We start from the raw sequence: 57,671 nt of genomic DNA on the forward strand, positions 1-57,671 counted from the left end.
GAGAACGCACAGTATGCCTTACCTGATTTAATTCTGCTAGATATCCTAATGCCCGGTGTAGACGGGTTTGAAACGTGCCGTCGTCTGAAAGCGGATGAAGCAACAGCAGAAATTCCCGTCATTTTTATGACCGCACTGACTGAAACTATAGATAAAGTAAAAGGCTTCAGCTTGGGTGCGGTGGACTATATTACGAAGCCCTTTCAACAAGAAGAAGTGTTAGCTAGGGTTCAAACCCATGTGAATCTCCGACATCTGACCCAGCAGCTTCGAGAACAAAATACACGACTAGAACAGGAAATCCAGGAACGTCAGCAGAAGGAGGCGGCACTGTCCGAGAGTGAGGAGCGATTCCGCCTGCTGGTTGAGAAGGTCAAAGACTACGCGATTTTTATGCTCGACCCCAGCGGACGGGTTGTGAGCTGGAATAGTGGAGCAGAGCGGATTAAAGGATATCGGGCAGACGAGATTATCGGTCAGTCCTTCTCCCGCTTTTATCCCGACGAGGAGATTCAGCACGGTTATCCTCAACGATTGCTAGAAATAGCAGCCGCCGAGGGTCAAGTAGAAGATGAAGGGTGGCGCGTTCGTAAAGATGGATCGCGATTTTGGGCGAATGTTGTGATTACCGCCTTGCGAGATGAGACGGGAAACCTGCGTGGCTTTACAAAAGTGACGCGAGATATTACGGATCGCAAACGGGCAGAGGAGGAGCGCGATCGCTTTTTCAACCTCTCTATGGATATGCTAAGCGTTTCTGGTACCGATGCTTACTTCAAGCGTTTGAATCCAGCGTTTGAGCAAGTACTTGGCTACACCAACGAAGAACTACGACGACAACCATTTCTCGACTTGGTTCATCCCGATGACCGGGCTGCAACCCTTGCTGAAGTTGAAAAACTTGCTGAGGGTCATCTAACCCTTGATTTTGAGAATCGCTATCGCTGTAAAGACGGTTCGTACCGATGGGTTTCCTGGAAAGCCTTTCCCATTGTTGAAGAAAACTTAATTTATGCGATCGCCCGCGATGTTACCGAGCGCAAACAGGCAGAAGCAGAACGCCTGCAACTTCTCGCTCAAGAGCAACAGGCAAGGGCTGAAGCAGAGGCAGCTCGGAACCAGAGCGTTAATATTCTGGAAAGCATTACGGATGCGTTCTTTGCACTGGATAAAGATTGGCGATATACCTACTTAAATCGACAAGCAGAACTGCTCTTGCAGCGAAAGCGGGAGGAGTTGCTCGGTCAAGTGATGTGGGATGAGTTTCCTGAAGCGGTTGGCTCAACCTTTGACCGAGAGTATCACCGGGCAGTGTCGGAGCAGGTGAGTGTTGAGTTTGAATCGTTCTATCCGCCGCTGAATGTCTGGTTTGAGGTACACGCCTATCCTTCTAGAGAGGGTCTATCCGTCTATTTCCGAAATATTAGCGATCGCAAACGGGCAGAGGCAGCATTACGGGAAAGCGAAGAACGGTTTCATCAGGCGTTTGAAAATGCCGCGATCGGGATGGCATTGGTATCGCTGGATGGTTATTGGCTGCAAGTCAATCGTTCTCTGTGTGAGATGCTGGGTTACTCAGAGCAGGAATTGCTAGCACTCACCTTCCAGGCCGTTACCCATCCAGATGATTTGCACCTTGGACTCAACTATTTTCAGCAAATGCTGTCCGGCGAGATTCGCTCATGCCAGTTTGAAAAGCGGTATTTGCATAAGCTCGGACATACGGTTTGGGGAATGTTGAGTAGTTCAATGGTTCGTGATGGGCAAAACCAGCCATTGTACATCGTTACCCAAATTGAAGACATTACCGAGCGCAAACAGGCTCTTGAGGAACTCCGCAATCTGAGCAAGGCACTGGAAAGTGCTGTTGAGGGTATCGCTCAAGTCGATAGTCAGGGGCGTTACTTCAAAACTAATCCAGCTTATGCCCGCATGTTGGGTTATCAACCCGAAGAATTGGTTGGGATGAATTGGAAACAAACGATTTATCCAGATGAATTGGAAACCATAGAGACTGCCTACCAACGGATGCTGATTGACGGTAAGGCAGAGTTTGAAGCTAGAGCATTACGCAAAGATGGAACCGTCTTCGATAAGCAAGTGGTGATGGTTAAAGCCTACGACCAACAACAGCAGTTCATTGGGAACTACTGTTTCATGAAGGATATTAGCGATCGCCGCGAAATTGAACGATTGAAGGACGAATTCATCTCAGTTGTCAGCCATGAACTGCGAACACCGCTCACCTCCATTTCCGCTGCTTTGGACTTACTAGCCGGTGGGGTCTTGCAAAACCAACCAGAAGATGCTCAACAGATGTTGAACATTGCGGCGAATAACAGCGATCGCTTAGTTCGTCTGATCAATGACATCTTAGACATCGAACGCATTGAGTCAGGCAAAATCATTATGACGAAACAAGCCTGCGATGCTGGTGACTTAATGAATCAATCTGTAGAGGCAATACAGGAGATAGCAGAAAGGGATGGAGTCACCCTATCCGTTTCTCCTGTGTCAGTCCGCCTCTGGGCAGACCCCGATCGCATCATCCAAATCCTCACGAACTTACTCAGTAATGCCATTAAGTTCTCACCTCAAGGCAGTACAGTCTGGCTAAGTGCAGAGTTGATCAGGAGTCAGGGGTCAGGGATCGTTTATCCCTCATCCTCTCCTGACACTCTGCTTATTAAAGTTAGAGACCAAGGACGCGGGATTCCGTCTGACAAGATTGAATCTATTTTTGAACGCTTTCAGCAGGTTGATGCCTCGGATTCGCGTCAAAAGGGGGGAACGGGTTTGGGTTTAGCCATCTGCCGCAGTATCTTACAGCATCATGAAGGACGGATTTGGGCAGAAAGCACATTAGGAGAAGGTAGCACGTTCTACTTTACCCTACCCATCCTTAGCGATGTCCAACGTCCTGAGTTTGTCCCGCCTGATGATGGGCCCGCTTCGCTAACAGTTTTGAGTACTCAGTTAGGAGATTCAACTCAAAATTCTCCCCTTGTTCTGGTCTGTGATGATGACTCCTCTGTTCGGACTGTGGTACAAGCCATGCTAGAACGACAAGGCTACCGAGTGCTGACCGTCGCATCGGGACATGAGGCGGTACAACAGTCCGTTACCCATCCGCCTGATATAATTCTTCTCAACCTCATGATGCCAGAGATGGATGGGTGGGAAACTCTGGCCGTTCTGAAACAGCAGACAGAAACTCAAACGATTCCAGTTATTATTCTCAGTGGGCTGTTACCGGATGCAAGAGAAGCCCCCCATCCGGATGTCAGCGATTGGATTGTGAAACCTCCAGAACCCAGGATATTACGTCAAGCTCTAGAGCGAGTATTAGCTGATCGCAATCAAACCATTAAAGTTCTGATTGTCGAAGATGATTTAGAACTGGCACAGGTACTCGCCACCATGTTTTCTCGCCACGGGATAGAAACCTTTCAGGCCCAAACCGGACGGGACGCCATTCACTTGAGCCAGCGCATTCTTCCCGATCTACTAGTACTCGACTTGGCACTGCCAGAATACAATGGTTTTGCTGTAGTGGACTGGCTGCGGCAGCATAATCGCTTGCGTCAGGTTCCACTCGTTGTCTATACTGCCCAAGATTTAGATGAGAGCGATCGCCAACGGTTAAAACTAGGACAGACGCTTTTCTTTACTAAAGGACGCATTACTTCACAAGAATTTGAACAGCGAGCGATCGACCTGCTCAACCGCATGATTCGAGGCAAGACGGGAGATACCCCTGATGACCACTAGACGCATTATGATTATTGATGACGAATACGATATTCGGGCAGTAGCTCAACTCACCCTCAAAACGGTCGGTGGCTGGGATGTATCGATTGCTGCATCCGGTGCGGAAGGACTGCGTCAGGCAGCCGATGAGCAGCCTGATGTCATCTTATTAGATGTGATGATGCCGGATATGGATGGCATAGAAACGTTTCGGGCGTTGCAGGCGAATCCAGCGACCCAGTCTATTCCTGTAATTTTAATGACAGCAAAGGTGCAAGCGGCAGAGCAGCGACGGTTCGCTGAACTCGGCGTGGCAGGAATTATTCCCAAGCCATTCAAGGCAATGAAACTCCCCGGTCAGATTGCGAAAACTCTCGGCTGGGATGAGTAACCAGATTTTTTCGGTTTGATTTGGAGTCTACACAAGTTCTGCATTTTTCCGCTCTAACTTAGAGACTAACCCGGATTAGACATGAAATCGTCAGTTTCGGCATCTACCCTCTGGCCGATATTTCTACAACCTCTCCCCTATTGAGTCCTTATTGTGAATAGCCCAACTGTACATCACTTGAGTCCTGCATTGCGCCCAATTCGCCAATGGTTGGAATCTTTAGAAATTCGCGATGCTCATGTGGCGCGATCGCTCTGCAAAATCATTCCGGCTAGTTGTCCCTTTGAGCGAGAAATTAAATTTCTTGACCGCACTATCGTTCGCATTCCACCGCTGTGCAAACTGAATCCTTTCTACGAGCAAATCGTTTGTATTCGCTTCAAATCTTTAACCTATTTGGCAGACCAATGTGGTGAAGATGTAACGCTTTACTGCTAAATTATTTGTATTAGTTCCATCCCTACATTCACAACTGCTTTAGCTGTCCATACCGCCGGGACTTAAACAAAGTTCAAGCCCAAATAAAGCCAAAATTCTCTATACCGCTCTTCCATCAGTCTAGGCAGAGAAAAATAATAAATCTTCTGAATATGAGGTGTCTGGAATAGAACCTCGCAATCGATCACAATGATGCAACCTTAGAAAAATCATGTGAGCTATTGTCCGCAAAAGGCCAGATTCAAATAAGCCGAAGTACGGTGGACTGGTTATTGCAAAAGATACAATTGACTCGCAAAATTCTAGGTAATTAATTTGAGTAAAATTTATTAAATAAGCTTACTCAATTGCTGAACATTCGACAGCAAATCTTGCCAGTCCACCTGGTGAATAAATCAAATTTTTAATATAAATTCAGGCTGCCAACAAGGCTATCAATTACTCCGGCATACCATTGTTCTGGAGTAATATTCCAGGCACCGCTCACCGTAATATCAATCGCCGCACAAGCCAAATCCTCTGCTTTTAGACGCTGCATCCTTCGTACCCGTAAACTCGATTGCCCCATCTGCCGGGAGTTGAGTACGTAACAAAATTCCCCAGCTTTGAGTCCGTTATATCAATCAGAGTCTGCCTGTCGCATTACATAACTAGCGGCATCAATTGGCAAACTTCCCCTAAATTGATATTCATATACCGGATTGGATGAGACATTCATGGAATATAACAATGGAACCGTCAATTTGGGTTAGGTGACTGTAGTCCCTATCTCTTGTATGTGTCTTCTTATGCAAGAACTTCGCTCAATCTCTGTCTACAACTATCGTTAGGAATATCTTTCACTTCCTTACGTCCTGATTTTCAATTGAACAACTAGAAAGGGAACCTAGCCTAATATTGCGGTGAATGTACCTTCATGATGAACAGTGAAATCCGATGCTTGACCCCGCTTGGTGCGACCACTCTATGACCCACTGGCTGACCTTGAAGAACCTGTTTTCTCAGTGGCTCATGACACCGACCTTAATGTTAGTTCCACTGGTCATAGTGGTAGGATTCCTTTGGCTGATTCCCCGACGGCGTTGGAAGCATTTATTCGCTGGTTTAGGAATTATTTTATTGGTGATTTATTTTACAGCCACTTCTTCATTAACCGTTGCTTTAGCCAGTCAAGGATTAGTTGCTTTTTTACCTAAAGATTCTGGTGAAACGGTGGATGCAATTGTTGTGTTAGGACGTGGTTATCAATTTAGAGCATCTAGAGTAGAAGTGGCGGCTAAACTTTGGCAAGCCCATCGAGCACCCTTAATTTTTGCTAGTGGTGCAGGAGATGCTTCTGAAACAATTGAGCTATTCACCGCAGAAGGTATTCCCAATCAAGCGCTAGCTCACGAAGATTGTTCTCGTACCACGAAGGAAAATGCTGAATTTACAGCAGCAGTGCTACAACCTCAAGGAGTTAGGACAATTTTACTCGTAACTGACCCCCCTCACATGTTGCGATCGCTCCTTACCTTTCGTCATTTCGGGTTTCAAGTTATTCCCCATAGCAGTCCGCTACCGTCGGATTTAGCGCCTAAGAGAAAAGCTCTGATGGTATTCTACGAGTACCTGGCTTTCATCACTTATGGATTACAGGGGCGGTTGTTTCCACAAAGCATTCCTGAAGCAACCAGTGTTCAATTTACTCTGAAGTAAGAAGATAGAGACATTTATTCTACTTACAATCAACTGAATATATCTAGTTGACTGTAAATACTGACGGGATGGCTAATGATGCCAGGACAAAGGCTACGGAGTTAATACAAACAGAGAAAAGAAATCGGACAATTGGATCAAATGACTGAAACAAAGCATTATGTGCATTTCTAATTGTCAAAGTTAGTCCAGTTGCAGCAACATCATCGTTCCCTCCGCCACCAAGATCGCACCAGTTGAATTTCCTCATAACTATATTCCTCTCCCAAATGTTCCCGAATGGTTTTAAGCGACCCCTCACCTACAGCTTGAATCCCTTGAAGTATAGTTTTTTGCCGTTCCGGAACCACCAACTGATTTAAATCCACTGGCTGTTTCATTTCCAGTAACTCACTCAAATGAGTCACAATTGTACGAGGAGTAAAACCGCGTTTTTGAGCAATTTCTTCAACACTCAACCCTTGCTGATAGTATTGCAGCGTCACCATGTGAGTATTGGCAGGCAGAGGAACAGGTAATTTTTGTTCTTGACAAAATGCCCGAATTTCTGAAACAAATTTATCCCCATATTGATTAACTTTATTTGTCACAACCCCGGAAATTTTGGCAAACGCTTCCAGGGTTTGGGGTTGTTGCTGCGCCATCAATCTTAGGCTAGAATCTGCAAAAACAACATAAGGCGCAACCGAGTGAGCATCGGCTATTTGTTTGCGTAACTTTCGTAGGCGTTCCAACAACATTTCGGCTTCAGCGCTTCTAGGATTAATCTCTGCTAACGCTTTAGCAACTGGAGTCTGAGTAATAGCAATTTCAACCGTTCGCTGACTTCGCAGGACTTCCCAACTCAATTTATTTAGCTTTAAAATTCGGTAACCATCGGTCGTTTCATCGAGTAATCCTTGATGTAAAAGCGATCGCCCCAACATCTTCCAATCATCAGCACTTCTATCCTTGCCAATCCCATAAGTAGAGAGCAGGTGATGCCCATACTGCTCAATCTTCTGCTTTCTAGAACCCCTCAGCACATCAATAATATGAGTTATACCGAAACGTTCTTTGCAACGTGCTACGCAAGAGAGAAACTTTTGCGCTTCAATCGTCCAATCTTCTACCGGTTTGGGGTTACGGCAGTTATCACAGTTTTCACAATTCCCTTTAAACCGTTCGCCAAAATAACGGAGTTGAATGGTCCGGCGACAATCGGTTCCTTCCGCGTAATCGATTACCTGACGCAACTGCTGACGGGCAACTCGTTGTTCTTTGGGATCGGGTTTTTGCTCGATGAGATAATCAATGGTGCGGATATCAGCCGCACCGAAGAAGAGGGTACAATGTGCCGGTTCGCCATCGCGTCCTGCGCGTCCTGATTCCTGATAGTATCGCTCTAAATTGTGGGGTAAGTCGTAGTGGATGACGAAGCGGACATCGGGCTTGTTAATACCCATCCCAAACGCAATGGTGGCTACCATCACCTGCACATCATCCCGAATGAAGCGCGTTTGATTGGTTGCCCTGGCTTCATCACTCATCCCCGCATGGTAGGGCAATGCATCAATTCCATCTTTCTGGAGGCGAAAGGCGACTTCATCCACCGCACGACGACTTAAGCAGTAAACAATGCCTGAGCCTTTATGGGATTTAATTTTTTTTAAAAGTTGGTTGTAGCTGTGGCGTTCTTTGGGTTGAACTTCGTAGTAGAGGTTGGGACGGTTGAAGCTGGCAATGTGAACTCCCGGTTGCCGCAACGTCAGTTGTTCTAGGATATCCTGTTGCACACGTTTGGTGGCGGTGGCAGTGAGGGCGAGAATGGGGATATCGGGATAACGCTGGCGCAATTGTTTCATTTGGCGATATTCCGGACGGAAGTCGTGCCCCCACTCCGAAACGCAGTGCGCTTCATCAATGGCAAAAGCGGAAATGCCAATTTGTGCCCGCACTTTCTCCAGAAAGGGCAGAAATTTCTCTCCCAGTAAGCGTTCCGGTGCGACGTAGAGCAGTTTAATTTTGCCGTTGAGGATGGCGAGTTCACGCGATCGCACATCGTCCCAACTCAGCGTACTATTGAGGAATGTAGCCCCAATCCCATTATCCACGAGGGCATCCACTTGGTCTTGCATTAGAGCAATCAAGGGGGATACCACGACCGTTAAACCCGGTTTCAGCAGGGCTGGCAGTTGGAAACACAGAGACTTCCCGCCTCCTGTGGGCATGATAACCAGTAAATCCCGTTGCGCGAGCGCTTCTTCAACAATCTGTCTTTGTCCTGGACGAAAGGCATCGTAACCAAAGAAGTGTTTGAGTGCTTCCTCCAGGGATTGCAACTGGTACATGATTGATGGTTTTTGCGCTGACGATGCGATTATTGTACCAACCGCAGATTTGAACCTTGTTTGGCCTCGTTCAGGTTCTGGCCTTGAACTCAGGTCATAATAGTATCTGGAGCGTTTATTAAGTAAAGTAACAATGCCAAAAGCAATCTGGAATGGTGCGGTTATTGCCGAGAGCGACAAGTGCGTAGTGGTGGAAAACAATCAATACTTCCCCCCAGACGCCATCAAGAAGGAGTACTTTAAGGAGAGCAATACCCATACCACCTGTCCTTGGAAGGGCGTTGCTAGCTACTACAGCGTTGAAGTGGACGGACAGGTTAACAAGGATGCCGCTTGGTACTATCCGACAGCGAAAGACGCGGCAAAGAATATTGAAGGCTATATAGCGTTCTGGAAAGGCGTGAAAGTCGAGGTGTAGTGAGTCATTGTCAGGGCAAGGCATGTCTTGCCCCTACATGGATTTTCCACTTTTTTTAATGGCATTAATCAGTTCAGTTCGGTAATCTACATCAGCTTCGACGTTAGCACTGGTTAAAGTGCTGCCGACGGCTCGATTCACCTTGAGTTCATTATTCAGCAGCGTGTTGAGGATATCTAACTGAGCGTCGAGAATTTTGGGACGCTTTTCGTACCAAGTGGCAATTATTTCTGATATCTTCTCTTCATCCTGAGGCAGGGAAGCGGCGAGCTTATCTAGGATTGCCCAATCTTGAGGAGAAAAGAGCGATCGCTTAGTTTTCAATAACTCAATGAAGGCTGCGATGTTCTGTTCATGAAATGACATTACCAGAGTCCTCAAAATTGTTGGCCTGCCGCTTGACGCGGGTGTTGTTTGGAGGTATTGACTAGCTTGCCTCAAGCACTATGCATATTACTACTGTAAGAGAGCGATCGTTCTGTTGAGGAATAACATCATCATTTTCTATCATCAAAACGGTTGAATTAGCTCCAACCGAGACTCAATCAGACTTATGATTTTTTAGATAGTGATACTCCAGCCTGGATGAGTTAACAAGGGCACACTAGCCATTATTTCCATACACCAATAATAGCCATATGGACAATTTAATTTTAATCATAGGCTTGATCGCCTTGATCGTGGGTTCCGTAGCCATTTGGTTGAACAAGCAGACAAACGCACGTAACCGCATCAGCCATGAGCGCGCCAAAAACGCTCTATTACAGTTTGAAACACGCTTAGATGATCTAGATAGGCAATTACAGCAGGAACGTACTTCACTTCCTGCTGAACTCACAACGTTACCGACTCAGATAGAAAGTATCCAGCAGAATTACTCCCAGCTCCACTCTCAAGTCTCAGAACTCCAAACCCATGTAGACACCAAAGATGAGGAGCGTCTGCAACTCAATTCCCAAGTAGCAGAACTGCAAAACCAGTTTCTCACGATTCAGCAAGAACGCAACCAACTGTTCTCTCAACTTCCCCAACTGCAAACTGAGTTAGAAGCAATCACTCAAGAGCGCGAGGAGCTAAACTTCCAACTCTTAGAACTGCAAAACCAACTGGAAACCCTAACTCAGGAACGAGAGCAATTGTATGGGCAACTCTCACAACTGCGCCAGCAAATTGAAGGCGTTCAGCAGGAGAACGTACCGCTACACTCGGAGTTTGCTGAACTACAAAACCAGTTTCTCATGATTCAGCAAGAGTGCAGCCAACTGTCCTCTCAACTTCCCCAACTGCAAACTCAGTTAGAGGCAACCACTCCAGAACGTGAGTACCTAAACTTCCAATTCTTAGAAGTGCAAAGCCAACTGGAAACCCTAACTCAGGAACGAGAACAATTGCATGGGCAACTCTCACAACTGCGCCAGCAAATTGACGGCGTTCAGCAGGAGAGCGTACCCCTACATTCGGAGTTCGCCGAATTCCAAAACCAGTTTCTCACGATTCAGCAAGAGCGCAGCCAACTCCACTCGCAACTACCCCAACTGCAACAGGAATTAGACACGAGCAACCAAGAGCGTGAGTATCTCAATTTCCAATTCTTAGAACTGCAAAGCCAACTAGAAACCCTAACTCAGGAGCGCGAATATCTATCCTCCCAACTGTCTCAATTGCGTCAGCAAATCTACAGCCTCACCTCAGAACCTGCGCCGCTACATTCGGAGTTTGCCGAACTCCAAAACCAATTGCTCAATGTCCAGCAAGAGCGCAGCCAACTACATTTACAACTTCCCCAACTGCAACAGGAATTAGAAACAAACAACCAAGAGCGCGAGTATCTCAATTTCCAACTGTTGGAACTGCAAAGCCAACTAAAAACCCTAACTCAGGAGCGCGAATATCTATCCTCCCAACTGTCTCAATTGCGTCAGCAAATCTACAGCCTCACCTCAGAACCTGCGCCGCTACATTCGGAGTTCGCCGAACTGCAAAACCAATTGCTCAATGTCCAGCAAGAGCGCAGCCAACTACATTTACAACTTCCCCAACTGCAACAGGAATTAGAAACGAGCAATCAAGAGCGCGAGTATCTCAATTTCCAACTGTTGGAGCTGCAAAGCCAACTGGAAACCCTAACTCAGGAGCGCGAATACCTATCCTCCCAACTGTCTCAATTGCGTCAGCAAATCTACAGCCTCACCTCAGAGCCTACGCCGCTACATTCGGAGTTTGCCGAACTGCAAAACCAGTTGCTCAATGTCCAGCAGGAGCGCACTCAACTCGACTTACAACTGCCTCAATTACAAAGCCAATTCGAGCAGACTCAGCAAGCGAGTGAGTACCTAAACTTTCAACTGCCCCAACTGCAAAGTCAGTTAGAAACCCTAACTCAGGAACGAGAGTATCTGCACTCGCAACTGTCCGAACTGCGCCAGCAAATCGACAATGTTCAACAAGAACGTGCGCCGCTACAGTCCGAGTTCACTGAACTGCAAAACCAACTGCTCACTCTTCAGCAGGAACGCACTCAACTGCACTCCCAACTTTCTCAGTTGCAACGCCAATTAGCCCCAGTGAGTCAAGAGCGAGAGCCATTGCGCTCCCAACCATCCCAACTGCAAAACCCATTAGAAACGCTCACCTCAGAGCCGATATCCAGCCAGCCGCAGCCTGTTGAAGTATCACAACCGATGGACATCTCTCCGTCGGACGTAACCGTTTCCAGGAAGGAAGGTTGGATTGTGTCTCAACAGGGTCAAGGGGACTATCGTACCATTCGTGAGGCCATCCGCAACGCCAAAGAGGGCGATCGCATTTTCATCCGTCCAGGGTTATACCAAGAAAGCTTAATGATCGACAAGACCCTAGAAATTATTGGCGATGGGGAACTAGAGGAAATCATTATCGAGAGTGAGGACTCGAATTGCCTACGGATGCAAACTGAATCTGCCTTGGTACGTGGTTTAACCCTGAGCGAGCTAGGCAGACATTACACCGTGGATATTTCCCAAGGGCAACTCATCCTCGAAGACTGTAATATTACAGCCAATTCCAACTATAGCGTGGTGGCGATTGGTGGCCCAACAGCTAACCCCGTCATCCGTCGCTGCCACATCTATCAAGGGAAATGGAATGGAATTTGGGTTTCCAACAATGCCAGGGGCACGGTGGAAGACTGCGATATTTTTGAAAATGGCAGTTCCGGGGTAGGAATTGGACAAGGTGCCAAATTAATCATCCGGCGTTGTCAAATTAATCAAAACGGCGGAAAAGCGATCGCCGTCTACAACAAAGGTGAAGCCACCGTTGAAGACTGTAACTTGACAGGCAACGCCGGTGGTGCATGGGAAATTGCCCAAGGCGGTTATGTCCGCAGCACCAGGAATGTCGATGATGAAGGCTAACCGCTTCAGACTTCCCTCACAAGAGGGATGATCATCTCTTTCCCTTTGTTGAACCATCAAATTAAAGAATTAAGGGAGAATAGGCCATGCCACTGACAGGGAAAGTCGCATTAATTACAGGTGCCGGTTCCGGTATCGGGAAGGCGGCTTCCCTAATGCTGGCAAAAGAAGGGGTAAAAATCGCTGCCTTAGGGCGAACCGAGGACGAACTGCAAGAAACGGTTGCTCAAATCCAGAATTCTGGGGGTGAAGCCATACCCGTCGCTGCCGATATTTCCCAACCCGATGAGATGCAACCGGCGGTGCAAAAGGTAATCAATCAGTGGGGGCGTCTCGATATCGTTTTCGCCAATGCTGGGATTAATGGTGTCTGGGCACCGATTGAGGAGTTAGAACCTCAGGAATGGAATAAAACGATTAATGTCAATCTCACCGGCACCTTCTTAACGGTTAAGTATGCCGTGCCTTACCTGAAAAAACAGGGTGGCTCCGTGATTATCACCTCCTCTGTGAATGGCACACGCATCTTTAGCAATACGGGGGCTACAGCTTACTCTTGCACCAAAGCCGCTCAAGTTGCCTTTACCAAGATGGTGGCATTAGAACTTGCCAAGCACCGTATCCGCGTCAATGTGATTTGTCCAGGAGCCATCACCACGAATATTAATGAAAGTACTGAGCAACGGGATTTAGAGGAAATTAAGGAACCCGTTGAGTTTCCTGAGGGTAGGATTCCACTGACGGATGGCAAATCAGGCTCCGCTGAGCAGGTGGCTCAGCTCGTGTTATTTTTGGCCTCAGATGCTTCCAGCCATATTACTGGCACGGAAATGTGGATTGATGGTGGTGAGTCATTGCTACAAGCTTAAAACCTAACAAGTGTCGTTTGGCACCTTAAAGCAACACCCAGAGGGGGGTGAGGGGTGGGGGATATCGCTACGTCACTCCTAATTTTGTGTAAAAGTATATGCGATCGCTGACTCTGTCAAATACCCCGGCCTACTGCGTTAAGGTCGGGGCTTAGACTTGTCTCCCCACCCTACTGCGTTGACTGGAGTTGTGCGGTGAAAAGGGAGACTTCTTTGGGGTTGTTGAAGAACTCTGATTCAGCGATTTGTTTTTGCTATGATACAAATTTTCAAACCCTCTGCTGGTAAAGATTCCGCCAAGGATAAGCCTGAAAACAAGCAGAACTGTCCAGTCCGCAGAAGTTCACCGTCAGGACAAAAGGATGAGGCGCAGATATCGCTATGACTTACGAAATTTTTGACCAACAACTCGCGCTATCCCTCCAGCGATTAGAGGCACTGTGGCGACAGGTGGACGAACTGCCAAAGCCATCGGCTCAGCTATGGCAGGATGCCGATGAAATTCCTGAAAAGCCGCAAGCACACCTAAGCCAGAGTTTGGAGGAACTCTCGCTTTCCCTGCAAGAGCTACAAGTGGCTGCCGAGCAACTCCGCCAACAAAATGAGGTGTTAGCCGAAAACTGCAACGCCACTGAGCAACAGCGTCAGCACTACCAAGAACTGTTTGAATTGGCCCCAAATGGCTACCTGGTAACGGATAAAGAATCTTCCCTGCTAGAAGTCAATCAGACGGCAGCACAGTTGCTCAATGTCCCCACAGAACGTTTGGTCGGTAAACCTTTAGTGGTGTTTGTGGCTCCTGAAGAACGTCGCGACTTCTACTCCCATCTGCGTCAGTTGCAAAAGGGCGAGTCGATTAAAAATTGGCAAGTTCAGCTTCAGCGTTGGCGTGGTGCGTCCTTTAGGGTGTCGTTTACTGTAGCACCGTTCAAGAATTCCCAAGGTGAGGTGGTGGGGTTGCGCTGGCAGATGCAAGACTTGACATCCCCCAAAAAGGAGTCTGCCCAAACCCAGAGCGATCGCCTGTTTCGTGCTATGTTTGAAAACTCGGCGGTTGGCATCGCACTCCTAGACAACCAGGGTCGCATACTCAAAAGCAACCGCACACTTCAGGAAACCCTGGGGTATAGCGCCCAAGAGTTGCAGTCTCGTTTCCCCACGTTGCTGAACTTGGATGAACCCGGTATGGAGTCAGCCATGTTTCAAGAATTGATGGCAGGACGGCGTTGCTCTTACCAGCTAGAAAAGTGCCTCTCGCATCACGATAGCTCGATGCAGTGGGGACGCTTGACCTTTTCTCTCGTGCGGGGAACTCAGTCTGAACCCACCTTGGCGACCTGTATCTTAGAAGATATTACAGCCCTGCGTCAGCTTAAAGCCGCACAGCAACATAGCATTGAGTATCAGGAAGCCATTAAACAGCAGCAAGCGACTAAGAAGTTAGAAATTAGTCTACAAGAGCAGAAAAATAGCTTAAACCAGTTGCTGGAAACTCCCAATCAACAACTGGCTCCCTTGCTGGAACAGTTAGGGAAAATCTTGAATGATATTCTTTCGAGTACGTCTGAATTCTTCTTTGTCTGCGATCGCACCGGCAAATACATCTATGTGAATCGAGCCGCGGCACAAGCTTTAGGTTGGACTCAAAGCGATTTTATCAGTAAAACCTGGCAACAGCTAGAGTTACCGGCGGAGGTGATGGAACGCTTGGATGCTCAACGCGCCACCGTATTTGCAACGGGACAAGCGATGGTAGATGAAGCCAGCTTTCCTACTGTAGACGGCATCCGGGATTATGAATATACCATGACGCCGATTAGTGACATCAACAATAAACCGGAGGCGGTTGTCGTCACGGTTAGAGATGTCACGGAGCAAAAACTTGCCGCCGTGGCGATGAGTGAAGCCTTAGCCAAAGAAGACGAATTGAGTACTCTCCAAGCTCACTTTTCTTACTTTGTCTCGGTCGTTGTGCGGGAACTGCGGAATCCACTCAACAATATTTTCGCTTGCACTAAGTTAATTGAAACGAACGCTCAGCCAGAAGCCGATGAAAAACTGCTCTACTATCTGCAACTGATTCAAGCGAATGTTAGACGCATCAATCAGCTCTTGCATAACCTGTTGTTGATTAAGAAGTTAGAAGCAAAAGAACTGAGCTTAAATCCGGCTTTGCTCAATCTAACCGAGTTCTGCCGTGAGTTGACCGAAGATGTACAGCACGGTGCAGGTTTCTTGCATCAACTTAGCTTCATCAGTGAATGTCATGGGGCCGATGTCTGTATGGACAAAAAACTACTGCGGCACCTGCTCACCAATTTACTGCTCAATGCGATTAAGTCTTCTCCAGAAGGCAGCAAAGTCAAGATGGAGCTGATTTGTCAAGAAGAACAGGTCGTTTTTCACATTCAAGATTCTGGCTCCGGCATATCTCCAGAAGACCAAGAATTACTGTTCAAGGCATTTCACCGAGGCAGTTCCCTTGGCAGCGTTGCTGCCAGCAGCTTGGGTTTATTTGTGGTTAAACAGTGCGTGGAATTGCAGGGAGGCGAGATTTTCGTAGCCAGTGAGGGGAGCGTTGGCACAACGTTTACGGTCACGCTGCCGTTGCCTCAACCTTAAGTTATTATGTATTGAATAATACATAAAATTTTCATGAGGCTCCTCTACAAGTCTATAGCTTGTACAAGGCTTCTCTAAAACCATGCATAGAGGAGTCTCTAGAAAAGTTGGGAGTACTTACTTACCGGGAATGATGAAGATAACAGCATCCACACATCCCCGTAAGTAAAGTTGCAATAAGATTGTGTAAATACTTCTTAAATAGACTTACATTTGTTGCCAAATATGGCAAGAATTATATATACACTTCTAACGAAAGAGGGTTCTTGTTAGGCCATCAAATTTTATCTTTCATCACCCCGGCAAGAATACAAAGCCGCTAGAGGATAGGTTTGAGCCTCCTTGGTTTTGTTATGCAGTAGATGAGTTTATAGAGTTTTATATTTTCTGAAAAAGACTATCGAGTTTTACCATAAGGGATTAGTTTTCAATAAACGAAATTTATCTTGATTGAATTTCAATAATTTTTCACTCTCTAAACTATCCCTTGATTGTGAGGAGAGTATTTTATTTTGTTGTCAAGAAAAATAAAATGCCAATTGAATTGGAGCCGGAAAAATCGATGCAGAGCTGCAACTCGGATTTCAATCACAGCTTAGCTCACATGACGGAATCAATTTTTAATAACACAGAGACAGAATGGACATTGAAAAAAGAACGAAAACCTATCTCTCCTAACTTAAATCAAGCCAATGCCTGGAGCAAACAGTCCGCTCAGCAAGACCAGTGGACACAGTTATTGGCTAAAATCACTCTAAAGATTCGCCAGTCTTTGCAGTTGGAGGACATTCTACAAACCACAGTTACGGAAGTGCGAGAGTTGCTGGAGGCGGATCGAGTTTTAATCTATCGGCTTTGGCCAGATGGAACCGGGAGCGGAGTGACAGAAGCGGTTTTGCCGGGTTGGCCAACGGTTCTGGGGCAAGTCTTTGAACCCGAAGTTTTTCCCCAAGAGTACCATCAGCTCTATGTCTCTGGACGGATTCGGGCGATTAAAAATGTAGAAAACGCTGATGTTTCTCCTTGCATGGTTGAATTTCTCCAACAATTTGGAGTGCAGTCCAAATTAGTTGTACCGATTGTCCTCCAAGAAGAACTTTGGGGTTTATTGGTCGCCCATCAGTGCGCTCATCCCAGGCAGTGGTCAACTGGTGAAATTGAAGTTTTGAAGCAACTCGCTGACCAAGTTAGTATTGCTCTATCCCAGGCTCAATATCAGGAACACCTGGAAGAATTAGTCGCACAGCGTACTGCTAAACTCACAACAACCTTAGAACGACTTCAGCAAGAAATCAATGAGCGAAAACAAGCTGAAGAACTTTTACATCTGCGTGAACAAGAGTTTAGAGCCTTGGTGGAACATTCACCGGACTTGATTGTGCGGTTTGATCCGCAATTACGCCATGTGTACGTCAATCCAGCCGTGGAACGCAGCACGGGGATACCGAGACAGACATTTATTGGCAAAACGCATCAAGAATTGGGTATGCCACAGGAGTTCGTGACGGGTTGGAATGAGGCATTGTTGGAGGTATTGGTAACTGGGCGGGAAGGGATGATTGAATTCGACTTTCCCACAGCCAGTGGTCTTAAATTTTATCAGGCTCGTATTGTTCCAGAGTTCGCCCAAGACGGGACGATCCGGTTTTTGCTCGGTGTAACTCGCGACATTACTCAATGTAAGCAGGCAGAAAAAGCGCTGCAACAACGCCTTCTCAAAGAGCAGGCGCTACATCAGCTTGTCCAATCCATCCGCAACTCTCTGGATTTAGAGACCATTTTTTTCACCGCCGTTGCAGAAATTGGCAAACTCTTGCCCGTAGATCGGGCGCTTGTAGTGCAATATTTGCCAGAACGCAAGCTGTGGTTGAATGTCGCCGATTATCGAGCCTCCTCCGATTTACCCGTCGCGTTAGGTTTAGAAACTCCGGATGAGGACAATCGGATTGCCGCTCGATTGAAACACTCAGAAGTAGTTTTGATTGATCACACAAATCAGTGTGAAGATGAAATTAACTACCACTTTTCTCAAACATTTCCCGGTGCTGGGTTATGGGTTCCGTTGCACTTTGGCTCCAAACTTTGGGGAAGTCTCAGCTTGTTTGTCGAAAATCGTGCTTACGCTTGGCAAGACTCAGAGGTGCAACTCGCCTTAGCCGTTGCCGAGCAACTGGCGATCGCCATTCAACAAGCGGAACTCTTAAATCAAAGTCGCATTGCCACTATCAAAGCCCAAGAGCAAGCGGAAGCGCTGAAACACGAAATGATGGAGCGCAAGCGCACGGAAGAAACCCTGCGAGCCATCTATAAAGTCAGCACAGCCCGAAAACTCAGCTTTGAGCAACGCCTGCAAGGATTGTTAGCCCTAGGACGCCGCCGATTTGGGCTGGAAATGGGGGCTTTAGGTCGGGTGAAAAACAATGTCTATGAAGTCATTGCTGCTCAAGTTGCGCCCAAATCTAGCTTTCCCATTGCCCAAGGCACAATGTGGAATCTAGAGCAGACGTATTGCAGCGTAACGTTGGGCACGAAAGAACCAATTGCGTTTGCATCGGCTGGAACTTCTTCCTGGCGTCATCTCCCTGCCTACAGATCGACGCGACTGGAAGCCTATCTTGGTATGTCAGTGGTGGTAGCGGGTCAAATATACGGCAGCTTAAGCTTTTTTAGTCTCCAGGCACGCCAACATCCTTTTACAGCCGGAGACAAGGCACTGTTGAAGCTGATGGCGCAGTGGGTGGGAGCCTTGTTGGAACACCAACAATCAGAAGAGGAACTTCGGCAATCAGAGGCTAGATTTCGAGAAATCGCCCAGAGGGAGGCTTTGCTGAACCAACTGGCGAGTCAGATTCGTCGTTCTCTCGACCTCAATACCATTTTAGAAACAGCGGTGCATGAAATTCGTAACTTGTTGCAGATTGACAGATGTTTTTTCTTGTGGTATAGAGCAGATGCTACTCAACCGGTTTGGGAGGTGGTGACCGAAGCGAGGAGTCCGGCTTTTCCGAGCGTTATTGGTCACTGTGTGCCTCTTGCCACTTTTGGCCCCTTGACCCGTCGGGTGTTTAACAAGGAAATCACTCGTGTGGATAATGCGAGGAGTTTAACAGATGCCGCCGAGCGCAAGTTTTTCTTCAGTTTGGGCTACACCGCGATGTTGGCACTGCCGATTCATACCACATCCGGCGAAATTGGAGTGGTTAGCTGTGGTCACTCAACGGGTTCAAGACCTTGGCGTGAGGAGGAAGTAGAACTGCTAGAGGCGGTAGCCGACCAAATTGCGATCGCCATTGACCAAGCCGAACTTTTGGAGCAAAGTCGCACAACCGCAGCGGCAGCTCAAGAGCAAGCAACCCAGCTTAAACAAGCGTTGCATGAACTCCAGCAAACCCAGGCTCAATTGGTGCAAAGCGAAAAAATGTCTTCTTTAGGGCAATTGGTGGCGGGGATCGCGCACGAAATTAACAATCCTGTTAATTTTATCTATGGCAATCTCACTTATGTGAGTGAATATGCCGAACAATTGCTCGATCTGATTCAACTTTATCAGCAATACTACCCCCGTCCTGCACCAGAGATTGGAACGGCGGTGGCGGAAATTGACCTCGATTTCATGAAAGAGGATTTCCCCAAAATCGTGTCATCCATGAAGGGCGGTGCTGATCGCATCCGTCAGATTGTCCTATCCTTGAGGAACTTCTCGCGGGTGGATGAGGCCGAGATGAAATGGGTGGACATTCACGAGGGGATTGATAATAGCTTGTTGATTCTCGCTCATCGCCTGAAAGCCCAACAACCCGAAGAACCAGATATCCAAGTCATTAAGGACTACAGGAATCTGCCCAAAGTGCAGTGCTATGCGGGGCAACTCAATCAGGTGTTTATGAATATCCTGACGAATGCGATAGACGCGATCGAATCTCGCAACGCTTGCGAGGCGATCGAAGGGGTTAACAAACAGGGTTCGTCTAACCTGTTCAAAAGCCATCCGGGATTGATTTGGATTTGCACAGAGGTTTTATCGGAGCGCAATGAGGTGATTATTCTGATTAGTGACAACGGGCCTGGGATGGCCCAGGAGGTACAGCGAAGGATTTTCGATCCCTTCTTTACAACCAAACCCGTCGGTTCCGGTACAGGTCTAGGGCTGTCGATTAGTTACCAGATTGTGGTGGAAAAACACGGGGGGCGATTGGAGTGTATTTCAGCACCGGGTCAGGGTACCGTGTTCTTAATTTCCCTTCCCATTCACCAATCTTCGTAGTGGAGGCTAGGCTGACTGGAATTCTTTTGCCTGAGTGTGTTCAATAATCTCAAGTTTTTGCTATGATTGCTAGTGCAAGTTAAGCGGATGTGGCGGAATTGGCAGACGCGCTAGATTTAGGTTCTAGTACCGCAAGGTGTGAAGGTTCAAGTCCTTTCATCCGCATTTAATATCTGGTAAGGGTTTCAGCTTATATGTTAGCTGGAATCCTTAACTTATTTTTGGCTATATCTTGTCTTTTTGGCTATCCACTAGCTATCATAATCTTGACGCGCTAGAGTTCTGATATCCAAGGCAATGAATACTACACAAACCAAAGCAGCTAAGGGAACAGTAGGGATTGAGAGCTTCAGAGGTAAATTACGTTTGCGCTTACCTCGTAGTATTGAAACTAACAACAGATATATCTCTACTGGCTTGCAGGATACTCCTGAGAATTTGAAGAAAGCTCAGAAGATAGCATGGCAGATTGAGGAGGATATCAGCAATGGAACGTTTGATTCTACCTTGGCTACCTATAAGCCTCAGTATCATTTAACAGTTGTACAAGCAATTAAAGCTCAACCAGCGCTATCCCTCTCGCAACTATGGGAACAGTACACCGAGTACAGAAAACCTCTGATTGCTGAAACAACGCTCAAGATTCAATATGCAGCAGTACGGAATCATATTGCCAAGCTACCGACAAAGACTCTAAGCGATGCTGTTCAGATTCGGGATTTTCTGGTAAGTAAGTTGTCCAATGATGCGGCAAGAAGAACTCTAACTCAAATTTCAGCTTGTTGCGACTGGGCAGTTGATTCTTGCTTAATCTCCAGTAATCCGTTTCATGGCATGGCACAAAAAATTAAGGTAGTAAAGGATGAAACAGATACTATCGATCCATTCACGGCTGAAGAACGAGATATTATCATCAAAGCTTTTGAGGAACATTCTCTCTATTCCTATTATGTTCCATTCGTCAAGTTCTTGTTTATGACTGGATGCCGTACTGGTGAAGCGGTAGGGTTGCAGTGGAAACATATTTCTACGGATTGTAGAACAATTACCTTCTCTGAATCAGTTAGTACTCAATTAAAAATCCGTAAAGACTGTAAAACACATCAAAGCCGTAAATTTCATTGTAATGCTACTTTGCAAGCTTTGCTACTCAGCATTAAGCCTAATAACTGTAATCCTGAAGCATTAGTTTTTCCAAGTAAGAAAGGTGGTATTATTCGTTCTGGTCATTTCCTTGATAGTGCATGGAAAGGACGTTCTGATAGAAATGATGGAATTGTTACACAGCTTGTAAAAGAAGGAAAAATAAGCCGCTATCGTACTCAATACAATACACGCCATACTTTTATTACGCAGTGTTTGGCAGCTGGAGTTAGTGTTGTGCAGGTAGCTAAATGGGCGGGGAATTCACCAGAAATAATAATGAAGCATTATGCTGGCATTACTACTCATGTGCAAGTACCTGAATTCTAATACAACCAGCTAATTAACCGTAATAGGATAGTAGAAAAATAAACTACTATCCTTGGATCAAAAATAGTAAATTTTAAATATGTTTATTCGATTAGATATTTAAGATCGAGTATTGCTATCAGGTTGTTAGATTAATCCTTTGAGAATCGTCTGTGAAGCATGAGAAACGCTATTAAGGTAGGATATGACCTGAAGATAGTTTTAGGTGGCTTCTAGGAGCAAATGAACGATAGCGATCGCAGCGATGACTGGAAGCAACAGGAAACCGTAATTGCTATAGAAGACGACCATCCGGGAGAGTGGCAGTACTTCACCTATCCTAACTGGGATGAAGCAATGGAAGCGGTCAAGGTAGCACGTAGGCAAAGTAAAGCAGCAGTCATCTACTCTGGAGCATCACCACCTGTACCACCTGAGTTTTAACAGTGCTTATCAAAGCTCAACTTCCTGCTTGGATATCCATCAATAGTTATATCATCCAAAACGTTTGCTCTATAAGGGTTGGTAGTCCTATCGCTTCAGGCACAAGTTCCTGCAAGACTACTTTGCCAAGATGGATTTGGAGTGAAAGGAGGCGATGGAGAACCTTAAACTTGCGATCGCACCTAGCAGGATAACCTCACCCAACAAGCTACAAAGAGTAAGATCTAGACCAGCATAATCACTAAAAGAGTTAGGTTGCTTTCGCTAAAATATGCCTTTTACCCTCGCGCATCCCATAGCTGCTGCTCCGATTTGGCTGTGCTCGAAAAGAAGACTAGATTTGCCAAGCCTCTTAGTTGGGTCGATGATTCCCGACATTGAATACTTCTTGACTTTACAACCCCATAGAACAATTGGACATACGCTTCTAGGAATATTAATTCAAGGGCTTCCTTGTTCGATAGTACTCTTATTAATTACTCGTTATGTTTTGATGCGTCCATTCTTGGCTCTTCTTCCCCGGCAATTAGCTCAACGATTTCCAACCATAAGGAGCTATTTTCCTTTACAAATCAAGCATCTTTTTAATGTTGTAGCGTCAGTTTTGATTGGGGCAGTTAGCCATTTGGTTTGGGATGATTTTACTCATGATGGTGGCTGGGTTGTCCCTCATTCAAAGCTGCTTCAATATCAGCTTGGGGCTATGCCAGTTTATCAATTACTTCAATATGGAAGTGGAGTTATTGGAGTTTTCGCTCTGTTGTTATGGCTATCAAGAAGGCTAAATCAAGAAGTGCCTTGTAACCGTGTTGAAACATTAGCTCCTCGCTGGAGAGGATTAACAATCATCTGCATTGCCCTATGCGCTGTCGTCTTTACTTGGGTCGCTGTAGAGATACATCATATTGCAGGTGAAACCTTCATAGAGACATTCGTCAGAGCAGTACTTGGTTCTATTTCTGGATTATTTCTAGGATTATTGCTGTACTCAGCCGTATTTTGGATGCTAAAGAGTTTCAAATCCAATTCCAGAGCAACTTAGCCTTTCGCTGACCCGACCGTGAGCGTTGTAAATCAATCATAGCGGTTCCTCCTTGATCAGAATATCGGTGGTGTTCCGCTTGGCATTACAATTGCTGAAGACCTCTTTCACAATGCTCTGAACCTGTCGTGCGTCGGCCCTCGGCCTTAAAACTCTTTGCCCAAAGAAGTCGGCTCTAAAACTGCTGAAAAACTGATATTTCAGCAGTTTAGTGAATATTACTGAGTACTCAGTTTAGGGCTGAGTCTTTCGCTCACATCCATTTAAAACTTAGCCAAACGTTGAGCCATTCCAACCCCACATCGCCCCTTTCGCATCGGCAAATTCGATATAGATTCGATTGATAGACACGCCGAGCTTTTCGCTAATCGTCTGGCAAAAATCCTGACTCATGGCTTTAGTTTGCGCGGGACTCATGGAGCCAATACTTTTCACTTCTATGTAACAGGTTGGCTCGATTGTACCCCCAAACGTCATCGCGACATTGGGTTCAAATGCCGTCATCACATAAGATTCCGGCTTACCCACATGCTGGGCTAATTTGCTAGAAAGAATCTTCAGCAACCCTTCAACGGCTGTTGATTCTGGAGCATCAGCAGAAGTTTGCACCTTAATCAGAGGCATAGGCTTGTGATCACCACTTGGTTAAAACGATTTCAGATTTTAAGGAGCAGTTATCGGCTATCTATCCACCGTAATTCCAGCCGGTGCTTTCCAGCAAAAGCGGCTCACCCTCGCGGTGGACACCTGCACCAATCACTTGAGCAACAAACACCGTATGGTCACCTTGTTCTACAGAGGCTACCACCTTACATTCAACGTAACCAAGGGAATCAGAAATAATGGGACAGCCCGTTTCAGCTCCCTCATAGAAATCCACATCTTCCAACTTATTGCCGACTCGCCTCTGCGGCTTGAAAAATTTCGCCGCCATGTCCTTTTGTCCACTCTCTAGGAAGCTGAGAGTAAACACCCCAGTGTTTTTCAGCATTTCATGAGAGCCACTATCTTTTTTAATGCAATTCACCACCAAGGGCGGCTCAAACGAGGACTGCATCACCCAGCTCACCGTGAAACCATTCATTTCCTCACCCTCTTTCACTCCGCAGATATGAAGACCGTGAGGAATCTTCCGCAGCATTGTCTTTTTCGCTTGTTCGTCTAGCAAGGATTACTCTCCCTAAGTGCTTACACATCGCATTAAGTGTACCAACAGGCAAGGGACAAGGGGTATCGGGTTGTAGCCAATCGGTAAAATGCTGAGCCTATGCCAATTTTGGCAGAAATCAGGTGCCCGTCAGGTGGACATCCTGCTCGCCCTGTCACTCTAATGACTACCTTGGCGAAACACTTGACTGATGTGTCCGAGAAAGCCCTTAGGCTTGAAATTGTCCTTAAACTGGGTAAATTCACCGGCATCTAACCAGACACCTTGGCACTTGGGGCATATTTCATACCAGATACAGTACTGGTCAATGTCCACCAGGCGAGTCATTTTCGTTCGGCAACGAGGGCATTGAATATCGCCCTTTAGATGATCGAGTTGGCTGCCAATTTCTTGGTCGCCAATATCCAAGCCTTCAGAACCTTGAATCGTTTTGAGCTTTTCCGCCTCAAGGGAATCAAACCAAATTCCTTTGCAACCGAGGCAACGGTCTATTTCGATTCCAGCCCAGACGACTGGCTCTAAGCGTCCTCTACATTTTGGGCAGATGGTTGAATTCATAAATTTTGAGATGGCACCTGTTTTTAGGTTATCGAACAGGGCGAGAGGGTCGAAACAAATGGGAGTGTTCGGGATGGTACAGACGGGAACGAGCTAATTCCTGCCCAGCGTCTACGCTTTCAGGGGTACTACGGCTGAATTCCGTCTGGGATGTCAATTCGTTTCTTGCTGTTCTCAACGCTGGACTAATCAGATAAAGGGTTGTCCGAATTAGATTTTCTACTTGCGTCAGTGCCGCCATCTGTTCTAGGGGAACCAGCCAGATTTTCTCATCCGGCCATCCGATGCGGAAGCAAACGGCGACAGGGGTATCGGCTGGGTAATGTTCTAGCAGTTTGGCTTGAGCGTCTTCGACATGACGGGCGCTGAGGTAGAGGCACAAACTGGCTTGATGAGCAGCTAAAGAAGCCAGTTCTTCTGACTCCGGGACAGCCGAAGCACGTCCACTGATGCGAGTGAGAATGATGGATTGTACCAGTCCCGGCACTGTTAACTCAACACCGAGTTTAGCGGCGGCGGCTTGGAAGGCGCTAATCCCTGGAATGAGTTCAAACGGGATGGAGGCTTCGGCAAGGGCTTGCATTTGCTCATGAATGGCGCTGTAGAGACTCAGGTCGCCCGAATGTAAACGAACGACTGATTTTTGCGATCGCACCCGTTCAATCATCAATGGCACAATCTCTTCTAGGGTTTTATTCCCCGTGCGAACCAGCTCAGCATCGGGACGGACACCCTGCAACATCTGCGGGGGTACGAGGGAATCCGCCAACACAATCACATCCGCTTGGGCGAGAATTTTCTGTGCTTTAACGGTCAATAACTCTGGGTCTCCTGGCCCTGCACCAATGATGTAAACGGCAGGTGCTAGAGGAAGAATGGCGTTTTCAGGTGGAGTGGAGTCAGTGGAGTGAGACATATATTGCAAAAGGCACCGGAGTTTTAGTGAGGAGGCAAAAGGCAGTTCGCGCAGCGTTCTCCGCAGGAGTAGGCAGAAGGCAGAAGGGAAACGATTAGCTGGTCAATGTTTGCAGATTGAAAGCTTGCACGACGATCAATCATCTTTTCATAGGCAAGGCTTCTATGCCTAGCCCACAAGCACAATCTCTCGTCCTGGGATGGGCGTCCCGCACATTCTGAAGAGAGTGCCAGAACCGAGTTAACCCAGAAAATTCGTAATTTACTCCAATTGTTCCGGATACACCCTCTCTACTTAGAAATAAAGGAATGGTAGATGCACCCTGGTTCAGCTCTAGAGTTTAACTCTAGGGCTTTTTTTTTGGGATTTAGTGGGATGGCTGAAGGGCGATAACTCGGTATCATTTTGTACCGACAGAGTATCGGTTAATATCTAGGACTGAAAGAATAGCTACAGCGATCGCACGTTAGCGACAGCTACTTCCTTGAGTAAAGCGTTTTACCTAAACATCAGAGCGAGTATCCCACTGCCGATTGTCAACGGAGACAACATCCGGCAGGGAACGACGCCTGAGATATAACCATGCTAGACCGAGCAGACCAAGAGTGATCTCTACTAAACTAATGATTTGAGCCATGCGTAGGGGGCCAATCATCAGGCTATCCGTCCGCAGTCCCTCAATCCAGAATCGACCGAGACTATAAGCCACCATGTAAACCAGAGCTAAAGTGCCGACCTTGAGATGGGGTTTGCGTTTTAAATCCCGAAAGAACAGCGTCATGAGTATGGCAAAAACCATCAAGTTCCAAAGGGATTCGTAGAGAAAAGTAGGATGGAAATAGTCATAATTAATGAACTCTAGGGGGCGCTGTTGGGGCGGAATATACAGCTTCCAGGGTAAATCGGTGGGACGCCCAAAGGCTTCGGAATTAAAGAAGTTACCCCAACGCCCGATCGCCTGACCCAAAATAAGAGAAGGGACGACTAGGTCGGCTAATAGCCAGACAGAGATTTTTTGGATACGGGCAAAAATAATCGCCGCTACAATACCGCCTAAAATGGCACCATGAATGGCAATTCCGCCCTTCCAAATCGCAAAAGCTTGGAGCGGGTTCTGGGCATATTGTTCCCATTCAAACAGGACGTAGTAGAGTCTGGCACAGGGAATTGCCGCAATCACCAGGCAGATTGCCAAGTCACCTACCAAGTTTGGGTCAACGTTACGGCGCTTTGCCAAGTATTGGGACAGAGTGACTCCGATTAATACGGCTGAGGCAATTAACAAACCGTACCAGCGAATGGCGATCGGTCCTAGTTGAACCAGAATGGGGCCTGGAGAAGCAAATTGAAACGCCAGAGTCAGAGGGGACATGGCTTGTAGCATTGAGTTTTCGGTAAGGGGCGATTGAAGCTTGCGGATGGAGTCAGAGACTCTGGATGAAGCTTCTGTTCAATTTTAGGTTGCCGAGTACTGCTGTGAGGTGGGATGCGATCGCGAAGCGCTGCTGCGCTAGCGAAGCGAGGCGTTAGCCTAGCGCAGATCGCGCTCTACTGTTCATTTTCCTCCTCATCTTCTGGTTGAAACAGGTCGCTTGCCTTGCTGCCGAGTAGTCCGAAGATGGCACCAATGCCCATATTCCAGGTCGTATTGCAGGTTTCAAAGACGCGATTTTGTTGGGGAGATAGGTTGTCTTTGGCAGCAAACCAGAAGGAGGCACCGCCAGAGAGGAGGGTGAAGCAGACGACGGTGAAGAAGATTTGTTGGAAGGCGGGAGGGAGATTCAAGTTTTTCATTGGTGTCCTTTCGATTAATCTATTACCTTGACACTTTCATGATGGAGGCAATTTCTCGAAAACCTGTCCACGTAATAGCTTTCCTATGCTTGTTCTATGACCAACGTTTGACCACGCAGCTAAGATGGATAAAAATACTTAGCCAAAGCATGGCGAAGAAAAGGTTACTTGTTAAAGCAACTAATCAAGGAATTAAGAGATCTGAGAAGGCTTTAGTGCGGCTAGGTCTTGGAACAAAGACGAATTTTGCAAACGCTAAACGTCTTTCTCGAACAACAGTAACCAAGTTTTTCAAATGCCAGCCAATTCAACTTGATTCCTTCCAGAGAATATGTGAAGAGCTGGCTTTACCCTGGAGCGAGATTATCGAGCTCTCGGAAAATGCCGAACTTGTACTCAGCACAGAAGAACAAAGCAGTAGTTCAATTCAAAGCAGCACTTCTGATATTGATGCGCTAGTGCGGGAAGTGCGGCAGAGGATACAGCCCTACATTCAGGAACGCTGCGGCACAATGCGGGTGCTGGACATGAGTCAGCCGATTGGTTTGGGTGACATTTACACAAACGTCAACATTCTGGAGAAAATCACGGGGCGCAGAGGACTGGAAGTGGCGGAACTGATACGGAATGCTGACCCAGAGAAGTTTGAGCGCTTTTGTTTGGGGGATGTGCGAGAGCGGCGAGTACCGGGACTGAAGGCGGTTGAGCAGTTCTCGAAGTTGATGATTCTGGGCAAACCGGGTGCGGGAAAGACTACCTTCCTGAAGCATCTGGCAATTCAGTGTATCGGAGGGACGTTTCAGAGCGATCGCGTTCCGGTGTTCATCACCCTGAAGGATTTTGCAGAAGCCGATGGTAAACCCAAGTTGTTGAAATACATCGATCAGTTTGCCATATCCCCCGTAGGGGCAGGTCTTGTGCCTGCCCGACACCAGGAAGCAGAGCACCCGCAAGAGGTACCTCTACAAAGGATTGTGGATGCAGGTAGAGCATTGATTTTGTTAGACGGATTGGATGAGGTCAGAGATGCCGATAGCAGTCGGGTGTTGCACCAAATTCGGGAATTTTCACAGCAGTTTATCCAGAATCAATTCCTCATCACCTGTCGCATCGCAGCACGAGAATACACCTTCGAGCAATTCACCGAGGTAGAAATTGCCGACTTTGACGACGAGCAAATTGCTGATTTTTCTGATAAATGGTTTCGCTGTAAAAACGACCCCATCAAAGCAGAACGCTTTTTGCAAAAGTTAAAGGAAGACGCACCGATCCGGGAACTGGCAACCAGTCCACTATTACTAACGCTATTGTGTTTGGTGTTTGAAGACTCCGGCAGATTTCCCACCAATCGCGCCGAACTTTATGAAAATGGCGTGAATGTGTTGCTGAAAAAATGGGACGTGAAGCGCGATATTGAGCGAGATCAGGTTTACAAGCGACTGTCGCTGAAGCGGAAGGAAGATTTACTCAGTCAGATTGCCCGCACTACGTTTGAAGCAGGAAATTACTTTTTCAAGCAACGGGAAGTAGAACGCTACATTAGCCAGTACATCCAAAATCTACCTGATGCTAGTACTGACCCAGAGGCACTGGAACTGGACAGCGTAGCAGTGTTGAAGTCGATTGAGGCGCAGCATGGATTGTTTGTGGAACGGGCACGAGGTATCTATTCCTTCTCGCACCTGACGTTTCACGAATATTTCACCGCACGTAAGATTGTAACGAGCTGCAATCCCTATGCTGTCGATGATGCCATGCTTCAAAAATTAGTCAACCACATTACTGAAAAACGCTGGCGAGAAGTTATTTTACTAGCAACTGGAATGTTGGATAGTGCGGATGCTTTACTTCAATTAATGAAAGCAAAGATTGATAGACTGATAGTAGAAGATAAAAAATTAAAAGAGTTTTTTGTTTGGATTAACCAAAAAACTATACCATTTTATAGTACTCAATTTGGGTATAAAATAGCAGCTATTCGCACCTTCTATCTAAGTTTAGTTAATTCGTTCCTTAATTTTGGAAAACAAAGTACTTATGTAGAGCGTCGGGGAAATAACTATGATATTAGACCTTATCAAGAAGATGATACTATAGGCTTTGATATTAGAGTGGATGTAGATTTTATTTATGTACTTGACGTTAGATTATGTAATGCTATATTCGTTATTCCAAACCCATATATACGTCAACTGAGATTGGACGAATTACTCTTTAGAGATCTTGAAGTCTTTCGAGACTATGAATTCTTTGGAGAACCTAAAATCTCAGAATATTATATCTCAACTTGTAATGAAGTTATAAAAAATTGCGATATTTTGAATGATGGCTGGAGTTTAGCTTTAAAAAAGAACCTTAAAATCATTAGAGGAAAATTCTTTTCTGCATACACTAATAAAGAAATTGAACAAATTCGATCAGCTAATGTTAGTCAAGAAGAATTTATTAATTGGGTTAATAAAATGAGAAAAGTGATGATTGAGTATCGCAATATTGGGCATGATTGGCAGTTCAGTGATGAACAAAAAGAACGGTTGCAGCAGTATTACGATGCTAATAAGCTGCTGGTGGATTGTTTGAATAGCGATTGTTACGTCAGTCGGGCAGTGCGGCAGGAGATTGAGGAGACATTATTGTTGCCGATCGCGGAAATTCAAAAACGGCAGCAGCGAGGATAAGCCCAGAAAAATTTTCGGCGTCATCGCTCAACTCAGAGCTTGCACCAGTTTCTATGATTACCCGCAACCCCGCCCTGAAATAAATTTCGGGCTAACAGCTAAAGTCAGCTAAAGCTGACTGAATAAAAATTTTAACCCGTTTTAACAGGTTTCAGCTTTAAGCCCGAACTTTAGTTCAGGGCTTATTTCAGAGTACCCGAAACGTATCCTCATCCCTCAATCCGTTCCAAACCAGAAATCACCGTTCCACCCAAATGATGTGCCTTCTGATTATTCACATACGCCTTAGCTTCAGCCAGTTGCTTACTCGCTAGCGTCAAAACCCCATATCCATGTTGCCAGCTAAATGCCACAGAAGAAGCCGATGGAATATGGTTCAAATGGTAAGCACTACTACCCTTAATCGTCTTGACAAAATCAGCGACAGACATCTTGGGAGGAATCGAAGCCACTAAATGAATATGATCTTCTATACCCCCAATCGCATGAACAATACAACCAATCGCATCTGCCTTACCGATAATGGAACCATAAAGTTCAGATGCGCGATCGCGGGTAATTAAAGGCTGACGTAATTCTGTTGCCCAAATTAAGTGATAGTCAGTGCGCCAGAAGGACATGAATTTAATCTTCGTAGCCTTGAAATCGAGCCTTGAAATAAATTTCAGGCTCAAAGCTAAAACCCGTTGAAACGGGTTAATGAGAGCGATTTTAACAGAATGATTGAAGAATACGCGATTACCCTTGAGAAGAAAGAATGAAAGACTCTCACATAAATAGATTATTGTAAGTTTCATTCAGCCCATTTCCGCAGCAAATTCGCATAGCTTTTTGAGATTAAATCAAACTCAATATTCTTACCCTCTTTAGCAAAGATTGACCGACGAACTGTATCCAAATCAAACAAAATTTCCCGTTCATTTGCATCACGAACTAAGCTTTGAACCCAGCCAACAGCCGCTAACCTCACACCTTCAGTTACAGTCTCTACCTGATGCAGCGTTGAGGAAGGGTAAACAATCATCGAACCCGCTTCCAGTTTGTAAGCGCGATCGCCATCGCTGTATTCAATAATTAACTCCCCGCCTTGATAGGTAGAGGGGGAACTGAGGAATAGAGTGAAAGACACATCCGATCGCAAAAACTCTTGATTGCCCATCAGAGCATTATCAACGTGTCTACCATACGACATGCCCGTTTCATAGCGGCTAAACAGCACCGAGTGTATAATTTTAGGCTGGATTGCACTTTGAAATAAGGCATTGCGCCGGAGAGCCGTCTCTACCAGTTCTCGTAGATCTTTGGCATAAGTTGCCTCACGCTGGAGCTGCATATTGTTTTTAACAAATTTGGCGTGCCAGCCTGCTGTCGTTTTGCCATCTACAAAATCAGCTTTCTCAAGGCTGCTAACTATAAATTGCAGTTCCTCTGGGGTAAGAACATTGTCAATAGAGAAAATCATGTCAGCTAAAAACTAGGATAATAAAGTCATTAATTTTATCATTTTCCGTCTTAAAAATAGAATTTTGGCTTATAATTCGGTATTCTTTTGCTTTTTAATGATTGATGTTGAAATGATGATGATTAGTTCAAATTTGTAAGAATTATCTTATAGTTAAAAACGGTTTAGCTCAAACTTAAAGATTCCAGAGTATCTGTTGAGGAGTGTAAATATGCGTTCAAAGACCATTGAATTATTTGTGGCGCTAAGCTTAGCAGCTACCATCGGTGCATGTAACGCGGGTAACCCAGGTGGTGACGCGGAAAAAACCGCCCCACAAACGCAGCCAAATCAAGAGGTGCAAGAGCCTGAAGGGGGTGAAGGCGGTGAAGAGGGTGAAGGCGCTCAAAAGGGTAAAAGCGGTCAAGAGGGTAAAGGTGATGAAGGGGGAGAAGGTGGTGAAGGAGGTGAAGGTGGCGAAGGCAGCTAACCTCCTGGTGGTATGAACAGCAGGTGGGCATTGTTACTCATTGCCCACCTATGTACATGTGTTCTCATATCAGTTCGTGGCAAATCTAGGCGCGATCGCAATACTTTAAGGCAATCCAGAAATTCGTAACCAGCTAGTAATAAGGGTGAAGTTCTACCATAGAGATCCAAGAGCAATTCATCATCCCTTATAACCGTGACGCCCCGTCTTTCTCCAATTCACTCTCAAAACAGCAGCACTACCCAAAATCCCCCAAGCGTGACTGAGGTAGATCAATCGGCTCAGTCACAGGCAACCTCAATTCCTCCGCTTTTGGGCGCGTCGTTAGCCGAGTTAACCGAATGGGTGCAACAACAGGGACAACCCGCTTATCGAGGGCGTCAACTGCACCAGTGGATTTATCAAAAAGGTGCGCGATCGCTCTCAGAAATTTCCGTTTTTTCTAAGCAGTGGCGGGAAGTTGTTGCTGATGTTTCCATTGGTCGTTCTACATTACACTATCGCTCACAATCCCCCGATGGTACCGTAAAGTACCTGCTGCGACTAGCAGATGGTCACATTATCGAAACCGTCGGTATTCCCACCTTTGCCAGAGGAGGAGAGGAAGCTTGGGATGGATGGGACGATAACTTTTCCGTTAATTCAAAATCTCAAATCTCAAATCCAAAATCCAAAGAACGTCTCACTGTTTGCGTTTCCTCCCAAGTGGGTTGTCCCATGGCATGTGACTTCTGTGCCACTGGCAAAGGAGGATTTAGCCGCAATCTCAAACGCCATGAAATAGTCGATCAAGTCTTAACCGTTCAGGAAGACTTTGGACAACGTGTCAGCAATGTGGTGTTCATGGGGATGGGAGAACCATTGCTGAATCTCGATGCGGTTTTGGGTGCGGTGAAGTCAATTAATCAAGATGTGGGAATTGGAATGCGATCGCTAACCATTTCCACCGTCGGCGTTCCCGGACGAATTCGCCAACTCGCCGAACATCACCTACAAATCACCTTAGCCATCAGCCTCCATGCCTCAAACCAGGCATTGCGAGAGCAACTCATCCCCACAGCGAAGCGCTATCCCTTAGAGGCTCTGTTAGAAGAGTGCCGGGAATACGTACAATTAACAGGTCGTCGGGTAACGTTTGAATATATCCTCCTCTCTGAACTGAATGACCTCCCCGAACACGCCATTGAGTTGGCAGGACATCTGCGAGGGTTCCAGAGTCACGTTAATCTGATTCCCTACAATCCTATCAGTGAAGTCGATTACCAGCGTCCGACACCTCGAAGAATTCAAGCCTTTGTCGAGGCACTAGAAAAGCATCACATTGCGGTTAGTGTGCGCCGTTCTCGCGGACTGGAAAAAGATGCCGCCTGCGGACAATTACGCGCTTCAAAAATTCCTCAACCTCTGTAATTTCCCCAAGTGGAAAGAGGGCTAAAGGACTAACAGAAAATCTGTTTTTTTGAGGGGAAATCGACTGTTCCCCCTTTTTTTTTCTAATTTGTTGATATTGCCGACTCAAGATGCAACGGCTTATTAGCCCCTAGCGATGAGCATAAATTCCAGGAGCGTAAGCCTCAACGACTCGGCCCGTGCGAGTGCAGTTAATCATCAAGTAGTCACAGGCAGGGCATTGAGTCTGGGTAATGTGAGTTATTTGGAAAAAATGCCTTTCTGCATGACTGCCACAATTAGGGCAACGAACTTTTTGTGTTATCTTCATTTTGCAACCTTGGTTTTTCAGAGAGTTATAAAAAAAGTCGAAAAAATTTTACAGTTTACAGATTCATTTCCTAGAAAAACTGTAATTAAATTTAACTGCTTAATCCAGGGATAAAATCAAAAATCGTAGCTTCCTGGTTCTTTTAATTATTATGTCAGTATTTATATCTCTTGACAAGAAAATGACAAGTAATTTTCAGCGATAGGCGTTGTTCTTCCCATTAACTCAATATCTAAAGTTCCGCGATCCCCAAGGTGAATTTGTGGGTTCGGCACTGATCCACTGGGATATTGCTGGAAAAGTGACGGCTGGAGACAGACCTGTTCACCTTTCTTAAAAAAATGCTTTTGCAGGCAAAAACAAGCATAAATTATTAAATTGTTTATCTCATATTCCTATTCTTAAGGTTTAATTAAGATTTGGGTTCTGTCGATAGTTAGATTGACGAATGGGTTTAGCAAGAAATAAACCTTTATGTTGTAATTTTCACTACATTGAAACGAGCGAAGTTTCTCCTACCGTTTTGTTAGCAATGCCTCTTCCGGGGCGAGTATCCGGAGATGACCGTAGCCGCAGGTGAGGATGAGGAGGCACCGCCCCTACGTCCCCACTTCTCCTGAGGTTTATTGAAAGTCTTACAGCTTTTTTCTATTAAACTGGATGATGCTCCCATTCCATGCTTTTGGGATCATCCTCGACCAAACCTATTGGAAAAGCGATTGCCCAAGGGGCAACAGCAAAGCTGATCACACGATGTCACTAGTTGTCTGCTACAACACAAATGGCGATTGCAATTGATTTTGGCACAAGCAACACTGTAATCACACGCTGGAATGCCGCAACCCAGCAACCCGAAACCCTCAACCTACCAGGACTGTCGCTGAAATTAGGGGACAATCCTCCATTAATCCCCAGTTTGCTCTATATAGAAGATGCAAGTCAGGGTAAGGTCTTGGTTGGGCAAGAAGTACGCGACAAGGGACTCGATCTCACCAATGACCCCCGCTTCTTTCGCAGCTTTAAACGGGGAATTGGTGCCGACATTCAAGGCTTCTTGCCCGAACTGGATGAGAAAGTTGTCAGATTTGAGCAAGTTGGGCAGTGGTTCCTCAGTCAGATTATTGAACAACTGAAATCCACTCAGGACGCTACCCTGGACTCCTTAATTCTCACCGTGCCGGTGGATAGCTTTGAAGCCTATCGCCATTGGTTGAGTGGCGTTTGCCAATCCCTGCCAGTGGAGCAAGTCCGCATTTTAGATGAACCCACGGCGGCAGCTTTGGGCTATGGCATTGCCGATGGGCAAACCCTGCTCGTGGTTGACTTTGGCGGTGGCACTTTAGATTTATCTCTGGTGCAACTCAATCAGGAAGCTCAAGTGGGTAAAAAGCCCTTAGGTTTTATTCTCAAGTGGGGTGAGAAGCTATTAGGAGAAAGTTCGGGACAGAAGGTGAAAATAGCCCGTGTTCTCTCCAAAGCGGGGCAAAACTTGGGTGGATCGGATATTGATAACTGGCTGGTGGATTACTTTGCCGAAACTCAAGGGTTGACGCGATCTCCCCTGACAACTCGACTCGCCGAACGCCTGAAGATCCAGCTTTCTGAGAAGCAATCCGCGACGGAAGTCTATTTCAACGATGAAACCTTCGAGAGTTACGAACTCAAACTTGATCGCCAAATGTTTGAAACCATCTTGAAAGAACACCAGTTTTTTGAGATACTGGACGACATGATGGAGCAATTGTTGCAACAAGGGCGTCGGACTGGGATAGATGTGTCCGATATCGATGCAGTTCTATTAGTCGGTGGCACGGTTAAAATTCCCGCCGTTCAAGATTGGGTCAAGAATTACTTCGACGCGAGTAAAATTCGTTGCGAGAAACCCTTTGAAGCGATCGCCCAAGGCGCACTTCAGCTCGCACAAGGGATTGAAATTCAGGATTTCCTTTATCACAGTTACGGTATTCGTTATTGGGATAGGCGTAACAACTGCCATAACTGGCATTCGATTATCAAAGCCGGACAGGCTTATCCGATGAGTGAGCCTGTGGAACTGCTTTTGGGCGCATCGGTAGACAACCAACCGAGCATTGAACTGATTGTTGGCGAGTTGGGGGCGCAGGCAGGGGCAACGGAAGTGTATTTTGATGGCGATCGCTTAGTAACTCGTCAAATTGGTGGAGGACAAACAACTGTACAACCCCTCAACGACCGCGATGGAGCGAGAACCATTGCTCAACTGACTCCTGCGGGAAATCCAGGACGCGATCGCATTAAAATTCAGTTTTGGGTGGATGCTGGACGTTCACTACGAATTAATGTTGAGGATTTACTGACCAATCAACCTTTATTACAGAATCAAATAGTCGCGCAGTTGAGTTAAAGTCCCTTATTTTGGCGTTCCAGCGTTGGCAATTAGCTGAGAGGCAGCTACACGCCACAACTGATCTAAACCAGAAGCGGGCATCGTGAGGTATAGTACATCACCGGCACTGAGGCAAGTCTCCAAGAGATCCCAGGCATGAATAGTTTGGCAGTTCGTTTCAATATATAGAGGAACAAAGTCTGCATCGATCGCAATCTCTTTGACACGCCGTCCACAAAAAGGATGTTTCGGTGTAATTAAGGTAGCTAAGGCAACCCACAGGGAATCGCCGGTCATCCCGTTGCCTAAAATCCGCCCTCCTAAAGCAGCGGCGGCAAACGACGGAGTCGCTAATTCGGCGGGACAAAGCACCGATTGAAATTCAAAAACCTGCTGTACCATCCGAGAAAAGTGCGGGTCTTGATTTCGCACAACCGCCGACAATTTGGGGGCAAGGTTTTTGGCACTCAGCGCAATTTGTAAGTTGGCGGTATCATCGCTGGTTACGGCTAGGAGTGCTTCAGCTTTCTGGATGTTAGCCGCTGTCAGCGTTGCGGATAAACTGGCATCTCCATGAATCACAGGGATTCCCTGGGAACGAACAATGTTGAGGAAACGGTTATTGAGGTCGTGTTCAATCACAACCACCTCATGCCCGTGACAATGGAGGTGGTTGACAATTTGCACCCCAACACCCCCTAATCCACAGACAATGTAGTGATGGCGTGCAGGTACTCTAGCCGCGTCCCAAAACTGTTTTAAGCGAGTTCCTAAGACAAAATCGTTGAGCAGGGCATAGCAAATCCCAATGACTCCGGCTCCTACTAGCATCATCACCACTGTAAACAGCTTAATGCTGTCGGGTGCTTTTTCTGCCACCTGTTCTTGACCACCCGCGCCGGTAATCATCCCCACCGAAAAATAGAGAGCATCGACCGCCGATATGTGGGTATCAAAACAAACATAGGTGAGTGTCGCCAGAAAAATCATGACAAACAGAGTCAGCGTCACCACCAAGATGGGTTGAGCGTGATTTTGAAACTGGCGTAAGTTGGTGAGGACTTTGAGGAATTTTGGTAGCCAGGAGTTGCGACGGTTACGGACATTCGGTTGGGTGCCGATAATTAAGCGATCGCCAACTTGCAACTTCCGTCCCTCGATCACAGCGGATACCAGTGCCACTCGACCTTTTACCGGAAGGTAATAAATCAGCATCCGCGATCGCTCATCCCACAGTTCGCTCAAATGGCGTCCCCGCCAGGGATGATGTTCATGGATTACCTCTTCGTAGATCGGCCAAGTTTGATTAAATAGCCGCAGTTGCCCGATCGCTTTATTTCCCAGTGCGGCGAAGGCAAAGACGGGTGCAGCCAAAGCCGATACACTCAGACTAACGTGGTCGGGAAGAGTTTGATCGAGGCGATCGCCCAAGCCACTATTAAACAAGCGATTAATGATGCGAATTCGGGGATTGAGGATTCTAGCCTGAGTCAGAATTGCCAAATTCAAAGCATCATTGTTACTTGCCAGAACCAATGTGTTAGCCTTTTGAATCCCAGCCGCTAGGAGGGTAGAAGCTGAGCTTAAGTTTCCAATCACAACATCCTCTGCCTGTTCTTCTTCAACCAGAGGTTTGTAATGGATGCCAACCACAGCGGCTCCCTGTTGCCTCAGTAAACCGAAAATTTTATATCCAGTGCGACCCAAGCCACAAACAATGATTCGGGGTTTCATGAATCAGCTTTGTTGACAGACGGACTGCTGCCTTGTAAGGGTTAAGCCCCTATTTTTATTCAAGTTGGCTGGGAGTACTGTAGCTGAAAACACCACTGCTAGAAGAAACAAAGATGTGACAGCCGGGGGAGTTGAGGGGTTGGGAAGAAGGATTTTTAGTCTTTTGGTTCAAAGTCTCTTAGCTGATTATTTACAATACTTACTGAGTCGAATCAACACAGGTCAACACGAGTGATAGCAGATGAGCCTTTATGGTATTCCCCACCGAGCAACTTGGTGTTATCAAAAGATCTTGTTCACATCTGGCGTGCTGACCTGAACTTACCGGAATCACAGATTCGGTCGTTAGCAAAAACCCTGGCTCCAGATGAGCACAATAGAGCCAATCGCTTTTACTTTGAACGGGATAGGAAGCATTTTATTGCCGGTCGTGGCATTTTGCGATCTATCCTAGGCCGTTACTTAAACTTGGAGCCAGCTCAGCTTGAGTTTTCTTATGGTTCCCGTGGCAAACCCGCACTTGCCAACTTGGGTATGGGAGAAACACTTTCGTTTAATTTGTCTCACTCCCATGAGTTAGCGATATATGCGATCGCTCACACTCCCTTGGTGGGCATTGATCTGGAACACATCCGCCCCATGGATAAAGTTGAGCAATTGGTTAAACGCTTCTTTTCTGCTCGTGAATATGCGGTCATCTGCTCCCTACCCGACGAGCAAAAGCAAGAGGCTTTTTTCCGGGCGTGGACTTGCAAAGAAGCTTATCTCAAAGCGATCGGTGATGGATTACCTGGACTGGATGGGGTTGAGGTTTCCTTAACTCCCGGAGAACCCGCCGCATTATTGAGTATCCAAGGAAACGAAGAGGCCGCTTCTCGTTGGTCTGTGTATCAACTTACACCATCACCCGATTATATGGCTGCTCTGGCGGTAGAAGGACAGGGTTGGAATATAGAGTATCTGAACTTTGAGTAGAATCCCTCAGATCATCTCCCGTGTGCAAGATTGCATTGAGGTTAAGGGTGCGATCAGATAGTGGGAATTAGACATAAGTGCCTGAAGCGAAGCTATCCTGTAGGGAATCGCACCTCCCAAATTTAGCTGAAATAAAACAAGCGATCGCTCACAAAAGTTGAGCGTTTAAGATTGAAGGTACCAATATTTATTAGGAGTGTGAGCGATGGTACAATCTGACCCTAAGCTGCGCTTACCAACTAGCGCTGAATTGCCTTGCTCAGACGACACGCCTGTGGATAACGAGAATCAAAATTTTATTCCTAATTTACTATTATTTTTGCTCAAATTTATCTGGGTAAATCGTTCTGACTGGTTTTTTGGGGTGGATATGGGAATTTATCACACCACAGGCGTGAGTCCGTTGGTGCCTGTTGTCCCCGATGGATTTTTGAGTTTAGGAGTTGAGCGTCATAGAAGGGAGAGGTTGCGGAAAAGCTATGTAGTTTGGGAAGAAAATGAGGTTGTTCCTATTTTTGCTCTAGAGATTGTGTCGTTGACACCAGGGGGAGAATATGACAAAAAAATGGAGGTTTATGCCAAGCTTGGAGTTTTATATTATGTAGTTTATAACCCAGAATATTGGCAGCGTGATAGACATCAGCCGTTTGAGGTTTATCGCTTAGTTGATGGGGAGTATCAATTGCAAATTGGCGAACCTTATTGGATGCCGGAAATTAATTTAGGGATTGGACGTGCGCCTTACCGGGATGGAGAGGTAGAGATTGAAGCATTGTATTGGTATGACGAACAACGAAATCGATATCTGACGGCAGAGGAAAGAGCAGAACAAGCACAACAGCAACTTGAACGCTATCGTCAGTTGTTTGGGGAGTTACCAGAGAGTTAAGGTTAGGCGATCGCACAGTGACGATAATAGAGTGCGATCGCCTGTGTTAGATTACATTGATGTTAAGAGAGTGATCGCATAGTGGGTATTAAGCAGACCTGTGCTCGCAGGTTGATGATAATAAAGGGCGATCGCTTGTCTCAGATTGCATTGATGTTATGGGAGCGATCGCATAGTGGGAATTAGGCAGAAGTGCGATCGATGGCTGAAACCCTTGTCAATACTGAATTCATAATCATTTGAAGTGAAAGCATTTCTCTGTCTAAGTTTGAATGCATTTTGGCTTCGGTTTTTGTCTAAGTCCTGATAGGAGACCAATCAATTTTCCTGTGTCCTAGTTGGTGGAAGTGACTTAAAGATAGTGAACAAGTACTATTGACCAAAATAGAAGAAAAATTGATTTCTCAATGAACACCTCCCTCCAAAAACTTCAACGTGAAATCCAGATAATCCGAGATGCTCTTTATCAAGACAATAACCTAGCAATAGATGTCAAAAATTCTATTCTTGGATTACTGGATTCTTTTCTACAGAATGCTATTGATGTAGACAAAATTTTATATAATTATCAACAATCGATTCATTTATCTATAGAAAAAAGAAAAGAATCACCTTTTTCTTGGAATTCAATTGAATATGATGATTATCCAGTTCAGCAGGAAAATAATTTTGATAAAGATATAGAATTTTATCATGAATTAATTACATATTGTGTTCGTTTGGGAAATACTGATTTACTTGATTACTGGGGAATTCAATATCTCTCACAGCCCGATATTCGCTTAGCTAAACCTATAAGTGATTATTTAGAAGAGTTTAGTGACTGGATAAATGCTCCTGATTCTATCGAAGACGGGATTGATCCAATCACTGTGCAGCCTTATATTCAGCACCTGATAGATAGTCTTTCAACGTTCATATAGTAGTGAAGGCTATTGATCTTCATCTAAAGTAGATTGCTCAATAGCCTGTTGGTGGCGTTTTTGTTGGCGCTTTTGACGGCGTTTTTCCAAAAACCCTTTTCTCTTTTGTTCAAGGTTATCAGCCTTTGATATTCTATCGCTAGTTGTTTTTACGTATTCCGTCATTATATTTAACGATTTTTCAATAACTTTTTTTTCAATTTCTTCTTCTTTAGTTAGAATCTCTTTTATGTCAAGCTCGCTCTCTCGTCTCTGTAATTTTTTGATTTCTCCTTCAGATTTTAAAGAATAACTAAAAATTAGGTCATTGATATTTGGACTTGTATTCTTCATATCATTAAACTCTTCTCTTGTCAAAGAATCTTTCTTAAATTATATTGCTTATCAATGAGTAGTGATTTTACGGAGTATCTCCTCTATTTTGGGTTGTACTTGGCTACGTTCTGCGCTAGGAATTTTGCTTAGTATTTTCTTGAATTTTACAGTTTGTTCTGGATTTAAGTAGGGCAACTTTTCTCGGTCTTGTTCAATTAATATTTCCAATATTTCATTAATTCGAGAAACATTCTTGAATTGATAATGTAGAAAAAGTTCTGGTGCTACATCATCTTCTTCTGTCTGATTAGTTTTTAAATCTCCTAGTATAACCATTGCCCGAATATATTCATAAAGGGCTGTAAGAGATTGATACTGGTCTTTTTCTAATTGTTCTGCTGATAAAACCGTCATTTGATACTGTAGCCATTTTAATTCCATTATTATCTCTTTGATATCTTGTCCTTTCAGTTCCTCCAGTACTGGCTTCAATTCTGTTTTAATTTTTTCTTTCATTTCTTTCTTTTCTTCTCGATTAAGAAAAGATTCTTTGACGGTGTTATATCCTATATAAGCAACAATTACAGTCAAAAGAAAGTTAACTGCGTTTTGTCCATTGGTGATGAAATTTTGTTGCTGATCGCCTAGCAAATCTATTTGCTTATCTAGTGTTTCACTTTTTGTCTTCAGTCCTTGAATATCTTGCTCTATTGTCTTGCTAGGGTTCTCCAAGCCTTTGGGTTGAATAGAGGCATCAGTACTACTTTTATTAGGATTGAGAGATTTGATTTTACCATCCAAGTCTTTGGCTGTTTGGTTTAACACTTGAACTTGAGCATTTATGTTGTCAATCTTTTTTTCTAATTGTGTTTTATAGTCAAGCCAAAAATTACCCAGTAAAATCACCCCAGGAATGCAAATCACCAAAAAACCCAATATTTTTTCCATAAAAATGCCGTGTAAATGGGGATAATTGGGACAGACTAAACTCAATCAATACCATTGATATTCAGTTTTATAAGCTTTTGTATTAGCTCCTCTTCCTCAACTATTGCTTGACGAATACGACTCAGCATATAAGAAGCTGTATTTTTATTAACTTTTATTTCTCTCGCAAGTTTACGCACACTAATATCTCCTGAAGAAGTCAGGAACAGATGAATTGCTAAAAACCACTTCCGTAAATCCACACGAGTTTGGTGAAACAGGGTACCCACTGTAACGCTATATGAATTAAAGCAGGTGTTACAGTGATATCTGCATTCTTTTCTTATAGCCGTAGAATTAGTGGATTGGCAATAGGGACACTGAGGAATGCCGCCCCAACGGATTTGTTCAAGCAGGGTAAGACAATCTGCGTAATTTTTCTTCATCTTAAGCTCAGAGTTCTGAGCTTAAGATGGTCTAGATTTTCAATTAAAAATTTATGGATTGTGCAAGACAACTGCCGACTGATAGGGCTGTTGGGTATGGGAGGGATGGGCAAAACCGCTCTGTCCGAGAAGTTCGCCCAGCAACGTAGAAGACCAACTTAATAAACTCCTCTCCCAGTGGCAAACCAAATATCCGCACACCCCTGGTTACACAGCTAACAATGAGAGAAACTTGCTGGGTCAACTCAATGCAGTCGAGGTTTAATGCACTTGGATGCGCTTATCGGGTTTTTGTTTCCTCGCCCAAGCCAGAAATTTTGCCATCTGCGGTTCATTCTTGAGCGCTTCCACAGAATTGAGTTCTTTCGCTAAATGCTTGTTGTCAAATAAGTGATGAATCTGTCGGTGGCAGGCAGAGCAAATATCGACCGTTGGGCCTGGATCGGCTTGCTTCCGTTTAACAGCTTGCTTGGGAATTAGATGATGAGCAGTTAAACGATTCACGTCTCGTTCACACAATTCACACTTCATGAGAAAACGCTATTGAATTGGCTTTTTACTTTCTACTGACTAAAGAACTTCATGCATATTTTGCACCAGTTGCAAGGAGAGCCTCTCATCAGGCGAGGCTTGCATACTTACCCCACAATAAAAATTTTTCTTGGGGGATGGGCGGGACGCCCGTCCTAAAAATCGTGCAAGATTCGAGTTAATGAATGCGATCGCCTATAGACCCAAACTCACAACTTTATTTGGCTAATTAATCCGATTGTAACACAAGTATTACAATCGTAGTGTATTCGCTCTTTTCTACTCAACATCGTCTCTTGGAGCTATGACCCAAGCGAGATAAAGCCTCGCTCCAACTCAAGTAGGATTGTTTCAAGGCTTGGGGAGGAGATGAACGAATGCACTACCTAGCACTGGCTACGGACTACGATGGCACACTTGCCTCAGATGGTCGGGTGGATGACGAGACGATAGCAGCACTCGATCGCCTGCGGGACTCTGGTCGAAGATTAATCTTAGTAACAGGGAGGCACCTAGACGACCTGCTCAATGTCTTCCCTGAGATTAACTTGTGTGAGTGGGTTGTTCTGGAAAATGGAGCTTTGCTATATCAACCCGCAACCCGCGAAGAAAAGCCGTTAGGTGCTCCTCCACCAGAAGAATTTGTCAAGGCGCTGCAACAACGAGGTGTTGACCCCCTTGCGGTGGGACGGGTGATTGTTGCTACCTGGCATCCTCACGAGAATACGGTATTAGACGTAATCCGCGACTTGGGGCTGGAATACCAAGTGATTTTTAACAAAGGTGCTGTGATGGTGCTTCCTTCAGATGTCAACAAAGCCTCTGGACTCAGTGCTGCCCTCAAAGAATTAGGCTTATCGCCACATAATACGGTGGCAATAGGAGATGCGGAGAATGACCAGGCTTTGCTCGACTTTTGTGGGTGCGGGGTTGCCGTTGCCAATGCCCTTCCCATGCTCAAAGAGCGTGCTGATTTCGTCACAAAAGGCGATCGCGGTGCTGGAGTTGTTGAACTCATTGATAAACTCATCGCCTCTGATTTGGCAGAACTTGCTCCTCACTGAGGTGACTTTTCACGCCATGTGGAACAATCAACGCTAGAATTACCACTTCAGCCCTATGGCCAGCAAGGGAAGCTAGAGAATTCAAAGCCTCTCTCAGCTAAAAAAAAATTATCCGCTTCCCTCTCCTATACAGGAGAGGGTTAGCCAGAGGTGGAGAGAGGTTTTCCATCTCCCTCTCTCCCCTCACGATGTGGGCGGTTCCTCGCGTTTAGCGAAATCTGACGGTGGGCGATCGCTACTCCAAGCCCACCACACATAGCTGCACTGACATTGATAAAATTCCTGCCACTTGCGGCGATAGTCTTCTGTCATCACAGGCGATCGCCGATTCATCCAAACTTGCTCAGCTTCCCTAGCAGAAGCTCGACACTTGGGACAACAGAATTCTACAGCGTGAGTCGCTGATGTTGTCCATTGAGGAGGAATTGGGGAAAAAGCGTCCATCTAAACCTCTGTTGGGAACGTCTGCAAATACCGACCTTGTGTTAACGAAGGATGCACAAAGCGCAAACGTCTTAAAGTCATCGTCCCAAACAGACCAGCCGCGCCTATACGCATAGTCTTACTATGGGGAATTGGACTATCGCAAACCTTGGGTTTAACTGCCATTGCCAGTGGTTAGTATCTAGATAAGATTTTGAGTAGTGGAATACTTATACTGATTCTTGTAGAACCTTAAGTTGAAATGCTCTACTGTATTATGTGCTTATTTTAAGGTTTCCTGGGTGATTATGTTGTTTCTGAGCCGCTATGGTTTGGGGTGGCAGACCCCAAATCTCTCGATCTAGTTTTGCATGAGAAATGGGATAAGTTTTTTTTAGGGCACAGTGGTTTCAATCTTTGTAACTCGGTTGGCCCATAACACTAAATTTTGAATGCCCAGCAGTGAGTCCGATGAATCCAGAGCCTGAAATTCGCCGTTTGATTGAGCTCATGCCTGCTTCTGGGCGGATGCTGACGAAAATTGTTAGTAAACCGCAACAGACTACAGTCATTGAAAGCCCCTTTCCTCCCATTTGGTCACAAGAGCGGCCTATTTATATTAACTTTGACTTGTGGCGTCGCTTGCCCAAGCCCCAACGAGACATGCTGCTGCTGCGGACAGTCTGCTGGCTGGTTAGTATCAAATGGTTTAAGCCGGACTTGTATCAAGGAGTCGTTCTGGCGGGGTTGCTAGGGGGGATTGTGGAACTGGCGCAGGGAGATGCTGTAGGGATCGTGGTCGCTACAGGATTGAGTGCGCTCGCAGGAACCCAAATTTGGCGCAGTACCCGCAGTTCTCAGTCTGAGTTAGATGCCGATGAAAATGCGATTAAAGTGGCGACACGACGTGGTTACACTGATATCGAAGCGGCTCAACATCTCTTGGCGGCGATTGACTCTGTCGTCCAGATTGAAGGGCGGTATGGCTTAAATTTCACAGACTTGATTCGCGCTCAAAATTTAAGAGCGATCGCAGGTCTCTCATCGGTAGGTGTTCCCGATACGGTTAAGCAGGAGTAACCTTTTCCCAGCGCTCAATCAGAATTGTTACAGACATTTGCAGAATCTGTCTCAGGAGTGTGGGTTTCAATCCAGACAAAATGCTAATCTGCGACGGCAGCTCTCTGAAGGAGGAGTTCAGCATACATTGAGAGCCAAAATTCACAGGGGGTTGGAAGTCATGGCTGAGTTCGAGCTACGCCTACAACTTCAAGGAGATGTGGAAAAAACAGTAAGGGTAAATCGAGATGAGTTTGTAGTAGGTCGTTTAGCTGTATGTGATTTGCACTTACCTTTCTTGGAGATTTCTCAAGAAGGCCTTCCTGATGAATGTGTGGTGAGTGAAACGACCTTTGCTAGGCTAAGCCGAAGGCAAGGCTTAGTAGAGATGAAACACTACCGTTTTAAAGGGATTAATCAACCGGCTCTTATTTATCAAACAAAGAGAATATCGAATAAGACGTTATCCTCAAAATATAGTCATTTAAAATCTAGCCATTTATTAACCGTTGTTCCCTCCGCCACTTACCACTCCCGGCAGGATAATCAGCGTTAGTAGGGACGGAAAACACTTGTCACAAAGATTTGGATTCAGGGATTTTTAAAAGATTTTAATTCTCAAAGGAGGCGGCACTTTGTCCGCCTCCAAAGCCCTATCGACTATTAAATCTGATTACTTCATTTCCACAGGAACTCTCATTCCTTCGGCGGATAACCGACCGTCCGGGTCAATGGATTGACCTTCAATGAAGGAACGCAACATCCAAGCCATTTCCTCATGTTGCTCCATCAGTCCGGTGAGAAAGTCTGCGGTACCTTGGTCGTGATATTTATCACTACACTGGTCAATGTGCTCGCGCAGGCTGCGGATAACCTGCTCGTGATCGGCAACCAAGTTTTCTACCATCCCATAAGCGTTGGGAAGACTACCTGCATCTTCGTTAATCGAAGCGTGTTCCAAGAAGCCCTTAGCTGTACCAACCGGATAGGCACCCAACATGCGAATTCGTTCAGCGAGCGCATCGATATTTTCTGTTAAGGCTTCATAGTGTTCTTGCCACAGTGTATGCAACGAACGGAACTGTGGGCCAACAACATCCCAATGGTACTTTTTCGTTTTGATTAGCAGCAGATATGCATCAGATAGGTCACGATTTAACAAATCGGTAACACCTTGACGTTGCTCTTCTGATAAACCGATATTTAAGGGGCGCATAATCTTTTTCTCAATAGTTTGTCACCATTGCCATTGCAACAAATCTATACAGGAGTTTCATCAGCCTCTTGGAAGAGACTAGGGTTATCTAGAGTAATAAGATTTTCAGGGGCTGGACGAGCAACAATCAGGTATTGGAGGGATTGCCAACGGGACTGACTTTGGCGCGGTATAAGAGTTTTTCTGCTTGTCGGTAGCCAATGTAACGAACTCTTACTGCTTCTCCAGGCTGTGCCGTTCCTTCCATGAGTTGATGCAGGTGCGGATCGTAAGGAATTTCTGCGCCGACAGATGCGATCGCTTCTACTCCCCATTCTTGCAGCAGTTGTTCTACGGGTCGCACTAAGGGAAGTAATCTTACAGCCGGTAACTGCTGATTTTGTTGTGCTGCATAAGCTGCCGTTGGCCATTGCAAGAGCCAGGATTCTATGACTTGTAAGCTCGACTGCTGAAATTCCTGCATCAAAGTCTCTCGCTGCTCGTGCAATTGCTGTTGCAGCCGTTGATACTCCTGGCTCATATCTGTTGGTGAATTTAGCACATCAACAGATTCAGTGTCACCAAAAATTGTTAGTAGCTCAGTCATGGATACTTGCAGAACTTGACTAATTTTGAGTAGGGTTTCTACTCGCATCTGCGCTATCTGTCCCTGCCGCAGACGCCTCACCTGGCGTTCCGAAACCGCAGCTTTCCTGCTGAGTGCCTTAAAACTCGAAACACCCGCCTGCTGCATGAGTTGCTGCAAGGGGTGAGTGAAATCTTGAGTGTGGAGCGGGGTCATTTTTGAAGTTGATGAATGAATGCAAACATGACCTTTTGATCTGAGTGATGTATTTCAACCCTAAAACTCGAAAATCCCCCGTCAACTTGAGTATGGCCGGGGATTTTATTAATCTTCCAATAGACTTCTTAACATCCAAGCGGTCTTTTCATGCACTTGAAGCCGTTGAGTTAACAAATCTGCGGTAGGTTCGTCGTTGACTTTTTCAGCCAGAGGAAAGATGGAACGAGCCGTCCTTGCCACAGATTCCTGTCCTTCGACGAGAAGGCGAATCATCTCCTGAGCTTTGGGAACACCAGGCGTTTCTGCAATTGAACTGAGCTTGGCAAAGTCACTGTAGGTACCGGGAGCTGGGAAGCCTAAAGCGCGAATGCGTTCGGCAATTAAATCGACAGCTAAAGCGAGTTCGTTGTATTGTGTCTCAAACATTAAGTGCAATGTCTGGAACATTGGGCCAGTCACGTTCCAGTGGAAGTTATGAGTTTTGAGGTAAAGCGAATAGGTGTCGGCAAGCAGGCGAGAAAGCCCCTCGGCAATCTCTTTGCGACTGTCCTCTGGAATACCGATATCGATGGGTAATCCTTTTGATTGAGTTGGCATCGTTATCTCCTAATTAAAAAAATAATTCCGCATTGATGAGGCTGCTTTCACGCCTCTTGATGTTATGCATGTCGCAATTCAGTGTGAATCATCCCTTTGGCAGAAGCCGTGTAAGGCAACAACTGTTAAGGGTTAAGCTAAGTGCTTTTGTAGCACCGAGCGCGGTGCTTTGCGAACTCGGCACTTGATGGTTGATTTACCCAGACGCTGGTGTGCTTCAAAGCGATGACACCCGGAGAAGCCGTAGTACTGTCCATCGACTTCCAGGACATCAATGGGTTCGCGCAATCCTTCTGCCTGAATCGAGTCCATCAGTGCCGCTACTTTAGTGGGATCATTCTCTCGCGGCAGGGGACGACGAATTGCCCCTAGAGGAATCTCTCTAACCTCTATCATCTTGCGAGTTGCTTCCTGAGTTTCAAATCCTTACTCCTAAATCATAGTCGTTATGACTTTAGATTGCAACCCGGTGTTCAGCTGATGTGCCTTTAAGTTGCATGATTTGGAGCGCAGGGTCATAACTCGGCAGAGAATGGGGGCTTGCTCTAGAACAGTTGTGTGGAATATTTAGAGCCAATCACCTCATTGATGCTAGGAATGTCGAGCCTCATAATTCAAGTTTGCAAACACGCCCTAGTGTGAACGCTAAACTAGACATTGCTGCTTAACATCCCACTTTATGCAATCTTCCAGTCAAGCCTTTGTCTACCCACCTACGCGCAAATCTGACCAAGTTGATAACTATCACGGTACACAAGTAGCCGACCCTTATCGCTGGCTGGAAGACCTAAACTCAGAGGAAACAAGCGCTTGGGTGAAAGCGCAGAACCAACTTACGTTTAGTTATATCAGTGAGATTCCGGTACGAGAACCCCTTAAGGAGCGACTCACTAAGCTATGGAATTACGAAAAATATGGGATTCCGTTTAAGCAAGGAAACCGTTACTTCTATTTCAAAAATGATGGCCTTCAGAATCAAAGCGTCCTCTACACATTAACGACTCTTGATGCTGAACCAACCCTATTGTTTGACCCGAATCTCCTCTCAGAAGATGGCACAATTGCCTTATCCGGTTTAGCTATCAGTGAAGATGGTCAGTTGATGGCTTATGGTTTATCGACCTCTGGTTCTGACTGGAACGAGTGGAAAGTGCGTAATGTCGAAACAGGTGAAGACTTCCCGGATGATTTAAAATGGGTCAAGTTTTCTGGGGCGTCTTGGACTCATGACAGTCAAGGCTTCTTCTATAGCCGTTATGATCAGCCAAATGAGGCGACAAAACTAGAAGACTTGAATTATTATCAAAAACTCTACTATCACAAACTGGGTACGCCACAGTCAGAAGATATTTTAATTTATCATCGTCCAGACCAAAAAGAATGGATGTTTGGCGCGGGTGTGACAGAAGATGGTCGCTACCTGATTATCTCTGTCGATCGCGGAACTGACCCCAAAAATCTCATCTATTATAAAGATTTGCAAACACCCGATTCTCCTGTGGTGGAACTGATTAGCGAATTTGAAGCTAACTACAGTTTTATTGATAATGAGAGTTCAATCTTTTGGTTTCGCACAGATTTAGCGGCTCCTCGTGGTCGTGTGATTGCGATCGATATTAACAAGCCTACCCCCCCTAACCCCCCCTTGTTAAGGGGAGAGAAAGGAATGAGGGAGGGATGGCAAGAGGTGATTCCACAAAGCGATGAAACCTTGGAAAGTGTCGGTTTACTCAATAATCAGTTTGTTGCAGATTACCTAAAAGATGCTCGTTCATCCATCAAGATTTTTGACTTAGAAGGTTCTTTTGTTCGGGAGGTAGAATTACCAGGAATTGGTTCAGCGGGAGGTTTTGGTGGCAAGCGCTATGACACAGAAACTTTCTATTCGTTTACCAGCTTTACCATACCAACAACCATCTATCGCTATGACATGGTGAGTGGTAAAAGTACGCTTTTCCGACAGCCGAAAGTTGACTTTAAGCCGGATGAATACGAAACGAAGCAAGTTTTTTACACAAGTAAAGATGGGACTTCAGTTCCGATGTTTATCACCCATAAAAAAGGGTTGAAGTTGGATGGAAACAACCCAACTCTCCTCTATGGTTATGGTGGCTTCAATGTGTCTTTAACACCGAGTTTCTCGGTTAGTCGATTAGTGTGGATGGAGATGGGTGGTGTCTATGCATTACCGAATCTGCGTGGCGGTGGTGAGTATGGCGAGGAATGGCATCAGGCGGGAATAAAGCTGAATAAGCAGAATGTATTTGATGATTTCATTGGCGCTGCCGAATGGCTAATTAATCATAAGTACACTCAACCTGAAAAATTAGCGATTTCAGGAGGTAGTAACGGTGGCTTATTAGTGGGTGCCTGTATGACACAGCGCCCAGAATTATTTGGTGCAGCACTGCCAGCCGTAGGGGTAATGGATATGCTGCGTTTCCATAAGTTTACGATTGGTTGGGCCTGGTGTTCGGATTATGGTTCCCCAGAGAATTTAGAAGAGTTTAAGGCTTTATCTGCCTACTCACCGTTGCATAACCTCAAAACCGGAACGGCTTATCCAGCAACATTGATTTCAACGGCTGATCATGATGATCGGGTATTTCCTGCTCATAGTTTCAAGTTTGCAGCCGCTTTGCAAGCGGCTCATGGGGGAGACAAACCGGTGTTAATTAGAATTGAGACAAAAGCAGGGCATGGTGCTGGAAAGCCAACGTCTAAGATTATTGAAGAATTGGCGGATGAGTGGGCTTTCTTGGTGCGATCGCTCAATATTGATGCAGAGCTAATTAACCGATTGTAGATTGTGGATTTACGATCCCCTAAAATCCACAATCAATCCACTTAAATTATATTAAGATGACGAGCTGGGGATCAAGCGTTGCAAGGTATTCATTGCCTGCTGAATGTATTTCTTGGCATGGTGTTGTATTAGCATTCTGTCTTGAAGATCTGTTGCCTCTAATCTCATTCGACCTTCAAGAGCGTCGTTGAGCATCTCCTCACCAAGACTGCCCGGTTCAGGATTAAGGTAGTCATCAATCGCTTTTAAGGCTTCAAGAGCGACTACGATATCGCCTTGCAGGATTGAGCTTGGGGGTTCGCTGAGCAACTGTTGTCCTTGGCAATACTTTTTGTTGAGAGAAGGAACACGCTCTAAAAGGTTGATTACGGACGGGTGGATGCGGACGGAGGTTTTGGGTGCAATGATGAATACCTCTACATCATCCCCAACAGGCAATTCTGGGGAAGAGATTTCGATCTTTTTTCCGGGTAAGACTTGAGTACTAATGTGAAGAGCTGATTGCATAGTCGATTGTCTCTTATCGCTCCGGTTGATTGTTCTTTCTATTGCCGGGGATGGACTGAACGAAATCGGGTGAACATCTTGATCCTGCATAAATTTCCTGAAATACTCTGGATTTTGCGTCACAGGTTGTTGCGATTGCGGCTATCCCGCCTCTCGGCTTTAATCGTTGTTAATTTCCTGCTGATCTGTGCCGTTTTGCACAATGAGGCTAATGCCCTTCTCACGCCAGCGAGAGTGCATCCCGTTGGTAAGTATCAGATGAGTTCATTTCTGGTTCTAATTTGGCCTCTGGGTAGTTGGAGGCATCAAAGCACAGGTAATCAAACCTGCTGATGCAGGCTGCAAAACCTGATTTTTTCTGAAGTCCAAACTATCAGACTAGCCTAGAGTGGAATCTGGGCGAATGTCGTTGCAGAAGCAATTTCAATACTTAAGGCGAGAAGAGCTGATCACCGAGAAAGGTGCTACCGATTCAGCGAGCTTATGTTCCTTCAAGAGCGTATTGACACGTTTTGTCTGAATGGGGCACAAAAACGGGTAACGCTCATTATCGTACTGCTTTTTCTCGGATTTGTAATCTTTTTCAACAAATCAAACCCCATCCACAAGGGATGGGGAAACTTTGAACTGTTGTTAGCACAGGCATAGCGCAGATGCTATTTCTGTATGGGGAACTTCTGTGAATTCTGGTGTACCGATAGATGAACAACTGAATGGATGCTCTAGGTGGCAGCCGGTTGAGCCTCTTGAGCAATGAGTTCTTTGAAGTGAATCACATCTTGACGAGGGTCGGCGTGGCTGACTTGCACATCTAAGCGATCGCCCAGTGCAACGGAGCGCCTAAAACGCATCTTCAACTCTAGACCTAAATCTTCCAACAGAATCAAGCCCTCGTTATCCTGTTCTCGCAACCAGCGCAGGACTAAAGCTTGCCACACCCGATCTGCGTTACGCCGCAAATATTCCAATCCCCAATAACGATTGGTCTGACGTTCCACCCAAGTCGCTTCATTCGCGGCTGTTGTGACACTCAGCATCGTTTCTTGCAATTGTTGGGCCGTAAAAGGCAATGGGTCACCCCTTAGATGGGCTTTAATCTGGAAATGAGACATCAAGTCGGTGTAGCGACGAATGGGAGAGGTGACTTGAGTATAAAGTTCCAAACCCAAACCCGCGTGCCGCAAGGGTGTAATGCTCATCTCACTTTTGGGCATACACCGACGCATGGCACAGAAGCGGACTGGACCTGCGGGGAGTTGCATCAGTTCTTCTTCGGAAGGGAGTTCCGGCTGTGGCTGTCCGCGAAAAGGCAGGGGAATTTGATGGGTTTGACCATAGCGTCCTGCGACTTCTCCGGCGAGAATCATCATTTCCGCTACCAGCAGCCGCGATCGCGAATCCTCTAAAACCTCAATCGAGATTTCGTCTTCATTTTTAACCTTAATCACCGACTCTGGCATGTGGATGCTGATAGCGCCCTGACTCCTGCGCCACTCCTGCCGCTTGTAAGCCCAAGTCGCGATTTCGGCGATTTCCGGTTCTGCCTGTACTCCGAGCTCCAACATCTCATCCACGTCTTCGTAGGTGAGTCGATAAGTGGGTTTCACGAAGCTGGCGCGGATTTGATAGTCTTGGATACCGCCTGTTTCATCCAAAACAACACCAAAACTGAGCGCGGGACAAACTCTCCCCTGAACCAAACTCATCGGTCCTGTTGCCAGTTCCGGCGGGAACATCGGAACCATGCCTGTCGGCAGATACAGCGTCGTACTGCGCCGCCGTGCTTCCAGGTCAAGTTCATCGCCTTGCATCACCAAGCGAGTTGGGTCGGCAATATGAATCCAGAGGCGTTGACGACCATCCTCAAGGACTTCTAAGCTCAAGCCATCATCAATTTCTTGAGTACTTTCGTCGTCAATGGTGTAAACCTTTAAGCCTGTCAAATCCAAACGGTCTGAATCTGGGTCAGGCGGTGGAGAAACCAGGGATTGCTGCGCCACTTCAATCACCTCTCGACGAAAATGAATAGGAATTTGACTACGCCGCAAAGGCAAATTTTCGTGAGGACTCCACCACCCCAGTTCCACCAATAAATCCAAAGCACTTTGAGGAGTTTGAGGACGTCCTAGTACGGATAATAGATCTTGAGCAGGACGAGCGGTGTTTTCTGGATGGAGGACAAACCGTTCTAAGCTATCAAACCGAGAGCGATCGCTATCCTGCCACTCTTGCGCGATCCCAGCTAATCGCTGCTGTACGCGTGTCAAAAAATCTTGTTGCTCCCGCTGCTTTGATTCTTGCGCTGTCCGTTGATGTTTGATTTCAGCAACTACAGCAGCAGGGCGGGGTTCATAGCCGTCTGCTTTTTGTTTGAAGTAGAGCTTGTCTTCAGACAATAAGCAGTAAGCTGCATAGCACAAAGGCGGACTCTGGTCAGAAAATAATAGTTGCGCCATTTTGGCGCTGGTCACCGCTTCTCCATCTTCAACCAACAATTCCCAAGCCACTTCTAAACTCGTTGGGTCTAAATATGGCTCTACCTCTTTGAGAAAGCTCGGAATTTCTGATGGTTTCAAGGTACATCCCGTCACTTCGTAAGTGATTTGCCGGGGATGAAGCGTATGAGATTGACCGCGTTCGTCTACGACAATCCAATGCTTTTTGCCCTCTGGACGGTCTACCGTGGCGAGACGGCGATCCCCGCCGAGACGAAATTCAATTAATGTTCCCTTTTCCACCAGTTTCGCTAACCCCGGTAGCGTTTTTGTAAATAACCTAAACCTAGTCTATCGAGTGGTCGGTGCTATGCAAAAGTTGACCGACGAAGGATCGAAGTACAAATGACCGACAAAAGGCTGAAGTGTCAAGGATGAAGAATGAAGGTCAGAAAAAATCTGGGTTCGTAGCCCTAATCTGATTGATCAAGGCTTTCCTTCATGCTTCATACTTTATCCTTCATACTTTTGTTTACACCGTCGATCTTGCTGGAATTGACTCTCTCACGGCAATGAGTGTTTACCCTTCTTTGTTAATGAAAGGTAGCAAAGCCAAAAGGCGTGCTCGCTTGATCGCTTGGGTCAAGTCTCTTTGTTGTTGAGCCGTCAGCCCTGTGATCCGACGTGGCAAAATCTTACCGCGTTCTGTAACAAACTTACGCAGCAGCTCGACATCCTTATAGTCGATCGGGTCGTCCGGTTTGATCGGAGAAAGACGTTTACGAAAGTAGGCCATGAGTTGTTGTTGGTTGTTATGGGTGAGTTGTAAGTGTCATAGGTCAGGGTTCAACGGATAACGTTGAACGGATTGACGACAATGACTAAGGACTAATCCTACTTGATTTCTTTGTGAACCGAGTGTTTGTTGCAGTGGGTACAGAACTTTTTGAGTTCTAGACGTGCTGTCGTGTTTCGACGGTTCTTCATCGTTGTGTAGCGAGACACACCGGGCGATCGCTTCTCAGGGTTGCTGCGACACTCCGTGCACTCCAAGGTGATAATAATCCGAACGCCTTTCTTGGCTGCCATAGTGCTATTTCTAGAAAATCAAATGGTTAGTTGAAATTACACACAAATTTCTATTTTTGCACGCGCCGTCTCACTTGAGCAAATATTTTTTTGAGACGGAGGTCGAGGGAAAATCCTCGACGTGTTTGTATCACAAGGGTTTTCGCCATGCGATCATGGAAAGCTTGCTGCGCTTCCTCATCAGCCAGGGCGCTACAGCAATCTGCCACTAAGGGAAATATCAGCAGCAACATGGAGATGCCGTTCGCTAGACCAATATTGAGACCCAGCATGGCTAAGAGGGCACAGAATCCAAGAATGCCTTCTCGTTTGGCTAAGGTCAATAGCCCAGGAATCTTGCTGTATTTAATATCCAGAACTTTCATGTCCAACGCCCAGCGCCCTAGACTCTGACCCTGATTACTGGATACCAATACCACCCGTAGAGCCGCCCATGATAACATAAAAACGACTATCTGAACGAACACATTGAATCCCAGGAGTGAGCTGACTAGCCAAACCCCTACAAAATCGATAAAGAAGGCAGCAGCCCGTCGCTCAATCGGCACCTTGGGAAAGCGGGTGTGAACGGGTTCAAGACTCATGAGATATTACCAAGTACGGGACTGGGTATTTTAATCTTAGCTTGACCCTAGGATTCCTCTCGGACTCGATTGACTGCGACTGTGTGCCGAGTTGAAATACACTGATGACTGTAGTCAGATCTGGGTTGATGGCAATGCTGCCAGCAAAAGAAGCGGAGTCAATCATTCTCGGTTTAGTGCAACCGTTTGACCAAAAGCTAGATGCCGAGATAGCAGAGTTATCAACGGCTACGGGTCGCATTCTCGCTTCCCCAGTGACGAGTGAGTTGGATTTTCCCCACTGGGATAATTCTGCAATGGATGGGTATGCCGTGCGCTATGCCGATGTGAAATCCTGTCATGCAGAGCAACCCGCTGTTTTGGAAATCATTGAAGAAATTCCGGCTGGAATAGAACCTCAATGTACGGTTCAACCGGGGCAAGCCTCTCGCATCTTTACCGGTGCTTGTATGCCCAAGGGTGCGGATACGGTCATCATGCAGGAGCGAACGAGGCGAGAGGGAACCCGTGTATTCATCTTAGAGGCAGCCAAACCACAGGCTTTTGTGCGTCATCGGGCATCGTTCTATCAGGCCGGAACCCCTCTGCTCCAACCCGGAATCACGCTGAATGCCCCAGAAATCGCTGCACTAGCCGCAGCGCAATGTACTACACTTTCGGTCTATCGACGCCCTCGTGTGGCAATTTTGTCCACAGGCAACGAGTTAGTCACCCCCGACCAACCCCTGCAACCGGGTCAGATTGTAGACTCTAATCAATATGCCCTAGCTGCCTTTGTAGCACTTGCGGGTGGAGTCCCTGTACCCCTAGGTATTGTTCGCGATGAGCCAGAGGCACTCAAAAAAGCAATAAGTCAAGCCATCACAACAGCCGACATCGTGCTTTCAACTGGTGGTGTTTCGGTGGGAGATTATGATTATGTCGATCGCATCCTAGCTGAGTTGGGTGCAGAAATTCACATTCGTTCCGTTGCCGTCAAACCCGGTAAACCTCTCACGGTTGCTACATTTTTCCCCTCATCACTTTCCCCCCTTGAGAAAGGGAGATCAAAACGTTCGGTGTTGTATTTTGGTCTACCGGGAAATCCTGTTTCAGCCTTGGTTAGCTGTTGGCGATTTGTGCAACCCGCTCTTTGGAAGCTTTCGGGTTTGCCTCAAGAGGCTTGGGAACCCGTATTTGTGCAGGCGCGATCGCTTCATGACCTCCGTTCCGATGGTCGCCGGGAAACTTACCTCTGGGGGCGTTTACAGTTAGACACGAATGGTGTGTACGAATTTCATCTGGTAGGTGGTAGCCACAGTTCTGGAAATCTGATTAACTTAGCGCAAACAACGGGGCTGGCAGTGGTACCCGTCGGTCAAACCTTAATTGCGGCGGGTGAATCCGTGCAAGTTTTATCCGTTGGTACATTCCTTGGCAGGGCTAATAGTTAGTAAGCTGTCGCGCCTATAACTTCCACGGGTTGGTAATGGGTAATCGCTCACTGATAGTCGGTGAAATTCTTTCTCTATTAACCCATTACCCATTACCCATTACCTATTTCATCCCTCAGTGGACTACTTCCAGCCCAGCGGCGGCTCGATGGCTTCTTCGCCCATGTTAGAAACGTTGGCACCCGGTTTGTCAACAATTTGTACGGTACTGGCGTGCAGTAGACCTTCTTCATCTTGTTGGGCAACATATCGCACGCCTGTCCCAACGGCTATGCGATCGAAGTCACCATTAATCACGCTGTTGCGGTGAAAGTAGATTTCTTCATCACTGTCTAGGCTCCTGATGAAGCCGTATTCCTGCTCAGGGAATAGCTTTGTTACCATCGCACCGGTTTCTTGTTCCGGATGGCTCTTGACCTCATCACGCTGTTTTTCGGTCAACTTGACCAGCTGGCGACGTGCGGCGTCAAAGGCACTGCGGATGACTGTTTCAAGTGGGTCGTACTGATCGCCCTCTCCGGGATTTTTGACGGCGGCTATCTCGTGTCCAGGCGGCACCGTGATGTCGATGCGTACTCGATAGGGAGAACCACTTCTGGGGCGATCGTGGGTTTTTTCAAGCCCCACACGGCAGCTACTCATGTGGTCGCATACCTGTTCGAGTTTAGCGACCTTTTCGTGGACTAACGCT

At 46.1% G+C, this 57,671-nt stretch carries 51 protein-coding genes, 1 tRNA gene and 2 pseudogenes (2 of these 54 running past the window's edge); 26 read left to right on the top strand and 28 right to left on the bottom strand.

The features are described 5' to 3' along the window. The 3 genes from NDI48_12770 to NDI48_12780 form a co-directional block, all read left to right on the top strand. On the top strand, positions 1–3,771 hold the 3' portion of the coding sequence (locus NDI48_12770; protein ID MEP0832077.1) for a PAS domain S-box protein. 123 nt of this gene lie to the left of the window's left edge; 3,771 of the gene's 3,894 nt are visible here — the last part of the coding sequence; its start codon lies off the left edge, out of view; the stop codon is at positions 3,769–3,771. Beyond that, a complete protein-coding gene (locus tag NDI48_12775) occupies positions 3,761–4,141 on the top strand; it encodes a response regulator (protein ID MEP0832078.1) in 381 nt (126 codons plus the stop codon). The genes NDI48_12770 and NDI48_12775 overlap by 11 nt, the downstream gene beginning before the upstream one ends. A 150-nt stretch (positions 4,142–4,291) precedes the next feature. Next, positions 4,292–4,579 (top strand): Mo-dependent nitrogenase C-terminal domain-containing protein, encoded by a 288-nt coding sequence (locus tag NDI48_12780; protein ID MEP0832079.1) that lies wholly within the window; start codon positions 4,292–4,294, stop codon positions 4,577–4,579. 332 nt (positions 4,580–4,911) lie between these two features. On the opposite strand, the pseudogene NDI48_12785 reads toward NDI48_12780, so the two are convergent. Further along, positions 4,912–5,297, bottom strand: a pseudogene (locus NDI48_12785) (hypothetical protein). Between the two features lie 218 nt (positions 5,298–5,515). Here NDI48_12785 and NDI48_12790 point away from each other — a divergent pair. Further along, a complete protein-coding gene (locus NDI48_12790) occupies positions 5,516–6,277 on the top strand; it encodes a YdcF family protein (GenBank protein MEP0832080.1) in 762 nt (253 codons plus the stop codon). Between the two features lie 203 nt (positions 6,278–6,480). Here NDI48_12790 and recQ read toward each other — a convergent pair whose 3' ends face one another. Then, positions 6,481–8,607 (bottom strand): DNA helicase RecQ, encoded by a 2,127-nt coding sequence (recQ, locus tag NDI48_12795; GenBank protein ID MEP0832081.1) that lies wholly within the window; start codon positions 8,605–8,607, stop codon positions 6,481–6,483. A gap of 133 nt (positions 8,608–8,740) precedes the next feature. Between recQ and NDI48_12800 the strand changes: the two genes are divergently transcribed. Then, positions 8,741–9,025, top strand: coding sequence for a DUF427 domain-containing protein (locus NDI48_12800; protein ID MEP0832082.1), 285 nt, complete (start codon positions 8,741–8,743; stop codon positions 9,023–9,025). A 33-nt stretch (positions 9,026–9,058) separates the two neighbouring features. Here the strand turns inward: NDI48_12800 and NDI48_12805 are convergent, their stop codons facing one another. Next, positions 9,059–9,391 (bottom strand): hypothetical protein, encoded by a 333-nt coding sequence (locus tag NDI48_12805; GenBank protein ID MEP0832083.1) that lies wholly within the window; start codon positions 9,389–9,391, stop codon positions 9,059–9,061. Positions 9,392–9,663: 272 nt separating this feature from the next. Here NDI48_12805 and NDI48_12810 point away from each other — a divergent pair, with 272 nt between their 5' ends. The 8 genes from NDI48_12810 to NDI48_12845 all read left to right on the top strand — a co-directional run bounded on the left by NDI48_12810 (position 9,664) and on the right by NDI48_12845 (position 23,113). Beyond that, positions 9,664–12,420 carry a pectinesterase family protein gene (locus NDI48_12810; protein ID MEP0832084.1) on the top strand — a complete coding sequence of 919 codons (2,757 nt, stop codon included), beginning with the start codon at positions 9,664–9,666 and terminating at the stop codon, positions 12,418–12,420. A gap of 86 nt (positions 12,421–12,506) precedes the next feature. Then, positions 12,507–13,289: an SDR family oxidoreductase gene (locus tag NDI48_12815; GenBank protein MEP0832085.1), complete on the top strand. Its 783-nt coding sequence runs from the start codon at positions 12,507–12,509 to the stop codon at positions 13,287–13,289. Positions 13,290–13,670: 381 nt separating this feature from the next. Then, complete coding sequence (locus NDI48_12820; protein MEP0832086.1) at positions 13,671–15,911, top strand: PAS domain S-box protein; 2,241 nt, start codon at positions 13,671–13,673, stop codon at positions 15,909–15,911. Positions 15,912–16,443: 532 nt separating this feature from the next. Continuing rightward, the gene (locus NDI48_12825; GenBank protein ID MEP0832087.1) at positions 16,444–20,175 is read left to right on the top strand and encodes a GAF domain-containing protein; all 3,732 of its coding nucleotides are present in this window, start codon (positions 16,444–16,446) and stop codon (positions 20,173–20,175) included. Between the two features lie 83 nt (positions 20,176–20,258). Continuing rightward, a tRNA-Leu gene (locus tag NDI48_12830) sits at positions 20,259–20,340 on the top strand. Positions 20,341–20,472: 132 nt separating this feature from the next. Continuing rightward, a complete protein-coding gene (locus NDI48_12835) occupies positions 20,473–21,648 on the top strand; it encodes a DUF3596 domain-containing protein (GenBank protein MEP0832088.1) in 1,176 nt (391 codons plus the stop codon). A gap of 222 nt (positions 21,649–21,870) precedes the next feature. Beyond that, entirely contained in the window at positions 21,871–22,071 is a 201-nt protein-coding gene (locus tag NDI48_12840) for a hypothetical protein (protein MEP0832089.1), read from the top strand. A 271-nt stretch (positions 22,072–22,342) separates the two neighbouring features. Further along, the gene (locus tag NDI48_12845; GenBank protein MEP0832090.1) at positions 22,343–23,113 is read left to right on the top strand and encodes a DUF4184 family protein; all 771 of its coding nucleotides are present in this window, start codon (positions 22,343–22,345) and stop codon (positions 23,111–23,113) included. A 270-nt stretch (positions 23,114–23,383) separates the two neighbouring features. Here the strand turns inward: NDI48_12845 and NDI48_12850 are convergent, their stop codons facing one another. The 6 genes from NDI48_12850 to NDI48_12875 all read right to left on the bottom strand — a co-directional run bounded on the left by NDI48_12850 (position 23,384) and on the right by NDI48_12875 (position 27,549). Further along, a complete protein-coding gene (locus tag NDI48_12850) occupies positions 23,384–23,737 on the bottom strand; it encodes a phenylpyruvate tautomerase MIF-related protein (GenBank protein ID MEP0832091.1) in 354 nt (117 codons plus the stop codon). A 61-nt stretch (positions 23,738–23,798) separates the two neighbouring features. Beyond that, on the bottom strand, positions 23,799–24,281 hold the full coding sequence (locus tag NDI48_12855; GenBank protein MEP0832092.1) for a flavin reductase family protein: 483 nt from the start codon (positions 24,279–24,281) through the stop codon (positions 23,799–23,801). A gap of 159 nt (positions 24,282–24,440) precedes the next feature. Continuing rightward, positions 24,441–24,839: a zf-TFIIB domain-containing protein gene (locus tag NDI48_12860; protein ID MEP0832093.1), complete on the bottom strand. Its 399-nt coding sequence runs from the start codon at positions 24,837–24,839 to the stop codon at positions 24,441–24,443. Positions 24,840–24,867: 28 nt separating this feature from the next. Further along, positions 24,868–25,755, bottom strand: coding sequence for a precorrin-4 C(11)-methyltransferase (gene cobM, locus NDI48_12865; protein MEP0832094.1), 888 nt, complete (start codon positions 25,753–25,755; stop codon positions 24,868–24,870). Positions 25,756–26,257: 502 nt separating this feature from the next. Then, positions 26,258–27,139, bottom strand: coding sequence for a prolipoprotein diacylglyceryl transferase (gene lgt, locus NDI48_12870; GenBank protein MEP0832095.1), 882 nt, complete (start codon positions 27,137–27,139; stop codon positions 26,258–26,260). A gap of 164 nt (positions 27,140–27,303) precedes the next feature. Continuing rightward, positions 27,304–27,549 (bottom strand): hypothetical protein, encoded by a 246-nt coding sequence (locus NDI48_12875; GenBank protein ID MEP0832096.1) that lies wholly within the window; start codon positions 27,547–27,549, stop codon positions 27,304–27,306. Positions 27,550–27,764: 215 nt separating this feature from the next. Here NDI48_12875 and NDI48_12880 point away from each other — a divergent pair, with 215 nt between their 5' ends. Next, the gene (locus NDI48_12880; GenBank protein ID MEP0832097.1) at positions 27,765–30,227 is read left to right on the top strand and encodes an NACHT domain-containing NTPase; all 2,463 of its coding nucleotides are present in this window, start codon (positions 27,765–27,767) and stop codon (positions 30,225–30,227) included. Positions 30,228–30,481: 254 nt separating this feature from the next. Here NDI48_12880 and tnpA read toward each other — a convergent pair. Both tnpA and NDI48_12890 read right to left on the bottom strand, forming a co-directional pair. Beyond that, positions 30,482–30,847, bottom strand: a pseudogene (tnpA, locus tag NDI48_12885) (IS200/IS605 family transposase). A gap of 173 nt (positions 30,848–31,020) precedes the next feature. Next, positions 31,021–31,689, bottom strand: a complete 669-nt coding sequence (locus tag NDI48_12890; GenBank protein ID MEP0832098.1) for a Fe2+-dependent dioxygenase — start codon at positions 31,687–31,689, stop codon at positions 31,021–31,023. 211 nt (positions 31,690–31,900) lie between these two features. Between NDI48_12890 and NDI48_12895 the strand changes: the two genes are divergently transcribed. Both NDI48_12895 and rlmN read left to right on the top strand, forming a co-directional pair. After that, positions 31,901–32,158 (top strand): hypothetical protein, encoded by a 258-nt coding sequence (locus tag NDI48_12895; GenBank protein ID MEP0832099.1) that lies wholly within the window; start codon positions 31,901–31,903, stop codon positions 32,156–32,158. A gap of 258 nt (positions 32,159–32,416) precedes the next feature. Then, the gene (gene rlmN / locus NDI48_12900) at positions 32,417–33,568 is read left to right on the top strand and encodes a 23S rRNA (adenine(2503)-C(2))-methyltransferase RlmN (GenBank protein MEP0832100.1); all 1,152 of its coding nucleotides are present in this window, start codon (positions 32,417–32,419) and stop codon (positions 33,566–33,568) included. 130 nt (positions 33,569–33,698) lie between these two features. Here rlmN and NDI48_12905 read toward each other — a convergent pair whose 3' ends face one another. Beyond that, the gene (locus NDI48_12905) at positions 33,699–33,878 is read right to left on the bottom strand and encodes a replication restart DNA helicase PriA (GenBank protein ID MEP0832101.1); all 180 of its coding nucleotides are present in this window, start codon (positions 33,876–33,878) and stop codon (positions 33,699–33,701) included. A 781-nt stretch (positions 33,879–34,659) separates the two neighbouring features. On the opposite strand from NDI48_12905, the gene NDI48_12910 reads away from it, so the two are divergent. Beyond that, positions 34,660–36,261 (top strand): Hsp70 family protein, encoded by a 1,602-nt coding sequence (locus NDI48_12910; protein ID MEP0832102.1) that lies wholly within the window; start codon positions 34,660–34,662, stop codon positions 36,259–36,261. 6 nt (positions 36,262–36,267) lie between these two features. On the opposite strand, the gene NDI48_12915 is transcribed toward NDI48_12910, so the two are convergent. Beyond that, entirely contained in the window at positions 36,268–37,977 is a 1,710-nt protein-coding gene (locus NDI48_12915) for an NAD-binding protein (protein ID MEP0832103.1), read from the bottom strand. 231 nt (positions 37,978–38,208) lie between these two features. Between NDI48_12915 and NDI48_12920 the strand changes: the two genes are divergently transcribed. The 3 genes from NDI48_12920 (at position 38,209) to NDI48_12930 (ending at position 40,764) form a co-directional block, all read left to right on the top strand. After that, positions 38,209–38,952, top strand: coding sequence for a 4'-phosphopantetheinyl transferase superfamily protein (locus NDI48_12920; protein ID MEP0832104.1), 744 nt, complete (start codon positions 38,209–38,211; stop codon positions 38,950–38,952). 205 nt (positions 38,953–39,157) lie between these two features. Then, positions 39,158–39,841: a Uma2 family endonuclease gene (locus tag NDI48_12925; protein MEP0832105.1), complete on the top strand. Its 684-nt coding sequence runs from the start codon at positions 39,158–39,160 to the stop codon at positions 39,839–39,841. A 407-nt stretch (positions 39,842–40,248) separates the two neighbouring features. After that, positions 40,249–40,764, top strand: coding sequence for a hypothetical protein (locus NDI48_12930; GenBank protein ID MEP0832106.1), 516 nt, complete (start codon positions 40,249–40,251; stop codon positions 40,762–40,764). A gap of 9 nt (positions 40,765–40,773) precedes the next feature. Here NDI48_12930 and NDI48_12935 read toward each other — a convergent pair whose 3' ends face one another. The 4 genes from NDI48_12935 to NDI48_12950 all read right to left on the bottom strand — a co-directional run bounded on the left by NDI48_12935 (position 40,774) and on the right by NDI48_12950 (position 42,983). Then, positions 40,774–41,121, bottom strand: a complete 348-nt coding sequence (locus tag NDI48_12935) for a hypothetical protein (protein MEP0832107.1) — start codon at positions 41,119–41,121, stop codon at positions 40,774–40,776. A 27-nt stretch (positions 41,122–41,148) separates the two neighbouring features. Then, on the bottom strand, positions 41,149–42,027 hold the full coding sequence (locus NDI48_12940; GenBank protein MEP0832108.1) for a hypothetical protein: 879 nt from the start codon (positions 42,025–42,027) through the stop codon (positions 41,149–41,151). A gap of 41 nt (positions 42,028–42,068) precedes the next feature. Then, complete coding sequence (locus NDI48_12945) at positions 42,069–42,452, bottom strand: transposase (GenBank protein MEP0832109.1); 384 nt, start codon at positions 42,450–42,452, stop codon at positions 42,069–42,071. A gap of 261 nt (positions 42,453–42,713) precedes the next feature. After that, positions 42,714–42,983, bottom strand: a complete 270-nt coding sequence (locus NDI48_12950) for a hypothetical protein (protein MEP0832110.1) — start codon at positions 42,981–42,983, stop codon at positions 42,714–42,716. 377 nt (positions 42,984–43,360) lie between these two features. Here NDI48_12950 and NDI48_12955 point away from each other — a divergent pair, with 377 nt between their 5' ends. Further along, positions 43,361–44,047, top strand: a complete 687-nt coding sequence (locus NDI48_12955) for a Cof-type HAD-IIB family hydrolase (protein ID MEP0832111.1) — start codon at positions 43,361–43,363, stop codon at positions 44,045–44,047. A 183-nt stretch (positions 44,048–44,230) separates the two neighbouring features. Here NDI48_12955 and NDI48_12960 read toward each other — a convergent pair whose 3' ends face one another. Beyond that, the gene (locus tag NDI48_12960; protein MEP0832112.1) at positions 44,231–44,491 is read right to left on the bottom strand and encodes a hypothetical protein; all 261 of its coding nucleotides are present in this window, start codon (positions 44,489–44,491) and stop codon (positions 44,231–44,233) included. A 450-nt stretch (positions 44,492–44,941) separates the two neighbouring features. On the opposite strand from NDI48_12960, the gene NDI48_12965 reads away from it, so the two are divergent. Beyond that, positions 44,942–45,550 carry a DUF3318 domain-containing protein gene (locus NDI48_12965; protein MEP0832113.1) on the top strand — a complete coding sequence of 203 codons (609 nt, stop codon included), beginning with the start codon at positions 44,942–44,944 and terminating at the stop codon, positions 45,548–45,550. Between the two features lie 160 nt (positions 45,551–45,710). Continuing rightward, positions 45,711–46,085, top strand: a complete 375-nt coding sequence (locus NDI48_12970) for a hypothetical protein (GenBank protein MEP0832114.1) — start codon at positions 45,711–45,713, stop codon at positions 46,083–46,085. Between the two features lie 117 nt (positions 46,086–46,202). Here NDI48_12970 and NDI48_12975 read toward each other — a convergent pair whose 3' ends face one another. The 4 genes from NDI48_12975 to NDI48_12990 all read right to left on the bottom strand — a co-directional run bounded on the left by NDI48_12975 (position 46,203) and on the right by NDI48_12990 (position 48,522). Beyond that, positions 46,203–46,745, bottom strand: coding sequence for a DNA starvation/stationary phase protection protein (locus NDI48_12975; protein MEP0832115.1), 543 nt, complete (start codon positions 46,743–46,745; stop codon positions 46,203–46,205). A gap of 127 nt (positions 46,746–46,872) precedes the next feature. Next, positions 46,873–47,526, bottom strand: a complete 654-nt coding sequence (locus tag NDI48_12980) for a helix-turn-helix domain-containing protein (protein ID MEP0832116.1) — start codon at positions 47,524–47,526, stop codon at positions 46,873–46,875. 108 nt (positions 47,527–47,634) lie between these two features. Next, positions 47,635–48,126, bottom strand: coding sequence for a DNA starvation/stationary phase protection protein (locus NDI48_12985; GenBank protein MEP0832117.1), 492 nt, complete (start codon positions 48,124–48,126; stop codon positions 47,635–47,637). Positions 48,127–48,258: 132 nt separating this feature from the next. After that, positions 48,259–48,522, bottom strand: a complete 264-nt coding sequence (locus NDI48_12990) for a sulfiredoxin (protein ID MEP0832118.1) — start codon at positions 48,520–48,522, stop codon at positions 48,259–48,261. A gap of 283 nt (positions 48,523–48,805) precedes the next feature. Between NDI48_12990 and NDI48_12995 the strand changes: the two genes are divergently transcribed. Beyond that, complete coding sequence (locus NDI48_12995; protein ID MEP0832119.1) at positions 48,806–50,932, top strand: prolyl oligopeptidase family serine peptidase; 2,127 nt, start codon at positions 48,806–48,808, stop codon at positions 50,930–50,932. A gap of 51 nt (positions 50,933–50,983) precedes the next feature. Here NDI48_12995 and NDI48_13000 read toward each other — a convergent pair whose 3' ends face one another. Next, entirely contained in the window at positions 50,984–51,439 is a 456-nt protein-coding gene (locus NDI48_13000; protein MEP0832120.1) for a hypothetical protein, read from the bottom strand. A gap of 69 nt (positions 51,440–51,508) precedes the next feature. Here NDI48_13000 and NDI48_13005 point away from each other — a divergent pair, with 69 nt between their 5' ends. Beyond that, the gene (locus tag NDI48_13005) at positions 51,509–51,772 is read left to right on the top strand and encodes a hypothetical protein (GenBank protein MEP0832121.1); all 264 of its coding nucleotides are present in this window, start codon (positions 51,509–51,511) and stop codon (positions 51,770–51,772) included. A gap of 389 nt (positions 51,773–52,161) precedes the next feature. Here NDI48_13005 and NDI48_13010 read toward each other — a convergent pair whose 3' ends face one another. From NDI48_13010 to NDI48_13025, 4 genes are all read right to left on the bottom strand, one after another. Further along, entirely contained in the window at positions 52,162–54,177 is a 2,016-nt protein-coding gene (locus NDI48_13010; GenBank protein ID MEP0832122.1) for a ribonuclease R, read from the bottom strand. A gap of 277 nt (positions 54,178–54,454) precedes the next feature. Continuing rightward, complete coding sequence (gene rpsR / locus NDI48_13015; GenBank protein ID MEP0832123.1) at positions 54,455–54,670, bottom strand: 30S ribosomal protein S18; 216 nt, start codon at positions 54,668–54,670, stop codon at positions 54,455–54,457. Between the two features lie 98 nt (positions 54,671–54,768). Then, positions 54,769–54,963, bottom strand: coding sequence for a 50S ribosomal protein L33 (gene rpmG, locus NDI48_13020; protein ID MEP0832124.1), 195 nt, complete (start codon positions 54,961–54,963; stop codon positions 54,769–54,771). 50 nt (positions 54,964–55,013) lie between these two features. Continuing rightward, positions 55,014–55,547, bottom strand: a complete 534-nt coding sequence (locus NDI48_13025) for an RDD family protein (protein ID MEP0832125.1) — start codon at positions 55,545–55,547, stop codon at positions 55,014–55,016. A gap of 134 nt (positions 55,548–55,681) precedes the next feature. Here NDI48_13025 and NDI48_13030 point away from each other — a divergent pair, with 134 nt between their 5' ends. Continuing rightward, on the top strand, positions 55,682–56,980 hold the full coding sequence (locus tag NDI48_13030) for a molybdopterin molybdotransferase MoeA (protein MEP0832126.1): 1,299 nt from the start codon (positions 55,682–55,684) through the stop codon (positions 56,978–56,980). A gap of 123 nt (positions 56,981–57,103) precedes the next feature. Here NDI48_13030 and NDI48_13035 read toward each other — a convergent pair whose 3' ends face one another. Then, positions 57,104–57,671: the 3' portion of an HPF/RaiA family ribosome-associated protein gene (locus NDI48_13035; GenBank protein MEP0832127.1), read on the bottom strand. Its footprint extends 56 nt past the window's final position; the window shows 568 of its 624 coding nt (coding positions 57–624); its start codon lies off the right edge, out of view — the gene reads right to left on this strand; the stop codon is at positions 57,104–57,106.

Origin of the sequence: Microcoleus sp. AS-A8 (assembly GCA_039962225.1) — a bacterium.
GTDB lineage: Bacteria > Cyanobacteriota > Cyanobacteriia > Cyanobacteriales > Coleofasciculaceae > Allocoleopsis.

Bases quoted from the DNA above. Each gene is read 5' to 3' on its own strand.
- NDI48_12835 (MEP0832088.1), top strand. From the start codon at position 20,473: ATGAATACTACACAAACCAAAGCAGCTAAGGGAACAGTAGGGATTGAG.
- NDI48_12905 (MEP0832101.1), bottom strand. From the start codon at position 33,878: ATGAAGATAACACAAAAAGTTCGTTGCCCTAATTGTGGCAGTCATGCA.
- NDI48_12840 (MEP0832089.1), top strand. From the start codon at position 21,871: ATGAACGATAGCGATCGCAGCGATGACTGGAAGCAACAGGAAACCGTA.
- NDI48_12820 (MEP0832086.1), top strand. From the start codon at position 13,671: ATGACTTACGAAATTTTTGACCAACAACTCGCGCTATCCCTCCAGCGA.
- NDI48_12960 (MEP0832112.1), bottom strand. From the start codon at position 44,491: ATGGACGCTTTTTCCCCAATTCCTCCTCAATGGACAACATCAGCGACT.
- NDI48_12810 (MEP0832084.1), top strand. From the start codon at position 9,664: ATGGACAATTTAATTTTAATCATAGGCTTGATCGCCTTGATCGTGGGT.
- NDI48_13025 (MEP0832125.1), bottom strand. From the start codon at position 55,547: ATGAGTCTTGAACCCGTTCACACCCGCTTTCCCAAGGTGCCGATTGAG.
- NDI48_12990 (MEP0832118.1), bottom strand. From the start codon at position 48,522: ATGATAGAGGTTAGAGAGATTCCTCTAGGGGCAATTCGTCGTCCCCTG.
- recQ (MEP0832081.1), bottom strand. From the start codon at position 8,607: ATGTACCAGTTGCAATCCCTGGAGGAAGCACTCAAACACTTCTTTGGT.
- NDI48_12815 (MEP0832085.1), top strand. From the start codon at position 12,507: ATGCCACTGACAGGGAAAGTCGCATTAATTACAGGTGCCGGTTCCGGT.
- cobM (MEP0832094.1), bottom strand. From the start codon at position 25,755: ATGTCTCACTCCACTGACTCCACTCCACCTGAAAACGCCATTCTTCCT.
- NDI48_12775 (MEP0832078.1), top strand. From the start codon at position 3,761: ATGACCACTAGACGCATTATGATTATTGATGACGAATACGATATTCGG.
- lgt (MEP0832095.1), bottom strand. From the start codon at position 27,139: ATGCTACAAGCCATGTCCCCTCTGACTCTGGCGTTTCAATTTGCTTCT.
- NDI48_12890 (MEP0832098.1), bottom strand. From the start codon at position 31,689: ATGATTTTCTCTATTGACAATGTTCTTACCCCAGAGGAACTGCAATTT.
- rpsR (MEP0832123.1), bottom strand. From the start codon at position 54,670: ATGGCCTACTTTCGTAAACGTCTTTCTCCGATCAAACCGGACGACCCG.
- NDI48_12915 (MEP0832103.1), bottom strand. From the start codon at position 37,977: ATGAAACCCCGAATCATTGTTTGTGGCTTGGGTCGCACTGGATATAAA.
- NDI48_12985 (MEP0832117.1), bottom strand. From the start codon at position 48,126: ATGCCAACTCAATCAAAAGGATTACCCATCGATATCGGTATTCCAGAG.
- NDI48_12790 (MEP0832080.1), top strand. From the start codon at position 5,516: ATGCTTGACCCCGCTTGGTGCGACCACTCTATGACCCACTGGCTGACC.
- NDI48_12825 (MEP0832087.1), top strand. From the start codon at position 16,444: ATGCCAATTGAATTGGAGCCGGAAAAATCGATGCAGAGCTGCAACTCG.
- NDI48_12850 (MEP0832091.1), bottom strand. From the start codon at position 23,737: ATGCCTCTGATTAAGGTGCAAACTTCTGCTGATGCTCCAGAATCAACA.
- NDI48_12930 (MEP0832106.1), top strand. From the start codon at position 40,249: ATGAACACCTCCCTCCAAAAACTTCAACGTGAAATCCAGATAATCCGA.
- NDI48_12805 (MEP0832083.1), bottom strand. From the start codon at position 9,391: ATGTCATTTCATGAACAGAACATCGCAGCCTTCATTGAGTTATTGAAA.
- NDI48_12940 (MEP0832108.1), bottom strand. From the start codon at position 42,027: ATGGAAAAAATATTGGGTTTTTTGGTGATTTGCATTCCTGGGGTGATT.
- NDI48_12925 (MEP0832105.1), top strand. From the start codon at position 39,158: ATGGTACAATCTGACCCTAAGCTGCGCTTACCAACTAGCGCTGAATTG.
- NDI48_12965 (MEP0832113.1), top strand. From the start codon at position 44,942: ATGAATCCAGAGCCTGAAATTCGCCGTTTGATTGAGCTCATGCCTGCT.
- NDI48_12910 (MEP0832102.1), top strand. From the start codon at position 34,660: ATGGCGATTGCAATTGATTTTGGCACAAGCAACACTGTAATCACACGC.
- NDI48_12975 (MEP0832115.1), bottom strand. From the start codon at position 46,745: ATGCGCCCCTTAAATATCGGTTTATCAGAAGAGCAACGTCAAGGTGTT.
- NDI48_13000 (MEP0832120.1), bottom strand. From the start codon at position 51,439: ATGCAATCAGCTCTTCACATTAGTACTCAAGTCTTACCCGGAAAAAAG.
- NDI48_12995 (MEP0832119.1), top strand. From the start codon at position 48,806: ATGCAATCTTCCAGTCAAGCCTTTGTCTACCCACCTACGCGCAAATCT.
- NDI48_12945 (MEP0832109.1), bottom strand. From the start codon at position 42,452: ATGAAGAAAAATTACGCAGATTGTCTTACCCTGCTTGAACAAATCCGT.
- NDI48_12950 (MEP0832110.1), bottom strand. From the start codon at position 42,983: ATGAAGTGTGAATTGTGTGAACGAGACGTGAATCGTTTAACTGCTCAT.
- NDI48_12980 (MEP0832116.1), bottom strand. From the start codon at position 47,526: ATGACCCCGCTCCACACTCAAGATTTCACTCACCCCTTGCAGCAACTC.
- NDI48_12875 (MEP0832096.1), bottom strand. From the start codon at position 27,549: ATGAAAAACTTGAATCTCCCTCCCGCCTTCCAACAAATCTTCTTCACC.
- NDI48_13030 (MEP0832126.1), top strand. From the start codon at position 55,682: ATGCTGCCAGCAAAAGAAGCGGAGTCAATCATTCTCGGTTTAGTGCAA.
- NDI48_12970 (MEP0832114.1), top strand. From the start codon at position 45,711: ATGGCTGAGTTCGAGCTACGCCTACAACTTCAAGGAGATGTGGAAAAA.
- NDI48_12955 (MEP0832111.1), top strand. From the start codon at position 43,361: ATGCACTACCTAGCACTGGCTACGGACTACGATGGCACACTTGCCTCA.
- rpmG (MEP0832124.1), bottom strand. From the start codon at position 54,963: ATGGCAGCCAAGAAAGGCGTTCGGATTATTATCACCTTGGAGTGCACG.
- NDI48_12800 (MEP0832082.1), top strand. From the start codon at position 8,741: ATGCCAAAAGCAATCTGGAATGGTGCGGTTATTGCCGAGAGCGACAAG.
- NDI48_12845 (MEP0832090.1), top strand. From the start codon at position 22,343: ATGCCTTTTACCCTCGCGCATCCCATAGCTGCTGCTCCGATTTGGCTG.
- NDI48_12895 (MEP0832099.1), top strand. From the start codon at position 31,901: ATGCGTTCAAAGACCATTGAATTATTTGTGGCGCTAAGCTTAGCAGCT.
- NDI48_12860 (MEP0832093.1), bottom strand. From the start codon at position 24,839: ATGAATTCAACCATCTGCCCAAAATGTAGAGGACGCTTAGAGCCAGTC.